Here is a 56,435-nt window from a genome sequence, read left to right as displayed (position 1 = left end):
CGCGCGTCGATGCGTGGCGTCCGTTGCAAGGGCTGGATGCGGGCGCGCGCAGCAGCGAGTTCACCGAGCAATTGGCCGCACGCTACGCCAGTGCCTTGGCGTCCATCCAGCTGCGTGACTTCAACCGGGCGGAGTCTGCGCTGCGCGCCGCGCAGGCCCTGCTGTCACCGCCGCGCCTGGAAGTGGCGGCGCAGCGCCTGCTGGGGCATTTGCAAGCCGAGCTGGCGCTGGCGCGCGGTCAGGGCGAGCAGGGCTTGGCGCAGCTGGCCGCGCTCAAAGACAACAGCCGTGCGGCCTTGATTTTGCAAGCCCAGTTGGCGCGTGTGAGCGGGGCCGAGCCGCAGCGCGCCGCCTACGAACGGCTGCAAACCCACCTGGCGCTCACGCCACAAGACGCGCTGGGCTGGTCTGAGCTGGCGCTGCTGGCGCAAGCGCAGGGCCAGGTGCTGCGTGCGGTGCGTGCCCAAGCCGAGCACCGCGCCGCGCTGGGCGACCTCAACGGCGCCATCGACCGGCTGCGCTCGGGGCTGCGCCAGTCGCGCCAACCCGGTGCCGACCCCATCGAAGCGGCCGTGATCGATGCGCGGCTGCGCACCCTGGTGAGCGAGCGCCGCGCGCTGCTGGCCGATCTCTACCCCAACAACCCGCCGCGCGACGTGGACTTGCCGCAGTAGCGCCGCAGGTGCTTCAGTCTTGGTTGGGGAAGAGGCGTTCGATCAGCGCATCCACCCCCATGCCCAGCGCGCTGTAAATCAGCGAGCCCAGCAGGGCGGCCCAAAAGCTGGTCACACCAAAGCCGTCCAGCAGGCGGGCTGCCCCCCAAAACAGCAGGGCGTTGATGACGAAGAGAAACAGCCCCAGGCTGAGCACCGTCACCGGCAGCGTGAGCAGCACCAGCACCGGACGCAACAGCGCATTGAACAAGCCCAGCACCAGAGCTGCCAACAGGGCCGCGCCAAAGCCCTTGACTTGAACACCTGAGTACAGCGAAGCCAGCAGCAACAAGGCTCCGGCCAACAACAACCAGCGCGTGATGGTTTTCATGGGCGCAGCATAGCTTGCGGCTTCGGGAATTGCGCAGCGACGCTCAGTCGCCGCGGCAGCCCAGTCAGCAGGGCTGCATTTGATAATGAACCCCGGCTCGTTAGGGGAGTAGCACAAGGCGCCACAGCGCTTTGGCAGCAACCCGTCAATACGGTTGGCCGGCCAAGGTCAATCCGGGTTCTGTAGCTGGTATAGGGGTAGCCCCCTTGCCGCGCCCCGCAAGACCTAGCGCGCACGCTTCGCTACCATCGCGCAACCCCAAAAGGGGCGGATGGGAGCGGCTTTTCGACCTTCTTGCGGGAGACTTCGCATGACGACTATCGCGCCCATGTGGCTGTGGGCTTTCTTCGTCGGGGCTGTGATCGTGGCCCTGTTTGTGGACTTCGTGGTGCTGCGCAAACAAGGCGCGCATGAAGTCAGCGTCAAAGAGGCCATCAACTGGTCGCTGATCTGGGTGGCGTTGAGCTTTGCTTTCAACGGCCTGTTCTGGTGGGCGGTGAAAGACACCACGGGTGACTCGGCCCTGGCCACCACCAAGGCGCTGGAGTTCCTGACCGGCTACTTGATTGAGAAGTCGCTCGCGGTCGACAACATCTTTGTGTTCCTGATGATCTTCACCTACTTCTCGGTGCCGCCGGCATTCCAGAAGCGGGTGCTGATGATCGGCATCATCGGTGCCATCGTGCTGCGCACGGTGATGATTCTGGTGGGCGGCCTGTTGATCGCCAAGTTCCACTGGATCCTCTATGTGTTCGGCGCTTTCTTGCTCATCACCGGCATCAAGATGTGGTGGGCCGCTGGGCAGGAGCCTGACCTGGAGAGCAACCCCGCGTTGAAGCTGCTGCGCCGCATCATGCCCGTGAGCAAGCACTTTGACGGCGAGAAGTTCTTCACCGTGGAAAACGGCAAGCGTCTGGCCACGCCGCTGTTGCTGGTCATCGCACTGGTGGGTCTGACGGACGTGATTTTTGCGGTGGACTCCATCCCCGCCATCTTCGCCATCACCAACGACCCCTTCATCGTGCTGACCTCCAACATCTTCGCCATCTTGGGTCTGCGTGCGATGTACTTCCTGCTGGCAGCCATGGCCACCAAGTTCCACTTGCTGAGCTACGGCCTGTCTGTGATCCTGGTCTTCATCGGCACCAAGATGATGTTGATCGACATCTTCAAAATCCCTGTGATGGTGTCGCTGGGCGTGGTGGTGGGCATCCTGGCCTTCACCATGTGGCTGAGCGTGCGCACCGCGCCGAAGATTCCTTCGGCCTAAGCCGCGCCACACCCCAACAAAAACCCCGCCCTGGCGGGGTTTTTTGCGTCTGGCCGACGCAGGGCTCAAATTCAAATGACGCGAATAGGAGTAATTCGCAATTGCAGCTATGATGTGTGCGTCTATTCCGATCGAGGAAGCCGCCCTGGTCGATGCAGGGCTGGCGCATGAACATGACTGTTGCCACATCAGCCACTTTGCTGGGCGCACGCCACCCGGCCCTTGAGTTGCCCCCCGCCCTTGCACGCGGCGCTGAGCCCAGCCCTGCCGTCAATGCCAAACCACTGCGCGAAGCCGCCCGGGCTGAGTCGGCCTGGCCGCAGCGGGGCTTGCATCAACGCCCTGGCGCTTTGGCGGTGGTGGTTGGCGTGCATGTGCTGGCTTTGCTGGGCTTGACGCAGGCCCTGGCGCCGCGCCTGTTCAAAGAGGCGCCCAAGCCCATCGAGGTGTCCCTGATCGAGTCACCCGAGCAGGCGCGCAAGCCCGAGCCGCCCGTGGTGCTGAACGTCGCCCCGCAGGCGCCCACATTGCCGCGCCCGCTGGATGTGCCGCTGGTGGCGATTGCGGCGCCGCCTGTGGAACACGCCCCCATCGTGGCGGTGGCGCCCCCACCCAATCCAACGCCAGTGCAGGAAGCCGCACCCACGGTTGTGGCCGAGCCGCCCCCGCCCCAGCCGCCGCGCATGATTTCGGCCAGCGCGCTGCGCTACCGCGTGGAGCCGCCAGTGGCCGTGCCCGCCCTGTCGCGCCGCGCGGGCGAATCGGGCATGGTGGTGGTGCGCGTGGTGGTGGACACCCAAGGCCTGCCCAAAGAGGTCAGCCTGCACCGCAGCAGCGGCTTTGCGCGGCTGGATGCGCAGGCGCTGTGGGCCATGCGCCAGGCGCGCTTTGAGCCCTACCGCGACCAAGGGCGTCCGCTGGAAGTGGCGGCGCTGGCTCCCATCGCTTACGAGTTGGAGTCCTGAGGTTTTGAGCCTTCCGGCTTTGCAGGCCCTGCCCCAGGGCATCGCCAGCCTCGCGGACTTTGAAGCCCATGCGCGCCAAGCCATGGGGGACGAGGCCTGGGCTTACATCAGCGGTGGCGCGGCGGACGAGATCACGCTGCGCGCCAACCGAGAGGCCTGGGACCGCCTTCGCCTGCTGCCGCGCGTGCTGCGTGACCTTCGCGGCGGGCGTGCCAGCTGTCAGCTCTTGGGTCGGACCTTGCCGCATCCCATCTTGCTGGCCCCCATCGCCTACCAATGCTTGGCCCATCCTGATGGCGAACTGGCCACGGTGCACGCGGCGGCAGCGCAGGGCGCGGGCATGGTGCTGAGTGCCCAGGCCAGTGTGCGCCTGGAGCAGGTGGCAGCGGCCATGGGCTCGGCCTCCGAGCGCGGGCCGCTGTGCTTTCAGCTTTACTGGATGGGCGACCGCGGCTTTATGCGTGAACTGCTGGCGCGCGTGGCTGCGGCGGGCTTTGAGGCCTTGGTGCTCACCGTGGATGCGCCCGTGCAGGGCGTGCGTGACCGCGAGCGCCGGGCGGGTCAGGCCCTGCCGCCGCACATCCGCGCCGTCAACCTCGATGGTCTGCCCGAGGCGCCACCGCTGCCTGCGGGCGCACACCCTTTGTTTGATGGCTTGCTGCAGCGCGCCGCCAGCTGGGCTGAGGTGGACTGGCTGCGCCAGCACAGCCCCTTGCCGCTGTGGCTCAAGGGTCTGTGCCACCCCGACGACGCGCGCCAGGCGCAGGCCTTGGGGGTGAGTGGTCTGGTGGTGAGCAATCACGGCGGCCGCACGCTGGACACCGTGCCCGCCAGCGCTGATCTGTTGCCGCCGCTGCGCCAGGCCCTGGGGCCCGACTTCACGCTGCTGGTGGACGGCGGCGTGCGCCGTGGCACCGACGTTCTCAAGGCCTTGGCCTTGGGAGCGGACGCGGTGCTGCTGGGGCGACCCTATGTCTACGCACTGGCCAGTGCGGGGGCGCTGGGCGTGGCGCATGCGCTGCGCCTGCTGCGCGACGAGCTGGACATCGCCATGGCCTTGTCGGGCTGCCGCACGCTGGCTGATGTGGGGCCGCAACTGCTGTGGCCACCCTCGCCTTGAGCGGCGTGCGCACCACAGGGCGCACGCGCATTGTTCGATCAGTCTGATGTTGAGATACGATTGCGAACTGTTCGCATTTATGCGTCTCGCTGCGGTTCTGCTTGTGCCGTGAATGCCCAAGCATCGACGCCCGCGCGAGTGGGGGGCGCCGTGCCCCATCCAAGCCAGCCTGCCTTTTGTGTGAGCGCCCTGCAGCCTTGCTGCGCGCCGCCCCTTGGACTTGCCAGCCAGGAACAAACACTGAAATTTCCTGGGAGATCCTGACATGTCCTACATCAAGAGCCGCAAACACGCGGTAGCCCCTTGGGCTGCACTGGCCACCAGCTTGAGCCTGCCTTTGGCCCTCCACGCGCAAACCGTGGCCCCCACCACGCCTGCCGCCGAGGTGGACACCCTGCCCGCCGTCAAGGCCAAAGCCAAGCGCGATGACGCACGCGTCAAGTCCATTCAGCCCTTGCAGGACTCGGGCTACAAGCTAGACGCCAGCGCCTCATCCAAGCTCAACCAGCCCTTGCTGGAGACGCCCAAGACCGTGCAGATCATCGGCCGCGAAGTGCTGCGTGAGCAGGGCGCGGCGGACTTGGTGGAGGCGCTGCGCAACACCCCCGGCATCACCATGCAGCTGGGTGAAAACGGCAACACCTCGGCGGGCGACACCTTCCAGATGCGCGGCTTCTCTGCCCATACCTCGACCTTTGTGGACGGCGTGCGCGACTTGGGCGCCGTGTCGCGCGATGTGTTCAACGTGGAGCAGGTCGAAGTGGTCAAAGGCCCTGCCGGGGCCGACATCGGACGCGGCGCGAGTGCGGGCTATATCAATGTTGTGAGCAAGCTGCCGCAGCTCGACACCCTCACCCAAACCGCTGTGAGCCTGGGCGGCGCCAGCCGCAAGCGCGCCACCGTGGATGCCAACCGGCGCCTGGGCGAGAACACCGCCGTGCGCCTGAACCTCATGTGGCAAGACAACGATGTGCCCGGGCGCGACCTGGTCAGCAAGCAGCGCCGGGCGCTGGCCCCGGCGCTGGCCTTTGGTCTGGGCACGCCCACGCGCTTGTTCCTGTACTCGCAGCATGTGCGGCAAAACAATGTGCCCGACGGTGGCACGCCCAGCATCGGTTGGCCAGGCTTTTACAACGCCGACGCGGCCGTGCTCAACGCGCCCAAGGTCGACCGCCACAACTACTACGGCAGCGCGCTGGACCGCGAGAAAGTGGAGGCCGACATGGCCACGGTCAAGCTCGAGATGGAGCTGGACAATGGCACGGCGGTGCGCAACATCTCGCGCTACGGGCGTTCGCGCATGGACCGCGTGCTCACGGGCATCATGGCCATCAACGCCGTCAATCCCGCAGACCCGCGCAGCTGGACCATCAGCCGCACGCGTCAGCGGGTGGACCAGGTCAACGAAATTTTGGCCAACCAGACCGGCGTGCTCACAAGCTTCAACACCTGGGGGCTCAAGCATGATGTGAGCGCTGGCGTGGAGTTCATGTTCGAGCGCCAAAGCAGCTTGGGCTTTGCCACCACGGGGCTGACCGTGCCTGCGGCCAATCTCTACAGCCCAAACCCCGCGGACGCCTTGCCCATTCCCTTTGCCACGGGTGCCCAGGTCCAGGGTCAGACCCTCACCCAGGCCGTGTACGCGCTGGACACGGTGTCGCTGAGCCCCAGCCTCAAGCTCACGCTGGGCCTGCGCAGCGAGCATTTCAATCTGCGCACCACCAACACCAGCGTCAGCAATGGCGTCTCCACCACCACCCAGCTGACGGACGCGGGCTGGATGAACAGCTGGAACCTGGGCCTGCTCTACAAGCTGGGCACGCAGGGCACGGTGTATGCCTCGGCGGCCAACTCGCTCACGCCACCGGGCAGCAACAACTTCGCTTTGTCGACCAGCGGCCAAGCCGCAGGCACGGCCGACCCGCAAGAGACCACTCATCTTGAGCTAGGCAGCAAGTGGGGATTGCTCGACAAGCGACTGAACCTCAGCGCCGCGCTGTTCCGCACCGTCAATGACGGCCAGATCACCGTGGATGCTGTCAGCAACCTGCCCACCCAGGACGGCAAGACCCGCGTGCAGGGCGTGGAATTGAATGCGGTGGGGCAGCTCACCAACTTCTGGCAAATCAGTGCCGGGCTGCAAACCATGGATGCCAAGCAGCTCCAGCAACGCAGCGCCACCGCCGTGACCGATGGCGTGCGCTGGACGCCGAAGTTCTCGGCCACGCTGTGGACGGGCTACCAGTGGGGTGACTTCACCGTCGGCGGCGGCCTGCGCCATGTGGGGACGCAAAAGCGCGTCATCACCGTGGTGACCACGCCGCAGAACACGCCCAACCTGCCCAGCCACACCGTGGTGGACGCCATGGCCGCATGGCGTGTGAGCCCGTCGCTGAACCTGCAGCTCAATGTGGGCAATGTGCTGGACGCGCAGTACATGAGCTCGCTCAACAACGGCGGCTCACGCCTGAATTTGGGTGCGCCGCGCTCGGCCAAGTTGACGGCCAACTTCAGCTTCTGAGCTTCACGCCACCAAGCCAGGGCCTGCTGCCGAGGTGGCAGGCCCACGCCACAAGCCCGCACCGCCATGCTTTTGCATTTCCAAGAAGTACTCAGCCGCGACGACGTGCTTGAGATGCGCCGCCTGCTGGACGCCGCCGACTGGAGCGATGGCCGCGCCACCGCCGGGGCCCAGGGCGCGCAGGTCAAGCGCAATCTGCAGCTGCGGCCCGACCACCCGGTGGCGCGCCAAATCGGCGCCTACATTCAGCAAAAGCTGGCGCAGCATGCGCAGTTCCAGTCCGCCGTGTTGCCGCGGCGCACGCTGGCCCCGCTGTTCAACCGCTACGAAGTCGCAGCGGAGTACGGCTGGCATGTGGACAGCGCCCTGATGCGCAGCGGCGCCGATGCCGAGCTGCTGCGCAGCGATGTCTCCACCACCTTATTCCTGAGCGACCCGCAGGACTACGACGGTGGCGAGCTGGAGGTGCAAGACACCTACGGCAGCCACGAGGTCAAGCTGCCTGCGGGCGACGCCATCATTTACCCCAGCACCAGCTTGCACCGCGTGCGGCCGGTGACGCGAGGCGCGCGCGTGTGCGCCTTCTTCTGGAGCCAAAGCCTGGTGGCGGCCGATGCCCAGCGCACCCTGCTCTATGAGCTGGACCTCACCATCCAGCGCCTGCGCGCGCGGCTGGGCGACGACGCCGACACCACCGCGCTGACCGCCCACTATCACAACCTCTTGCGCCAATGGGCTGCGCCATGAGCGAGCGCCGGGCGCAGCCAGCCTCGACCTGGCTCAAGACCCTGCACCTGTGGCATTGGGTGAGTGCGGCTTTGAGCCTGGTCGGAATGTTGCTGTTCTCGCTCACCGGCATCACGCTCAACCACGCCTCGGCCATCGAATCCAAAGCCCGGCTCACGCAAGTGCAGCTGCAGCTGCCCGAGCCCTTGCTGCAGTCGCTGCGTCAAAACGCCGAGGCTGCGGCAGCGGCGGCCCAAACCCCGCAGCCACTGCCGCCGGCGCTGCGCCAGTGGCTGTCCACGCAGCTGCCCCGTCCCGTGCCGCCGCATGCGGCGGAGTGGTCCGCCGATGAGGTCTATGTGGCCATGCCGCGCCCCGGTGGCGACGCCTGGCTGCGCATTGCGCTGGAGCGCGGCGAGCTGGAGTTTGAAGACAGCGACCGTGGCTGGATCGCCTACTTCAACGACCTGCACAAAGGCCGCCACGCCGGTGCGGTGTGGCAGGCCGTCATCGACGTGCTGGCCCTGGCCTGTGTGCTGTTCACCGTCACCGGCTTGTTGATTCTCAAAGCCCATGCCGTCGTGCGCCCCAGCACCTGGCCTTTGGTCGGCGCGGGCCTGGTGTTGCCCGCCCTGGTGGCGCTGCTGCTCATTCACTGAATCTCCACTCACCCAAAGCTCAAGTCATGAAACGCCCCCATCACACGCCCTCGCTTCTGTTCCTGGCCGCTGCAGGCGCCTTGGGCAGCGATGCCCGCGCCGCCGAGCTGCAGCTCAAGCTGGAGTTGCCGCGCCTGAACGTGGCCGAGTACCACCGCCCCTATGTGGCGCTGTGGCTGGAAAAACCCGGTGAGCCCGGCGCCGCCGCGCAATTGGCCGTGTGGTACGACCTCAAAAAGCCCAACCAGGGCGGCAGCAAATGGCTGCGCGACCTGCGCCAGTGGTGGCGCCAGGGTGGACGCCAGCTCAACCTGCCCGCCGACGGCGTGAGCGGTGCCACACGTGCACCGGGTGAGCATGTCATTCGCCTGGACAAACACCCCGCACTGGCCGCGCTGCCCGCCGGGCAGTACGAGCTGGTGGTCGAGGCCGCGCGCGAAGCCGGTGGCCGCGAAGTGCAGCGCCTGCCGCTGAGCTGGCCCATCAAAACCACCGCCCGCGCGCAAGCCCAGGGCGAACACGAGCTGGGCCAGCTGCAGCTCACGCTCAAACCCTAAAGCCAGATCTTTCGAAGGAGAACCCATGCTGAAGCTCAAACCCCGTTTGCTCTTGCTGGCCCTGGCCGCGGGCCTGCCCTTGGCGGCGCAGGCGCACATGACCTGGCTGCTGCCCAACCTCACCCAGCTCAACGGCAAAGAGCCCGTGGTGTCGGTGGATGCGGTGGTGTCCGAAGACCTCTTCATCTTCGAGCGCGCGCTCAAGCTGGAGACGCTGCGCATCACTGCCCCCGATGGCCGGGCCTTGGAGGTCGAGGGCCGCAGCAGTGCGCGCCATCGCGAGAGCTTCGACCTCAAGCTCAGCCAAGACGGCACCTACCGCATCAGCCACATCAGCCAGTCGCTGTTTGGCAGCTACAAACTCGCGGGTGAAACCAAGCGCTTTCGCAGCACAGCCGCCACGCTGGACAAAGACCTGCCCGCTGGCGCTGAGTTGTTGGCGCTGACGCAGGCGGTCAACCGCCAGCAAACCTTTGTCAGCAAGGAGGCGCCGGGGCGCGTGGCCTTTGCGCCCGAGGGCCAGGGCCTGGAGTTCCTGCCACTGGGCGCGGTGACCGATTTGAGCCATGGCGACCAGACGCGTTTTCGCTTGCTGCTGGACGGCCAGCCGGTGGCTGATGCCGCCGTCAAGCTGGTGCGCGAGGGCAACCGTCACCGCTACAAGCTGGGCGACTTGACGCTCAAAACCGATGCCCAAGGCGAGTTCACCGTCGCCTGGAGCGAGCCCGGGCGCTATTGGCTGGGCGCCACGGTGGGCGAGCGCCCCGCGCCTGGTGCGTCCAGCGGCACGCGCCAAGCGCCGCTCAAACGCGCCAGCCTCAGTGCCACCTTTGAGGTCTTGCCCAAGTAGGCCGTTCGCCATGTCTGTGCTTGCCGAGCCACGCGTGCTGCTGCCGACTCACATCAGCGGTGAGCCGCCGCCATGGGGTCATGTCGTGCATAAACTGCACGGCCAGACCATGGGCACCACCTGGTCGGTGCGCTTGGTGGCGCCGCCCGGGTTGCGTTTGGCGCCCGTGCAGGCGCTGGTGCAGCAGGGTTGCGACGAGGTGGTGCGGCAGATGAGCCACTGGTGCAGCGACTCCGTGTTGAGCCGCTTCAACCGCCTCAGCCCAGGGCAGTCGCTGCAGTTGCCAGCGGCTTTTGCCCAGGTCATGGACGCGGCCTTGCACATTGCTGAAGTCAGTGGTGGCGCCTACGACCCCGCCGCTGGCGAGCTGGTGGCGCTGTGGGGTTTTGGACCGGAAGGCTCGCGCCATCAAGACGCAGGCTTTGCGCCGCCCACGCCCGAGCGCTGCGCCGCGCTGCCTCTCGCGCCTTGGCGAGAGCTGGTGTGGGAGCCGGCCAGCGCGCGCCTCACCCAGGGCGGTCGCGCGCGCTTGGACCTCTCCTCCATCGCCAAAGGCTATGCGGTGGACGCGGTGTCCGAGGCCTTGCTGGACTGCGGTCTGCCGCACCATCTGGTGGAGATTGGCGGCGAGCTGCGCGGCCACGGCTTCAAGCCCGGGGCCCAGCCCTGGTGGGTGGCGCTGGAGCCCCCCCACCCGCAGCTGCGCACCGTGCCCACGCGCCTGGCCTTGCACGGCCTGGCCGTGGCCACCTCGGGCGACTACCGCCGCTGCTACCTGGACGCGCATGGGCAGCACCAATCTCACACGCTGGACCCGCGCCAGCGCCAACCCGTGCGCCACGCGCTGACTTCGGTCAGCGTGCTTCACCCGCAAGCCCTGTGGGCTGACGGCTGGTCCACGGCGCTCATGGTCTTGGGGCCGGAGCAGGGCGCTGATTTGGCGCGGCGCCTGGGCTTGGCCGCACTGTTCGTGAGCCGGACAGAAGGGGCGCCTGAGGCGCCGCTGCAAGAGTGGCTCAGCCCGGCGCTGCAGGCCTTGGTGGCATGACGGGCTTGCGCGAAGTGTTGGCGGCCCTGCTGGTGCTGGGCTACCTCGTGCTGTGTGCGGCGGTGCTGTGGCGCCAGCGGCGGCGCTTGCAGGCCCAGCGTCAAGAGGCGGCGGCGCTGGCCACCAGCACCCAGGGCGGCGCGCCGCTGTGGGTGCTCTACGCCAGCATGACCGGGCAGGCCGAGGCGCTGGCGCGCCAGGCCGCTCAGACCCTGCATGGCGCCGGGCATGCCGTGCATCTGGCAGCTTTGGGCGAGGTGGACGAGCAGGCGCTGCAGCAGATGCGCCAAGTCTTGATCGTGGCGGCCACCGCCGGCCAGGGCGATGCTCCTGACAACGCCAGCGCTTTTGTGCGGCGCTGCATGGGCGCGTCTGCTGCACGGGCCCTGCCGCAACTGCGCTACGGCTTGCTGGCCCTGGGCGACCGCAGCTACCCGCGCTTTTGCGGCTTTGGCCGCGCGCTCGATGCATGGCTGCAGCGCCAGGGCGCACAGCCGCTGTTCGACACCCTCGAAGTCGATCGCGGCGACAGCCAAGCTCTGAGCGCCTGGCATCAGCAGCTCAGCCAGCAGTTCGGCACGCCTGCCTGGCCTGGGCCCGAGGATTTGGTGCTCGAAGCGCCCTTCGAGCCCTGGCAGCTGGTCGCGCAGCGGCGGCTCAATCCCGAAGCCAAGGCCGAAGGCCTGTTTCATGTGGAATTGAAACCCTTGGCGCAAAACGCCTGGCCCCAATGGCAGGCGGGCGATTTGGTGCAAGTGCTGCCGGGCTGTGGTCAAACCGCTGACGCCGCGCTGCGTCCGCGCGAGTACACCGTGGCTTCGCTGCCCGCAGAAGGGCGCTTGCAGCTGCTGGTGCGCCAAACCCGACGGCCCGACGGCAGCCTGGGCCTGGTCAGCGGCCAGCTCACCGACGCGGCACAGTGCGCGGCGCCAGTGCTGCTGCGCCTGCGGCCTCATGCCAACTTTCGCATCGGCGCCAACGCCCAGCGCCCGCTGATTCTGATTGGCAATGGCAGCGGGCTGGCCGGGCTGCTGGCCCACCTCAAGGCACGCGCGGCGCAGGTCGAGCAGGGCCAAAAGCCCGCGCCCGCCTGGTTGCTCTACGGCGAGCGCGAGGCAGCCCATGACAGCCACTACCTCAGCCAGCTCACCCAGTGGCAGCAGCAAGGCTGGTTGCAGCACGTGCAGCGCGTGTTTTCACGAGACGGCGCAGCCCTGCGCCACGTGCAGGAGGCGCTTGCGCTGGCGCAGCAGCGCCTGCGCGACTGGGTGGCTGAAGGTGCGGCGCTCTATGTCTGCGGGAGCGTGCACGGCATGGCCGCGGGCGTGGACGCCGTGCTGCGCGAGGCCCTGGGCGCGGCGCGGGTCGACGAGCTCATCGAACAGGGCCGATACCGCCGCGACGTCTACTGAACTCACGCCAAGTGCTGCCTGGAGGGGAAACTGACGTACTGCCGCGACAATATCGTCCCGACATGGTGGTTTCGCTGAGGTTTTCTCTCTGAGACAGCCTTCCCAACCCCCTAGGGCAGCATTACCATTGGGCGAGCAGGGTGGTTGAGAGCACCGAAGGCACAACAGACCTTCACCCGACCCCCGCACATCAACCCCATTTGATGGAGAGATTCAACATGGCAACTGCGAAGAAGGCCGCTGCACCCGCCGCGAAGGCGGCTCCAGCAAAGAAGGAAGCTGCGGCTGGTAAGGCCGCAGCTCCGGCTAAGGCCCGTACGCCCAATGCGGCGTTCATGAAAGCGCTGACCCCCACACCGGCCCTGGCGGCCATCGTGGGCGACAAGCCGCTGCCCCGTACCGAGGTGATCAAGAAGGTGTGGGAATACATCAAGAAGCACAACCTTCAAGACCCGGCGCAAAAGCGAGTCATCAACGCCGATGCCAAGCTCAAGGAAGTGTTTGGCAAAGCCAAGGCCGACATGTTTGAGATGACCAAGCTGATCAACGGCCACCTCAAGTGATGGTCTGAGCCTCGCTCACTTCACGCACAGGCCCGCACCATGCGGGCCTGTTGCATTTGAGGGCGGCCTTGGCGGGGAGTCCTACTTGAATCGGTGCCGATCTTGTTGTGTATGGCATGAAGACTTACCCCGGAATGAGTCCTATACATAGGGGACGACGGTTCTGTTCATCGGTTCGTTTATGCAGGAAAGTCTCGAAATTGGGCCCCTCTGTTAGAATTCTGACAATTAGTTCACGGGTTTCGGGCCCCGCAGCTGAGGGCCAGTCCGGGCAGTGCAAACGCATGGTCAGTACACTGGTTTCGAGCGCTCTGTTTTTGGTTCGCCAACTTGACGCCATAAAGAAATAAACCATGTCGATCATTGCTGCAGTCGCGCTGGCCTCGTCCAGCCTCACCCTACCGAATTGCTCCTGGGATCACCCGGGGCGGAATCCCTTTATGGGCGATGTGTCGGCTGCCGTTGACCGGTACAAAGACATTCCCGCATCCGTGCGTCAGGTGCTCAAGGCTCGCATGGCCAAGCACGAGTACGACGACATGGTGGACATTCGTCGCGATGCCATCGTTGGCAAGGGCAGCTATCTGCCCGGTATTCGCGACATGCACTATGGGCAGGGCGCGGTGTGCGCCAACGTCTCACGCAAGAAGTGGTCCGAGCGCATGGTTGAACGTGGCTTGGTGTATTGCGAGGGTGCCTATTGCATCTTGGTGCCCACGGTGTGCCGCAATGTCAGCCGTATTCAGAAGGCCCCGGCGCGCGCTGCGGCCCCAGCTGAAACCGAGAACGTTGCGTCTTCGGTGATTGAAGACGATTCTCCGCTGATGTTTGAAGCCCCTGGGGCCGGTGGTGGGGGCCTGCCTTCTCCCGCCTTTGCTCAGGGCGTAGCGCCTGGGGTGCCCACACCAGGGCCCAGCATCACGCCTGGTATTCCGCCGACCACTTTTGGCCCGCCCGGCACCATCATTCCTGTGCCTACGCCCACCCCCGTACCGGATGTGCCGGAGCCCGCCACCTACGCCATGATGCTGTTGGGCTTGGCGGGCGTGCTGGCGCTGCGTTGGCGCAAGCAGGCCTGACGCCAGGCGCGGGCCGCTCAGGGCGGCCGTGCGGAGTCAGCGCTTTAGAAGAACCCGGCCAGTGGCCGGGTTTTTTTACGTCCCGCTCTAGCCTTGCTGGCCTTGGGCGAGCAGGGGCTTGAGGTAGCGTCCGGTGTGGCTGCGCTCGCAGTCGGCGACGTCTTCCGGCGTGCCGGCGATGAGCAGTTCGCCCCCACCCGAGCCACCTTCGGGGCCCATGTCCAGCAGCCAGTCTGCGGTTTTGATGACATCGAGGTTGTGCTCGATGATGACGATGGTGTTGCCCGCGTCGCGCAGCTGGTGCAGCACCTTCAGCAGCAGGGCGATGTCGGCAAAGTGCAGCCCCGTGGTGGGCTCGTCCAGGATGTAGAGGGTGCGGCCGGTGTCGCGCTTGGAGAGCTCCAGGGCCAGTTTCACGCGCTGCGCTTCACCGCCTGAGAGCGTGGTGGCGCTTTGCCCCAGCTTCACATAGCCCAGGCCCACGTCCATGAGGGTTTGCAGCTTGCGCGCGATATTGGGCACGGCGCTGAAGTAGTCCAGCGCGGCCTCCACCGTCAGGCCCAGCACCTCGCTGATGTTCTTGCCCTTGTAGAGCACTTCCAGCGTTTCGCGGTTGTAGCGGCGGCCCTGGCAGGTGTCGCAAGGCACGTAGACATCGGGCAAAAAGTGCATCTCGACTTTGAGCACGCCGTCGCCCTGGCAGGCCTCGCAGCGCCCGCCCGCAACGTTGAAGCTGAAGCGTCCCGCGCCGTAGCCACGCTCGCGCGCGGTGGGCATCTCGGCAAACAGCTCGCGGATGGGGGTGAACAGCCCGGTGTAGGTGGCGGGGTTGGAGCGCGGCGTGCGGCCGATGGGGGACTGGTCGACGTTGATGACTTTGTCCAGCGCGTCCAGCCCTTCGAGCATGTCGTACTCGGCCGGTTCGGTGTGGCTTTGGTAGAGCTTTTTGGAGACGGCGGCGTAGAGCGTGTCGTTGACCAAGGTGCTCTTGCCCGAGCCCGAAACGCCGGTCACGCAGGTCAAGAGCCCGATGGGGAATTCGGCCGTGACGCCTTTGAGGTTGTTGCCGCAGGCGTTGACCAGGCGCAGCGTGCGCGGGTCGGCCAGGCGGTGGCGGCGTGTGGGCACGGCAATGCGCTCGAGCCCGCTGAGGTAGCGCCCGGTGACGGAGTCCGGGTTGGCGGCCACTTGCGCGGGCGTGCCCTGGGCCATGATGCGCCCGCCATGCACACCGGCGCCGGGTCCCAGGTCCAGCACGTAGTCGGCGGCGCGGATGGCGTCTTCGTCGTGCTCCACCACCAGCACCGTGTTGCCCAGGTCGCGCAGGCGGCGCAGCGTGGCGATGAGGCGGTCGTTGTCGCGCTGGTGCAGGCCGATGCTGGGCTCGTCCAGCACATACATCACGCCCGTCAGGCCCGAGCCGATCTGGCTGGCCAGGCGGATGCGCTGGGCTTCGCCGCCCGAGAGCGTGTCGGCGCTGCGGTCCAGGCTGAGGTAGCCCAGGCCCACATCGTTGAGAAAGCGCAGGCGCGAGGCGATCTCGCGGATGACTTTGTCGGCAATCTCGGCCTTGGCGCCTTTGAGGCGCAGCTGCTCGAAATAGCTCAGCGCGTCGCGCAGGGTGATGTGCTCGACGTCGTAAATGGGCCGGCCGCGCTCGCCGGGGCCGGCGTCGGCGGGCTGCAGCAGCACGTGGCGGGCCTCGCGGCGCAGGCGTGAACCTTCGCAGTGCGGGCAGGGCTTGGGTGCTTGGTAGCGGGCCAGCTCTTCGCGCACGGCGCTGGAGTCGGTCTCGCGCCAGCGCCGCTGCAGGGTGTTCAAAATGCCTTCAAAGGGGTGGCTGCGTTTGACGCTGCGCCGCCGCCCCGAAGCGCCTTCGGCCTGGTAGGTGAAGCTGATGGCTTCCTCGCCCGAGCCGTAGAGCAGCACCTGGCGTGCGGACTCGGGCAGGGCCTCGAAGGGCAGCTCCAGGTCGAAGCTGTAATGCGCCGCCACCGATTCCAGCAGCGAGTAGCTGTAGCTGTTGCGCCGGTCCCAGCCCTTGATGGCGCCGCTGGCCAGGCTCAGCGAGGGGAAGGCGACCACGCGTTCGGGGTCGAAGACGGTGACTTGCCCCAGGCCCTCGCAGCTGGGGCAGGCCCCCACGGGCGAGTTGAAGGAGAACAGCCGCGGCTCCAGCTCCGGCAGCGAGTAGCTGCAGATGGGGCAGGCGAATTTGCTGGAGTAGATGTGCTCGGCACCGCTGTCCATGTCCAGCACCAGGGCCCGGCCTTCGGCCAGGCGCAGTGCGGCCTCGAAGCTCTCGGCCAGGCGCTGGCGCAGGCCGTCGACGCTGTCGTGGCGCAGCTTGATGCGGTCCACCACCACGTCGATGTCGTGCTTCTCGGTCTTTTTGAGCGCGGGCAGATCGGGGGCCTCGCGCGTTTGCCCGTCCACGCGAAAGCGCACATAGCCCTGGGCCTGCAGGTCCTGGAAGAGCTCGACGAACTCGCCCTTGCGGTCGCGCACCACCGGTGCGAGCAGCATCAGGCGCGAGCCATCGGGCAGGGCCAGGGCGGCGTCGACCATCTGGCTGATGCTTTGCGCCTCCAGCGGCAGGCCGTGGTCCGGGCAAAACGGCGTGCCCGCGCGGGCGTAGAGCAGGCGCAGGTAGTCGTGAATCTCGGTCACCGTGCCCACGGTGGAGCGGGGGTTGTGGCTGGTGGCTTTTTGCTCGATGGAGATGGCCGGCGAGAGGCCTTCGATGATGTCCACATCGGGCTTGTCCATGAGCTGCAGAAACTGCCGCGCATAGGCCGAGAGGCTCTCCACATAGCGGCGCTGACCCTCGGCGTAGAGGGTGTCAAAGGCCAGGCTGGACTTGCCCGAACCCGACAAACCGGTGATGACCACCAGCTGGTTGCGCGGCAGGTCGACGTCGATGTTTTTGAGGTTGTGCGTGCGTGCGCCGCGCACACGAATCATGGGCGCGGTGCTGAACTCAGGCGGGCTGGCGGGAGAGTAGGGGGTGTGCGACATCGGCGGGCCTGAGGCTGCGGGGCAAACCCGTCATGATAGGCCTTGTGTTGGCGGCTGGGCCGCAGCGGGCATGTGCTGGGCCGAGGTCACGCCCATGGAGACATAGATGCTGGTCAACCCGTCGATGCCCACATCCGCCGGGCTGACCCAGGCCTGGGGCACGTAAATCAGCGCGCCACCCACGGGCACGGGGGCCGTGGGCACCAGCACCGCCAGGTAGGGCTGGCCGCCCACCAGCACGGGGTCTGAGGACGAGAGCAGGCCCAGCACCGCAGCACCGCTGCTTTCGCCGCCAAAGTGCAGCCACACCGGGCTCATGGAGCGCGCGGAATTGGCGTCGCGCTGGCCCAGCAGGTTGACGAATTTTTGGATCATGTCGTAGATGCTGCGCACCACCGGGATGCGCTGCACCGTGTGCTTGAGCGCGTGCTGCAGCGCTGCCTTGAGCCGTGTCTGCACCAACAGGCCGAGGATGAAGATGGCCAGCATCACCAGCGCCAGACCCAGCAGGTATGCCACCCACTCCGAGCCCGATAGGCGCACGCCCATGGCCACCAGCAGCCCGCCCACAAAGCTGTCGGGGCCCAGCCACTGCACGGCCAGGCGCACCGCCCAGGTCAGGATGATGACCGTGGCGGCCAGCGGCAGGGCCGCCAGCAGGCCGGTCAAAAAAGTGTTGGCAATGGAGCGCAGGGAGGTTTTGATCATGGCGAGGGCGGGGCCCAGGTGGGCCGCAGAGAGCGGGTGGGGCGTGGGCTTTCAGTCGCGGCTGAGCACGCGCAGGATTTCGGCGCCGTAGGCTTCGAGCTTTTTGCTGCCCACGCCGCTGATTTGCGCCAGCTGCTCGACGCTGCTGGGGTGTTGGCGGGCCATCTCCGCCAGGGTGACGTTTTGGAAGATGACGTAGGCGGGCAGGCCGTGACTGCGCGCCACTTCGGCGCGCCAGGACTTGAGCGCCTCAAAGCGTGCGAGTGCGGCGTTGTCCAGGTCCAGCGCCTCGGCGCTGCGCGCTTGCGGGCCACGGCGGCGGCCGCGTGTGGGTTCGCTGGCATGGCGCAGGCGCAGCACCACCTCGCCCTTGAGCACGCTGCGTGCGCTGGGCTCCAGCACCAGGGTGTTGTATTCGCCCTCGCTGCGCACATGGCCCAGCGCGATGAGCTGGCGCAGCACGGCGCGCCACTGCGCTTCGCTCAGGCTGCGGCCTATGCCCCAGGTGGAGAGGCTGTCGTGCTGGTACTGGCGCACTTTGTCGCTGTCTTTGCCGCGCAGCACGTCGATGAGGTGGCCCGCACCAAAGCGCTGGCCGCTGTGCTGCTCAAAGCGGTAGATGCACGACAGCAGCATGCGCGCGGCCTCGGTGCCGTCCCAGGTGTCGGGCGGCTGGTCGCAGTTGTCGCAATGGCCGCAGGGCTGGGCCAGCTGCTCGCCAAAATAGCCCAGCAGGCGCTGGCGGCGGCAGTCGGTGGCTTCGGCCAGGGCCAGCAGGGCGTCGAGCTTGCGGCGCTGGGCTTGCTTGAAGGTGTCGCCCGCAGGGCTCTCGTCAATCATGCGGCGCTGGTTCACCACATCGGCCAGGCCGTAGGCCATCCAGGCCTGGGCGGGGGCGCCGTCGCGCCCGGCGCGGCCGGTTTCTTGGTAATAGCCTTCGATGTTTTTGGGCAGGTCCAGGTGCGCCACAAAGCGCACATCGGGTTTGTCAATGCCCATGCCAAAGGCCACCGTGGCCACCATCACCAGGCCTTCTTCGCGCAAGAAGCGGTCTTGGTGCTGCTTGCGCTGGGTCGCGTCCATGCCCGCGTGGTAGGGCAGGGCAGGGATGCCTTGGGACTGCAGCCACTGCGCGGTGTCGTCGACTTTGCGGCGGCTCTGGCAATACACCACACCGGCCGCACCCTCGTGTTCATCGCGGATGAAGCGCAGCAGCTGCTCGCGCGGGCTCGCCCCTTTTTCGACGATGGTGTAGTGGATGTTGGGCCGGTCGAAGGAGTCGACATAGACCTCGGCCTGCTGCAGCGCCAGGCGCTCGATCATGTCCTCGCGCGTGAGCGCATCGGCCGTGGCGGTCAGGGCGATGCGCGGCACCTCGGGGTAGCGCTCGTGCAGCAGCGACAGCGACAAATACTCGCTGCGGAAATCGTGCCCCCACTGGCTCACGCAATGCGCTTCGTCAATGGCAAACAGCGCCAGCTGGCCGCGTTCGTAGAGCGACTGCAGCTGCGCCAAAAAGCGCGGGGTGTTGATGCGCTCGGGCGCGGCGTAGAGCAGGGTGAGGCGGCCCGAGAGCAGCTCGCGCTCCACCTGCTGGGCCTGCTCGGTGCTGAGCGTGGAGTTCAGAAAAGCCGCATGCACGCCCGCCTCTTCCAGCGCCCCGACTTGGTCTTGCATGAGCGCGATGAGCGGGCTGACCACCACCGTCACGCCCAGGCCGCGGCGCTGGCGCACGATGGCGGGCACCTGGTAGCACAGGCTTTTGCCGCCGCCCGTGGGCATGAGCACCAGCGCGTCCCCACCGCGGCAGACCTGCGCCACCACCTCGGCCTGCAGCCCGCGAAAGCGGGGGTAGCCAAAAATGTCTTGCAGCACGCCCTCAGGCGTGGCGGCATCGAGGCGGAAACGGTCGGGCGGGAGAGACTGCAAGATGGTGGCCAAAAGCTCGGGTCAGGCGCGCATGGTACGCGCTGACGCCACCGCTCCCCCGGCCGCAGGGGCATTAACCGTAGCCGCCGAGCAAGCGCTGGTGCTGGCGCAGCAGCTGGATGTCGCCCAGCGAGGCCAGGTGGTCGGCCACCAGACGCAGGCGCTCGTGCGCGGTGGCCGCGGCCTCCATGGTTTGCAGCTGGTCGCTGGGCAGCAGGGCATAGGGGTCGGCGGCGTAGGCCTCAAACAGCTCCTGCATCACGGTGGCGCCGCGCGCCTCGGCGTTGAGCAGCCGCTCGCTGCGGTAGACATGCTGCTCCAGCAGCGCCAGCAGCTGGTTGAGCAAGTCCATGGCCTCGGGCATGAGGGTGGCGTTGTAGCGCAGCAGGGGCTCTTCCAAATCCGCCTGGGTGTGAATGTCCACCGACACCACCATGGCGTTGATGAGCGCACCAAAGCTGCGCTTGCTCACCGCGCCGAAGCTGAAGAGCTGGTCCGCCAGCTGCTGCATATCGCCCAGGCCCGTGGCGTCGCGCCAGCCCGCATCGGCGCTGATGCTGCTCCAGTGCTCGCGCCGCACTAGGCCCAGGTGCACGGCGTCTTCCAGCTCGTGCACGCCGCGTGCAATGGCCCGCGCCAACACCACCAGGCTGGCATCAAAGCTGCTGCGCCCGGCGCGCCCGTGCGCCGTGGCGCTGGGCGCCAGCGCGGGCTTGAGCAGGCGCTGGCTGTCGGCGCTGGAGGCGGGCAGCAGCGCCCAGCGCACGATTTCCTCGTCCTGGTCGTAATAGCCCCGGGGCGGGGTCCAGTCGATCTGGTCTTCCGAATCGGGGTCGTGCGCGCTCATCCAGCCGCCGCACAGCATGCGCCAGGGCGCCGGGTTGATCAGGCTGGCCAGCAACAAGCGGCGCGAGGGGTCCAGGCCAAAGCCTTCTGAATAGGGCTCGGTGCGGGCCAGCTGGCGCAGCGACTGCGCCCCCGACTCAAAGCCCCCCGCCTCGTGCAAAGCCTGGTTGAGTGCGCGCTCGCCCCCGCGCCCCAGCGGCGGCGCCCCCAGCTCGCGCGTGAAGGACGCCGCCTCCAGCAAATTCGGGTCTGGCAGCAGCGCGCGCCAGGGCTCGGCCTTGCTGTGCAGGCCTTCCAGCGCCCGCATCAGGCCGCGCGCCAGCTGCGCCGTTTCCAGTGTGAGCGTCATGCGCGTGCGCATCACCGCACCGTCGTCCAGCCCTGGCCACATCTCCTTGGCCTGCAGGTGTCGAAACACCCGCGAGTGCAGCACCCGCGCCCGCTCGCGGGCGAAAGGGTTGCGGTAGCTGCCGCGTGCGCGCGCAATCTCTGCGCCGCTGCGCCTGACCTGCCACTGCAGCAACTCGCGCAACGCCGACATGGGGTTGGGCGCGGGGGCTGCCGTGGACGGCGTGGAAACACTGCTCATCGCCATACTCCTGAGCGACATCCGGTGCACTGCGCCGGCACCTGCACACCTTAGCCAGCGCGCCGCCGCTTGCGGGCCCCCCACAGCCCGCAAGGCGCCAGGCCCCGTGCGGTGTTACCGCAAAGCGTGGCCCAGCCCGAGCGCCGTGGCCAATCCGCGCAACTGGGTATGTGCGGGGGTGCAGCCCCAGCCCCGCGCAGAAGGGGGCTTGGCATAATGGCCGCCTTTGAGCAGGCCTTTTCTCAGGCTTGCGTCCTGTGCAGCCCATCCGCGCTTGGCGCCCCACACATCATGGCCTCGGTCAACAAAGTCATCATCATCGGCAACCTGGGGCGCGACCCCGAACTGCGCTACACCCCCAGCGGTGCGGCCGTGTGCAATGTGTCGGTGGCCACCACCCGCAACTGGAAGAGCCGCGAAGGCGGCGAGCGCCAAGAAGAAACCGAATGGCACCGCGTGGTGTTTTACGACCGTTTGGCTGAAATTGCAGGCGAATACCTGAAAAAAGGCCGCCCCGTCTACGTTGAAGGCCGCCTCAAAACCCGCAAGTGGCAAGACAAAGAAGGCCGCGACCAATACACCACTGAAATCATTGCCGAGCAAATGCAGCTGCTGGGCGGCCGCGACGGCGGCGGCGATGAAGGCGGTGGCGGCGGCTACAGCCGCGGCCGCGGTGGCGACACCGGCAACGGCGGCGACGACTTCGGCAACGCCCCCGCCCCCCGCAGCGCCCCCCGCGCCGCGCCCGCTCCTCGCCAAGCTCCCGCCCCCAAACCGGCGACGAGCTTTGACGATATGGATGACGATATCCCGTTCTGACCCATCCCCTTGCGCGGCCTGAGTGCCGCGACAGGTTGAACAAAAGCCCCAGGTGCGATGAGCGCTGGGGCTTTTTGTCTAGAAGTGATCCGTGTCATCGTCGCGCAAGACGGCTTCGTAGTCTTGCCCGCCGTAAAAGACGCCAATGATCGAGACGACGCCAGCATCCACATCGAAGGCGATGACCGCCCGCTTCTTGTAGTGGGTGATGCGCAGGCCTGGTCGCACATCATTGCGTGGCGTGCCACGCAGGGGGAATGTGCAAAGGCTTTCGCAGTAACTCACGATGGCCTCGGCATATTGCGCCGCGACGTCAGGCGACGCAGCCTGTGCGATATAGCGGTAGAGCTCCGCCATTTGATCCAGAGCTTCCGGGCTGAAGACAACTTGGTATTTCATCGAGCCTTGGCGTGCTCGGCAGCCAAGCGGGCGCGTACTTGCTCAGCGGTGACCGCGCGCGATGGGTCCGCCTTCAGCGCGTCATATGCTGGGCCAACCTGGCTGAGCAGCCAGCCTTCTACGGCGCGATCCCGCGCCATCAGCGCTCGCAGACCGTCACGAATCACTTCGCTTTCGCTGGCGTATTCGCCGCTGCGCACTTTGGACTTCACCACGTCCGCCATGTCATTGGGCAGCGTGATGCTCATTTGCTGGGTGGTTCGCATGGTGAAATCCTTCTCAATGGATAGGATTAAATCCTACTTCTCGAAGATTCACCTGTCGAGACCGGAGTTCTCACGGCGGTGGAATCAGGATTTCTGTTCCAAGTGTCCTTCGACGATGAGAACAGCCGCAGCTGGGAGGACGCTCGCCACTACGGTTTCATCAGCGCAGGAGGCTGTGGCAGGCCTTGGTCAGCCGCGGGAGCTGCGGGCGAGGGGCCGAGTTCTGCGCCGCCACCGCAGGGTGGGTGGGGCTGAGGGGCTGCTCAGGGGCTGTTTGGTGTGGCCGGTGGGGCCACGCCGCCGCGGCTGCCTGCCGCGGGCGGGTCCTGCGGGCTGGGCACCCAGCGCGTGAACAGCGGCGCGGCCAGGCGCATGGGCACGATGTCCAGGTAGACGTTGAGCACGGTGTAGTCCTCGGGGCCTTGCTCGTCGGTGCTCCAGGCCACCGAGCCGGGGCCTTTGTAGAGGCGCAGCGCAAAGGCCAAGTCGGCCAGGGCTGCGCCGGGCTGGGGCTCGCCCTCAAAGGCCATGCCGCGCACTTCGTCAAACACGCTGTCCAGCAAATAGGCCATGGCGTTGCTGATGGCTGAGTCGCCCAGCATGTCTTGGTAGAAGATGGGTTCGGTGTAGTAGGGCTTGTAGCCGGGTTGGCCGGGCAGCAGCTTGTCGCCGCGCAGTTTCAGCGCCGAGGGCGTGGCGGTGCGGCTGGCGAGGTGGTAGCGGTCGCCGTGGTCCAGGTAGCTCAGGCGCGCGCCTTGCACATTGAGCACGCCCAGCGCCGGGTCGCTGTGGCTTTGGCTCAGGTCCACCAGCAGCGCGCCTTTGCCGCCTATGACTTCCACCTCGCCGCCGTGCACGATGGCCGCGGAGTTCTCCTCCACGCCGAGGCCCAGGGTGTAGCCCTTGGCCAGCATGAGCGGGATCATGCGCCCGAAGCGCCCGCGCTTGAGAAAGTGCTGGTCAATCAGCAGCTCGGGGCCGACAAAGCCCAGCCCGCGGTCGATTTGCTTGCCCTCGGTCCAGCGCCCTTTCATGATGCTGATGACGCTGGGCGCGTCGCGGAACATCACCGTGCTCATCACCGCCGCACCGGCCGATGTGCCCGCCACCACGCCGCCTTTGCGGTAGACCTCCCAGATGGCTTCGAGCATGGGCGTGCTTTGCCCGCCGGGCTGCAGCACGTCGACGATGCGCTCTTGCGAGCCGCCGGTGAAGAACACGCCGCGCGCGCGGCTGACTTTGGCAATCAAGGCCGGGTCGCGCACCACCTTGTGCAGGTCCACCCAGCCCAGCTTGGGCGCCACGGGCAGGGCCTCGGCCACGGCGCCGCGGCGCTGCAGCTGCTCGATGACCTGGCGCGCGCTGGATTCGGGGTCTTCGCTGGCGGTGCCAAACACCACAAAGCGCGCGCCCTTGCCCCCGGCCAGCTGCACCAGGCGGCTCCAGACTTCGTCGTTGTCGGCCTTGAGCGCGCCGCCGATGGGCATGGCGTAGCCCTTGATGGCATGGGCGTCTGTGGTGGCCTTGGGTGCTGGTGCTGGCGGCTGCAGCGGTGGGGCCACGGGGGCCGCAGCGGCCAGCCCCATGAGCGTGGCGGCGCACAAACCCAGGGCGGCGTGCCGCAGCCTGCCAAGAAATGCTGTTGTCAACGCCGTCATGATGTCCCGCGTTCAGTGCTGTTCGAGTTATGGCTTTACCGGCCGCGATCATGATGGCACCGGCCCTCCTTGAGGGCCAGCCCCCTTTGTTTGGGGGTGGTGGTGCGCGCTGGCTTGCGCATCATGGGGCGGGCTTGCCTGTCTGAGGGAGACACAAGAATGACGCAGAAGCAATGTTGGACCTGGACGCCCGTGGCATGGGCTTTGTGGGCCCTGGCGCAGAGCGCTGTTGCACAAACCAGCCCCGGCGCCACGCCCGTGGTGGGGCAGCGCCTGGAGCGCGTGGAAGTCACCGGCACGGCCATCAAGCGCCTGGCCGATGAAAGCGCGCTGCCGGTGCAGGTGCTCTCGCGCGAAGACATTGCCAAGGCCGGGGCCACCACGGCGGCAGACATCGTGGCGCTGCTGTCGGCCGGGGCCAAGGGCCTGAACGACGGCGCCAGCATTGCCAACGGCGGTGCGCGCGACCAAATGGGCCTCAACGCCGCCAACCTGCGCGGCCTGGGTAGCAGCTCCACGCTGGTGCTGCTCAATGGCCGGCGCCTGGCCAACTTCGCCGCCCCCGGCGACGAGGCCGCGGTGGACCTCAACAACATCCCGGCCGCGGCCGTGCAGCGCGTGGAAGTGCTGCTGGACGGCGCCTCGGCGCTGTACGGCTCAGACGCCATCGGCGGGGTCATCAACTTCATCACGCGCCAGGACTACCAGGGCCTGGAGCTGGACGCCTATGCCTACCGCACGCAAGAGGGCGGCGCGGGGCGGCGCACGCTCTCGCTGGCCGGTGGCGCGGGCGATTTGGGGCGCGACCGCTTCAACCTCTTCGGTGTGCTGGACCTGCAGCAAAACGACGCGCTCAGCACCGCGCAGCGGCGCTTCATCAGCGATTTGCGCATTCCCGAGCGGCTGCCGCACCTGCTGAGCTCGGCCACCTTTCCCGGCAACATCCGCCTGACGCGCGACCAGCGCGACTACCTGCAGGCGCAGGGCTTTGCCGTCACCGGCCAGACCATTGCCGGGCGCACCATCAACCTCGCCGCGCCCCAGTGCCAGGCGCCGCACAGCCTCTACCTGCCCGACGGCATCGGCGGCGTGGACGCCTGCACCTACGACTACATGCGCGATGTGGAGCTCTACCCCGAGAGCCGCAAATACAGCGGCCTGCTGCGCGCGGTGGCGCAGCTCACGCCCGAACACCAGCTCTTTGCCGAGTTCAGCCACGCCCAGGCGCGCACGGCCTATGTCAGCACCAGCAACCGCGTCGATGCCGATGTGCCCATCGCCCTCATCCCGCGGCTGGCCGCCACCGGGCTGGACCAGGGCGACCCCGAGGCCACCGTGGTGGTGCGCACGCGGCTGCTGGAGGCCGGGCGGCGCCACAGCGAGCTGAGCTCCAGCGGCCAGCGCCTGGTGCTGGGCGCGCGCGGCAGCTTTGCGGGCTGGGACTACGACAGCGCCATCAACCACAGCCGCAACCGCGTGGACGAGCGCGACGGCGCGGGCTACCTGCTCTACGACCAGGTCATGGCCGGCTTCTTGAACGGCACGCTCAACCCCTTTGGCCCCAACAGCGACGCGGGCCGCGCCCTGCTGGCCCAGGCCCAGGTGAACAACAACGTGCGCCAGGCCCGCGGCACGCTCAGCAGCGTGGACGCCAAATTCAGCCGCGCCCTGACCCAGCTCGCCGGGGGGGACCTGATGCTGGCGCTGGGCGCGGAGCTGCGCCGCGAGAGCACACGCTCCTGGGCCTCAGACCTGCTGCTGTCGGACAACATCCTGGGCGACAGCACGCCCGGCGACGCCCAGACCACCCAGTACAGCCGCCGCGCCTGGGCGCTGTGGAGCGAGCTCTCCGCACCGCTGACGCGCGAGCTGGAGCTGGGCCTGGCCCTGCGCCACGACCGCTACCAAGACGTGGGCAGCAGCAGCACGCCCAAGCTCAGCCTGCGCTGGCAGCCCAGCCGTGCGCTGCTGCTGCGCGGCGCGGTGGGCACGGGCTTTCGCGCCCCCACCGTCAACGACCTGCACCGCCCCGTGCGCGTGAGCACCACCGCCACGCTGGCCGACCCGGTCTACTGCGCCGAGAACGACAACGACCTGGGCGTGTGCGCCGACAACTGGGAAACCCGCACCTACGCCAACCCCAAGCTCAAGCCCGAGCGCTCCGTGCAGGGCTCGCTGGGCCTGGTGTTTGAGGCCGGGCGGCACTTCAGCGGCAGCCTGGACTACTGGGCCATCACCAAGCGCGACCTCATCAGCACCCTGGGCGACGACGTCATCCTCGCCAACCTCGCCAAATACGAACCGCTGGTGCACCGCTACAGCGAAAACGAAGGCCTGGCGGGCTGCGACTACGACGCCACGGACAACTCCATCTGCTTCATCGAGCTGCGCAAGGAAAACCGCGGCCGCCACAAAGCCTCGGGCCTGGACCTGGCGCTGCAGCTGCGCGAACTCAGCACCGGCGCGGGCCAATTCGGCCTGAGCCTGCAGAGCACCTACATGCTGCGCTCCGAGCGCCAAACCGGCAACGGCGACCCCTACATCAGCAACCTGGGCCGCTTCGTGACCGACGGCGCCGTGCAACGCTGGCGCCACCGCCTGAGCCTGGACTGGCACTGGCAGCAATGGAGTGCCGCGCTGAGCAACCAATACATCAGCGGCTACGAAGACCAGAACAACGCCATCGACACCAACAGCGGCAGCGTGGTGGCGCGCAACCGCGTGCGCGCCTACTCGCTGTGGGACCTGAGCGCCGCCGTGGCCCTCAGCCCCGCACTGACCCTGCGCGCGGGCGTGAAAAACCTGGCCAACACCGCGCCGCCCTTCTCCAACCAGGCCTACCACTTCATCTCGGGCTACAACCCCGCCGACAGCGACCCGCGCGGCCGCGCCTTCACGCTCAACCTGCAGTACCGGGTGAAGTGAGGCGCGCAGCTGCAGGCGCGCACTACCGCGCCTGCAGCTCCTTGGCCAGCACGCGGTTCTCATGCGCCTGGCCGTCGATGATGAAGTGCGTGAGGCCGTGGTCGGTGTAGCCGCGCCGGGCGTAGAAGGCGCGTGCGCGCTGGTTGTGAACCCAGGGCGTGAGCCACAGCACCGTGCTGCCCGCTTGGGCAGCAGCCCGCTCGGCTTCGGCCAGCAAGGCCGTGCCCAGCTTGGCGCCGGTGAAGGGCTCTTGCACATAGAGGCGCAGCAGCTCGGCCTGCGTGCCTGCGGGCACCAGCGCTTGCGGCGTGTTGAGGGTGACCTGCCCAAACCCCAGCAACAGGCCCTGGCGCTCAGCCACCACCAGGCGCTGCTGCGGGTCGGCCAGCGCCTGCGCGTAGCTGGCCTCGGTGTAAGTCTCCAGCACATGGCGCGCAATAGAGGCGTTGATGCCCTCTTTGCAATAGGTGTCCAAAAACACCTGCATGGCCAGCACAGAAAGGGGCAGCGCGTCCGCCGCACAGCCCGCGCGCAGCAGCAGGCCGTCGAGTGGGGGTGTTGTGTTCATGGGGGCGCAGCATAAGCGCGCCACGGCAGGGCCTGGTGAAGCGTGTTGTCCGGGCAAACCAGGAAATCAGCCCCCGCGCGCCGCTGCCTGCCAATCGCGCCGCAGCAGGCCGTAGAACTCGGTGTCCGAGACTTCGCCGCCCACCAACCAGCGTTCAGGCATATAGCCTTCCTTGGCGAACCCGAGCCGTGCGAGGGCCTTGGCCGAGCGTGTGTTGCGGGGGTCGATATCGGCTTCAATGCGGTTGAGGTTCAGGCTTTCAAAGCCATAGCCCAGCAGCGCCTGCAATGCTTCCACCGCGTAGCCGCAACCCCAGGCATGGCGCGCAAGGCTGTAGCCCATCTCGGCTCGGCGGGAACTGGGAACCATGCCGAAGATGGCGCACTGCCCGATGAGCTCACCATCGGCCTGCCTCACCATGCCCAAGCGCAAATGCTGCCCGCTTGCGAGCCCCTGCAAGTCGCTTTCGATGAAGGCCTGCGCTTGCTCCATCGAAGTCCACGGCGGTGAACTCCAGTACCGCATGACTTCCGCGTCCGAGAAGATCGCAAACACCGCAGCGGCGTCTGACGCTGCGAGCGGCCGCAGCACCAGACGGCTGGTGTGAAGGGGAAGGCCGGGAAAGCTTGGCATGAGGCGCAAGGGAAGTGGCTGCCGATTCTGACCGCAGTCGAGCTGCGCCTGCGGCGCAAGTCTGCCCGCCCACAACGCAAAACGCGGTGGCCGCCACAAGAGCAGTCACCGCGTCAGCGGTTTAGTTCAACGTTTGAGCTAACCGGACCGTTGCGGTATGCGGCAATGGTTCCGGTTGAGTGAATGGTTAGAACTCATACTTTAGCGGCTGTACATTCTGAAAAGGTTCTCTCCAGTCCTCAATATATTTCCGCTGAAATGCAGGTAGTTCGCCGGGCCTGTAATTCTGCAAGACGTGCTTGTATGTGCCAACAGCCACACAGACTATGAAGTTCAGCAATAGATTAATCGATTCAAGGTGTCTAATTGGCTTAAACCTTACCTGTCCATTCGCGAAGCGAACATGATCTTTGTACGTGCCAGAGTGAGTTACCTGCGAGCCCTTCGAATAGAAGGCCTCGTACTCCGCCAATCGACCAACCTGTTCAGCGATCTGGCGAATTGATTTGACTCCCTCAAGTTCATACCACTCTGGATCGCGCTTTCTTCGGCCTCGCAGCCTGTCGAACTCCAAATCAATAGCTATCAGATCCGGTTGCGCCAATACCCGGTTCACTTCTATTAGGTGTGTCGCGGCGTCGTCGGATAGATTTGGATGATTTGCGTGGACATCAACGCCTATGCTTTTCGAAATCGCTGCAAATGCAGCCTGCTCTGTCGTGCCAGGGGTGACTCTTGCAATCCAAAATCGCTCGTCGCGAAAGTTTCCAACAATGTAGCAGGTAGCCTTTCTTTCACTGTTACTAAACAGGATCCAGTCCAGATAGACGGAAGCTTCCCACGCCGCACGCGCGGGTAGAAATGCCGCGTGACTTGCGCCTGCCTCAAGTAGAACTTGAGTTGCGTCAACCATGGCAACGACTTGTTTCAACAGGACGCCACAAACTACAATTTCAGCCATCTTCTTTGGGCTGGAGTCATACGCCCTGATTACCAGGTTTGATCCATAGTTTGCAAGATCAGCGAGTAGTGCCGATTGCTTTGCAAAGTGCTTGACCGCCAGCTCGCTGGACTCCTGTCTGTTGAGGATTGCTGAGTGTGGGAGTTCTTGCATTTATGAGTTCTAACGACGCTGGGCAATAACCCGATTTCCGGGTGCTGCGCAGTGACGGTTGAGTGGTGAGGAGGATTGATTCTTCATCGCGAAACCGGGCTGACTGATCCGGGTCAATGGCCCCATTCTGATCGAAGTCTCAAGCTTGCCAACGTGACCTGCGAGGGGCGGCACATGTCCCCCTGTTTCACGTCCCGTCACCCCGCTTGGCGTGACCTGCCCCTCCCACCCCTGCCACGGCGGTGGGTTTTGAAGGGGAAGCCAATGAAGAAATGGCCCGCATTGCGGGCCATCAGGGATTAGTTTGGCTTGACGTGTGGTGAGGTCCTTGTAGTTTGGTTAACCGGCGAAAAACATTTGGGCACAATGAAGTCGAGCCCACATTTTTGGAGTCCGGTTGAACGCCCTGTTAGATTTTTACGTGCACTGAACAGTGAAGTTTGTTTTCAGCAACTCTGTTTTTCCAGTAATGGAAATGGCTGTTTCGTCGTGCGGGAAGGCCTCGGTGTACTCGGTGTTTGCAGGAGGCCTATGCTTGAAAAGCATCGCCGCTTCACAACGAACACGACTGTCCGGTGGTGCCGGAGCAAAACTAAAGCAAAGTACTTCACCCTGCTTCACATGCGTTTTCCAATCACCCAGTTTCTCGTGATTGGCGAGCCGGGATTTAACATTGCCAGATTCACCGATATAAATGAGCTTTTTAAGCGAAACTGTTTTCTCGGCTTGATTGTGAACGCAGCTAAAAACACAATAAATTCCAGACTTGTCAGGAATTCTCCCCATTGCGGGTTCTCTCCAGTAGCCATCGAAATCAAGCGTATAAGTTTGTTTTGCCATTTTTGCTTCCTTGTGTGGGTTGGTTGGTGAAAAATCTAACGTGATATGGGGCGACAGGCACTGCGCCCTAACGTCGGCGCGTGCTGCATAAATTCGGGCGCTGGCGTGCGACTAAATGCATGATGCAAAACGCTCCCCTGGGTTTTCTGCACGTTCATACAGCACTAAATCTGCCTGCAAATCCGGCAGCTTGTTACATCAACCAGGGTTCCCGCGGGCGCGCGGGTGCGTGTTTCCAAGCGGCGGGGGGCAAGTGGTGCGGCGCCAATTGGCTTGGCGCTACGCCCGGCCAAAGAGGCGTTGGCTGCCAATGGGCGGCGTATCAGGCGCTGACTGCATGGGGTCGCCTTTAAAGGGTTTTCCCCAGGATAGGCGGCCCCGCTCGTGGTTTCAAACAAGCAAATTCAGCCGCTGCTCAGGGGCTGCTGACCGCCCTCTTGAGGGCTCCGTCGCTTCTCGCCATCCACCCCAAGCAGCGCAGCGCTTGCTCGCGGCGGGTGCCGTACTTGCAGGGGCAGGCCAATGACTTTGCTCAAGTTTTGCAAACCCGGCTGGCCAAGGCGAAACCAAGGCTGCCGCTAGCAACCCGCTTTGGAAAGCACTGCTGCGGGCAGTGAACGGGTTGGGATCCAACCTTGCTTCCCGCCGCGTTGGCCTACGGCCGTTGCATGGGCACGGCAATCAACGGGTTCCAGCATTTCAAGTTCGCTGGCCGTGGGTAGTGCAATAGGAACGGCTCCGAAGTTGCCTTGGCCGACAGCGACGGCTTCGGCTTTGCTGCCGTAGATGGGGTAGCTGTCTGTATACAAAACATCTCCGGAAGTCCCGAAGACCTGACACGCCGAGAGCAGCAGCGTGGCGATTGCGGCTGTTGCGGTTTTCAATCGATGGATGCTGAGTGCTGGCATGGGGTACTAGACCTCAGGAATGGCGTTTGCCTGCCGCTGCTGCTCAACCCGCCAAGCGCGCGTTCACGCCAGCCCCTGTGCCTCGATGCGCAGCTCGGATTTGACGGAGTTGGCGATGAAGCAGGCTTGGTGGGCGCGGTGGTGCAGGGCTTGGATGTCTTGGGGGGTGGGTTGGCGCGGGCCGCTGAAGTTCACCAGGGGGCGCAGGGTGACGAGGCTGACGACGAGTTGGCCTTGGGCGTTGCGGCCCATCTGGCCTTGGGCGGCGTCGTGGTAGCGCTCGACCACCCAGCCGGCTTCGGCGGCCAGGGAGAGAAACCACAGCATGTGGCAGCTGGAGAGCGAGGCCACGAAGGCTTCTTCGGGGTCGACGGCGGCGTCGGCCGAGTAGGGGCGTGGCACCACGTGGGGGGAGGAGGAGGCGGGCACTTGCACGCCGCCGTCAAAGCGCCACAGGTGCTGGCGGCTGTAGCGTTGGTCGACAAAGGGTTCGTGGGCCTGGCGCTGCCAGAGGATGTCGGCGGTGTGGGTGGACATGGCGCGTGCGGGCAGTGGCAACGCGCCGCAGCTTAGCGTGTGGCGGCTGAGGCCGCGGCTGCGGCCACGGCGGGGGTGTTGGCGGCGGCGTATTCGGCGCGGCGCATGGCGGCTTGCACTTCGGGGCAGCCTTGCAGGGTGTCCAGCGCCACGGGCACGGGGCCCCGCCAGGCGCGGCCTTCCAGCGGGCCGCCGTACTCCAGCAGCCAGGCTTGCTGAAGGGCAGCGTCGACCACGGCAATCAGCTGCTGTTGCAGGGGTGTTTCGGTGGTGTTGGGGTCTTGCAGGGCCAGGCGTGCCACCCAGCTGCCGGGGGTGCGGCTGAGGCTGGGGGGGCCGGGCACTTCCACGGCGGCTTGCAGGCGGGCCAGCAGGGCCGGGCGCTCGCAGGCCGGTGCGGTGGGGGTGGCGCTGGGTTCGTGGGCCCAGCTGCCGCCATAGGCCGCCAGCAGCACAACACCGAGCAGGGCTGTTCGTGCCCGATTTCGCCTTGCCATACCCAAACCCATACACCGCTCCCGTCGCTTAACCATTGATCGACTCACTGTACTGAGCCTAGCGGGGCCTGCTGGTGCAACAACTCAGTGAAAGCGTGCAGAGTTGCGGCGGCCCCACCTGGCTTGGGGATCAGTCTTGGTCCCATTGCGACAACAGGTCGGGCGGAATGGCGTGGGCGATTTCGGAAAAGCGCTTGCCCCACATGCGTTCGGCTTGCTTGAGCAGCACGGCCACGGGGCTGGAGGGTTCGTGTTCCTCAATCCACTGGCGCGCAGCGCGCAGCGCCAGGCGCACCTGCTCGCGCTGTGCGTTGACCGAGGTGGCGTGGGTGGGCGGCAGGGCTTGCAGGGTTTGGGGGGGCATGGGGTCGGGTGCGGGGGCGGGCGGCGCAGCGGTGCTGCTGCGCGGAGCGGCCACGACGGCGGCTGGGGGCTCCAGGCTTTGCAGCAGCTGGGTCAGGGGCTGGAGGTTGGGGGCGTCGCTGCCGAGCTGGCGCTGGCAGAGGGTTTGCAGCTCGGCCACGGCCAGGGCGCAGGCTTGCAGGGTGAGCAGGGTGCTGTCGCGCTTGTCGTGCAGGTGGCGCAGTTGCTGGCGCACGGCTTCGGGTGAGGGCGCATCGGCGGCGCGGGTTTTGGCCAGGGCGCGTTCGATGTCGCGCAGCGTCAGGCGCAGGCCGCTGCCGCTGGCGACTTCGAGCTGGCGCAGGTCGCCCAGCAGGCCTTCGGGGTCGGCCAGGCCGGCCAGCACATTGGCGCGCACGGCGGGGTCGCGCTCGCCGTCGATGAAGAGCTGGGGGTGCACGTCGTCGGGCCAGTGCTGCAGCAGCGCCACCATCCACTGCAGGCCTTCGAGCAGGCCGGGCGCGCCCGCGCGCAGGGTGCGGCTGCGCGTGAACCACAGCAGCACTTGCAGGTCGCGCGAGCGCTGCAGCAGGGCCAGGGCCTCGCGTTCAATCTCGCCCCAGTCGGGGCCGCTGGCGGCCTGGATGAACTGGCCGTACTGCACCTCGGCGCGCGGGCGCAGGCGGCTTTGCAGCACGGCAAAGTCGTGGTCGTATTCCAGCGAGGGCCCGCAGGGTGCGTGGTCCTGGATGGGGTGCCAGTGGCTTTCGGGGATTTTGGGCAGGGACGGGCGTTCGCCCGACAGCCAGGAGGGCAGTTTGATCATGGCGAACTCGGCGCGTGGGCGGGGGGCAGGCTGTGCTCGGGCTCGAACACCATGCCGCTGATGGGGGCGCTGTGGGCGGCGTCGGGCGTGCCCATCCAGGTGGACCAGCCCAGCTGCTGGGCGTCGCCCAGGTGGCAGGGCGGCGCGCTGTGGCGGTGCACCAGCAGCTCCACCTCCCAGGCGTATTCAAAGCCGATGAAGGCGCGCACCAGCTCCACCAGCGCGGGCAGGTCGCGCGCGCCGCGGTGGCCTTCGGGCGTGAAGCGCAGGTACTGCTCCAAGGTCAGCGGCCCCAGCACCAGGCGAAAGCGCGATTGCCGGTCTGGGATGGCCTCGCCCGCCACGGCGCCCTGGCCCATCACCGAGGCGGGGCCGGGGCTGCCCATATGGCTTTCGTCCTCGGGGGCCAGGCGCATCCACTGCAGGCAGTGTTCTTGCAGCTTGACGCTGATGCCAAAGAACTGCGCCACCGCAGCGGCCAAGCCATCGGGGTTGCGGGCCTGGCGCACGCGGTGCGCCGTGGTGGCCCAGCGGGCGTGGGTGGGCAGGGCCAGGCCTTGCGCCAGCTCGGGCTCGTCGCCGCACAGGCGCGCCACGTAGTTGCTGAAGCTCTCTTCGCTGGCCCGGTCCAGCCCCGCAGCGGCCTGGCTTTGCGCCCAGGCGCGGTAGAAGTGGCTCAGCGCGCGGTGGTGAAAGAGGTCCAGAAAGTGGTTGAGCGTGTGGTCGCGCTTGGTGTCCACGCGCTCGCGCACCTGGTCGGTCATGTGCAGCGGCAGCGGCCCTTGCGGGCCCAGCATGCCCAGGCCGTAGAGCGTGAGCATGAGCTTGCCCGCCTGCTCTTGCAGCGCGGCGATTTCGCGCGGCGCAAAGCTCAGGCTGGCGGTCTGGCCGATGCGAAAGGCCTCGGCGCTGGGGCGCAGCGCCTCGCCCACGCCGGGCAGGTCGCTGCGCAGCGCGGCAACGCGGCGCAGCAGCGGCAAAAAGGCCTGGGCCCAGGGCGCTTGCTCGGCACTGGGGGGCAGGGTGGCGCGGGGCAGCGCGCTCATGCCATGCCCCGGTTGCCCATGCGCGGCACCCAGCTGCCCACCAGCCCGCGCTGCACGGTGCTGAGCTGGGTCTGGCTGAAGATGTTGATGGCCACATGGCGCGCGAAGTAGTGCTCCAGCACCAGGCCCAGCAGGTAGGGGCTGGTGCCGCTGAAGCAGCTCTCGTCCACGCTGAGCGTGATTTCCACGCCGCGCCCGTACACCAGCGGGCCGTTGCCGGGCAGGCGCCGCGTGACGGGGGTGCAGGCGCTGCTGATGAGGCCGCTGACCTGGCGCTCGGCCTCGGGGTTGTCGGTGCCGACAAAGAGCCGGAGCATGTCGCGCAGGCCTTGCGCGCCTTCCTGCGCGGAGAGCTCGGTCAGCGGCAGGTGGTTGAAGCTCAGTTGGCGAATCAGCCGCCAGGCCGTCTCGCCCTGGGCGTAGGGTGCGCGCGGCGGCGAGGGCGGGCGGATCAGGCCCACGCCGCTGACCGGCACGGAGTCGGCCAGGCGCAGGTCGTCCTGGCCGTTGCGCGGCACCAGGCGTGGCAGGTCGCGGTTGGTGAGCAGGGCCTGCACGCTGAGGTAGCGCAAGTCGTCGGCAAAGGGCGCTTCGTGCTGGTCCACCAGGCTGACAAAAACCTCGGTGCCCACATAGGGCGTGCGCGAGCCGTACTGGCGCGAGCTGCTCGAGGGCAGGCGCGGCTCGCGCCGCAGCGTGTAGTAGCGGCCGTGGTTGCCTTCGTCCTGGTTCAGGGTTTGGTAGAGCGGGCGGAACTGCACGGGCTCGGTGGTCTGGGCGCGCTGGCCTTGCAGGCGCTGCAGGGCAAACACCTCGTAGTCCATGGGCCGCGTGCGGTCGGGCACGACGTGGAACTCGGTCTGGTCCTCGTGCAGCTCAATGCGGTCGGTGCGCGCCGAGAACAGGTTCACCACCGGCGTGCAGTGCAGGGCGAACTGGCGCTCATCCACCACCGCGCTCAGCGCCGCGGTGGAGCGGTTCAGCAGCACGATGATTTCGGCCTCGTCGCCCTCGATGCGCGACAGCGCCGCGGCCAGCTGCTGCAGCTTGAAGAAGTAAAAGCGCGAGGGGCAGACAAAGTACTCGTGCAGCAGGTTGTGGCCGTGCCAGACATTCCAGGGCAGGGGCAGCAGGCTTTGCTCGGGGGCCAGGCCTTCGAGGGCCAGCGCGCCTTGCAGCACCAGCTGCGCGCGCGCACCCATCTGCCCGGCCGGGGCGATGAGGCTGGCCGTGGCCCCGGCGTGCAGCAGCTCAAACAGGTGCGAGGCCAGGCGCTCCTCGCCGCAGAGGTAGATGGGCAGGGTGTCCAGCCCCTGCAGCTCAGAGAACTTCAGCCCGCCGCGTGTGCGCAGGCGCAGGCGCAGCGAGCCCTTGACCTGCATGCCCGCGGGCAGCATGCGGCTGAGGCCGGGCACGTCCGGCGGCACGCCGCCGAGCTTGGCCGAGGCAATCTCCAGCGGCCACAGCGTCACATCCTGGCCGGTGCGGAACTCGCAGGCGGTGCTGGCACCGTCTGGCACTTTGCTGAACAGCGCCGTGCCGCGCGGCACGGCAAAGCCCTTGCTGAAATCGCCCAGCTTGGGGTCAGGGAAGAACTGCGCCACCGACATCGAGGGCGTGGGGCTGAGGTAGTTGGGGTAGAGCACCTCCAGCAGCCGCTCGGAAAAGCGCGGGAACTCGGCGTCGAGCTTGATGCGCATGCGCGCGGACATGAAGCAAAACGCCTCGATCAGCCGCTCCACATAGGGGTCGGCCACCTCGTTGCCATGCATGCCCAAACGCCGCGCCACCTTGGGGTGCTGGGCGGCGAACTCAGACGCGCTCTCGCGCATAAAACTGAGTTCTTCGTTGAAATAACTGAGCAACTGCGGATGCACACGCCCTCCTGGAAATCAAGCAGCTGGGTTTGACGGCGCGGTTTTGAGTTGGCGCTTCTTGTCAAGATCTCTTTGATTCTGAAGGCTTACTCGGGCTGAGGTCTATCGCCCAAAAGATTGGGACTGAGATCGTTTGCAAATTGGCCCCACGTGTTTGCGGGGTGTCTGTCCCTTGCGCAAGCTCCCCTGAATAAGTGGGTGGGTGAAGAGGAATTGCCCGAATGCCCGGAAATTGACTACCAATGGAGTATTTGGCGACAAACAAATCGTGAACTAATGCCGCGCGATGGCGCCCTGGAGGGCTGGCGTCAAGTGTCGAGATTGGCCCTGTTGCACGAACAAAGTCCATAAAAAACAAGAGCTTGTGTGCAAGCTGCGGCCGCCGCGCTGGGGCGCTGGCCGGGCCCTGAGCAGGGCGCTAAACGAAGTTCCCGGCGCCGGGTGTTACCCCATTTCGAGGGGGGAGTGTTGAGCCGGAATCGACCCCCTAGACTGAAAAAAACAAGGGAGGGCGGCTGTGCGTACTGTCAGGAGAGCGCTATTTGAAAAGCTCTCGGTCAAACTATTTGGTTCATTGGAATCTGCGACGGCTCTGGCGCGTGAGCGTGGGGATTCGCAGGTGGACCTTGTGCATTGGCTGCTGCAGATTTGGCGCGACGAGGAAATGGATTTCCGTCGCATCTGCCAACATTTTCATATAGAAGATAACGCCTTGGAGCGGGATTTCAGCCTGGCGCTGAATCGCTGCGTGCCACGGCGCATGCAGGCAGGCCTGGACTTTGCGCCGGAGCTGGAGCTGGCGGTGGAGCGCGCCTGGCTGGTGGCCAGCGTGCAAGCGGGCGACGACCGCGTGCGCAGCCCCTGGCTGCTGCTGGCTCTGCTGCAAAACCCCGCCCTGCGCCGCTCGCTGCTGGGCATTTCTGAGGCCTTTGCGGGGCTGTCGCCCTCGGGCCTGCTGGCCGAGGTGCAACACCTGCTGCAAGAGTGGCAGCCGGGCATGGAGCCCAGCCACACGCCCAGTGCCGCCGGGGCGCCCACACCCCAGGCCGGTGCCAGCGACAGCGCCCTGGCCAGCTACTGCCAAGACCTGACGCAGGCCGCGCGCGCCGGGCAGGTGGACCCCGTGGTGGGGCGCGACCGCGAAATCCGCATGTGCATGGACGTGCTGCTGCGGCGCAAGCAAAACAACCCGCTGCTGGTGGGCGAGGCGGGCGTGGGCAAAACCGCCGTGGTGGAGGGGCTGGCGCGCGCCATCGTGCAAGGCGATGTGCCGCCGCCGCTGCGCGAGGTGCGCCTGCTCAGCCTGGATGTGGGCGCGCTGCTGGCCGGTGCGGCCATGCGCGGCGAGTTCGAGGCGCGCCTCAAAGCCGTGCTGGAAGAAGCCACGCGCGGCAGCCGCCCGGTGATTCTGTTTGTCGACGAAGTCCACACCCTGGTGGGGGCGGGCGGCCAGGCCGGCACGGGTGACGCGGCCAACCTGCTCAAGCCCGCGCTGGCGCGCGGCGTGCTGCGCATGATTGGCGCCACCACCTGGAGCGAATACAAGCGCCACATCGAAAAAGACCCGGCGCTGACGCGGCGCTTCCAGGCGCAGCAAATTGACGAGCCCGACGACGCCACCGCCGTCATGATGGTGCGCAGCCTGGAGGGCGTGTTCCGCCAGCACCACCGCGTGCACGTGGGCGACGAGGCCGTGCAGGCCGCCGTGGCGCTGTCGCGCCGCTACCTGCCCGCGCGCCAGCTGCCGGACAAAGCCATCAGCCTCTTGGACACCGCCTGCGCCCGCGTGGCCATGGCCCAGCACATGCCGCCCGCCACGCTGCAGGCCCTGCAGCAAAGCGTGGCTGACCTGGCCCTGCAGCTGCAGTCCGAACTGCGCTCGCAGCGCTTGCAAGGTGGCGCACCCGACGCCCAGGCCGCCGAGGCCACACGAGCACGCCACGCCCAGGCAGAGGCTCAGCTGGCCGAGCAAGAGGCGCTGTGGCAGACGCTGCGCGCCGAGCTGGCGCAGTGGACGCAGCTGCAGGCCGAGCTGGCCGAAATGCCGGACGACCCGACCCCCGAGCGCCAGCGCCTGAGCGAGGACCTGGCCGCGCTGCAGCAGCGCATTGAGGCCTCGCCGCTTTGGGGGGAGCACCAGTCTTTGTCGGTGGATAAAGCCGCCGTGGCCGCCGTGGTGGCGGAGTGGACGGGCATACCCGCGGGGCAAATGCTCAAGGACGAGCTGCAGTCCCTGGCCAGCCTGTTGCCGCGCCTGGAATGCCGCGTGATGGGCCAGCCCGCCGCGCTGCGCTGCATTGCCGACCGCGTGAAGTCGGCGCGCTCCCAGCTCACCGACCCGGGCAAGCCCATGGGCGTGTTCATGCTGGTGGGCCCCTCGGGGGTGGGCAAGACCGAAACCGCCCTGGCCCTGGCCGAGGCGGTGTACGGCGGCGAGCACAACCTCATCACCATCAATATGTCCGAGTACCAGGAGGCGCACACCGTCTCGGGGCTCAAAGGCTCGCCGCCGGGCTATGTGGGCTATGGCGAGGGCGGCGTGCTCACCGAGGCGGTGCGGCGCAAGCCCTACAGCGTGATCCTGCTCGACGAAATCGAGAAGGCCCACCCCGATGTGCACGAGCTCTTCTACCAAGTCTTTGACAAAGGCTGGATGGACGACGGCGAGGGCCGCAGCATCGACTTCACCAACACCCTGATCTTGCTCACCAGCAATGTCGGGGCGGAGTTGATTCAAGAGCACTGCGAGCGCAGCGGCGAGGCCCTGCCCAGCAGCGCGCGCCTGGCCGAGCTGATCGACCCCGCGCTGCGCCAAGTCTTCCCGGCGGCCTTTATCGGCCGCGTCAGCGTCGTGCCCTATCTGCCGCTGCCCCAGGCGCTGCTGCAGCGCATTGCCGCGCTGGCGCTGGACAAGGTGGCCCAGCGCGCCCTGCAGCACCAGGGCTTGACGCTGCAAGTCACCGATGCGGCGCTGGCGGCCATCGTCAGCCAATGCGGCGTGCACGACACCGGCGCGCGGCGCATTGCGCAGTTCATTGAACGGCATGTGCTGCCCGCACTGGCGGACTGCTGGATTGCCGCCATGACCCAACCCACCGCTTCACGGGCCTGGACGCTGGACCAGGCCCAGTCCGCACAGGAGCGGGAAGTGGCCCTGGACCCGGCCCAGCAGTTGCTGCTGCGGCCGGAGCTGGACGCCGCACCGCCCCCCGTGAAGTCCCCAGCGTTTGACAGCCCCGAACTTTCGTTCAACACCGACCAGGAGCCCTTATGAGCGGAAACAGCCAGAAGTTCATTGCGCGCAACCGCGCGCCGCGCGTGCAAATCGAGTACGACGTGGAGGTTTACGGCAGCGAGAAAAAAATCGAGCTGCCCTTTGTGATGGGCGTGATGGCCGACTTGGCCGGCGACAGCCGCAACCCGCCGGTGGAAGTCTCGGACCGCAAGTTCCTGCCCATCGACATTGACAACTTCGACGAGCGCATGAAGGCCATGCAGCCCCGCGTGGCCTTCATGGTGCCCAACACCCTCAGCGGCGAAGGCCAGGTGGCGGTGGACATCACCTTCGAGAGCATGGACGACTTCTCGCCCGCGGCCGTGGCCAGCAAGGTCGACGCGCTGCGCCAGCTGCTCGAAGCCCGCACCCAGCTGGCCAATTTGCAGACCTATATGGACGGTAAAGCCCGTGCCGAGGACCTGGTGCGCCGCCTGCTGGCCGACCCGGCGCTGATGGAGTCGCTGGCCGCCAGCCCCAAGCCCCAAGGTCAGCCCCAGTAAACCGCGTCAACCTCGAAAGAAGGAACCACGATGACCATTGCCACCACCAACCCCGCTCAGACGCGTCACACCCAGACGCTGGAGGCTGACAGCTTCGCGGCCATGCTGGACCGCGAGTTCGAGCCGCGCAGCGACGAGCAGCGCGCCGCCGTTGAAACCGCGGTGCGCACCCTGGCCCAGCAGGCGCTGGCCAACACCATCACCATGAGCGACGACGCGTACTCCAGCATCGAAGCCGTGATCGGTGAGATCGACCGCAAGCTCTCCGAGCAGATCAACCTCATCCTGCACCACGAGCAGTTCCAGGCGCTGGAGTCGGCCTGGCGCGGGCTCAACCACCTGGTCTCCAACACCGAGACCGACGAGATGCTGAAGATCCGCTTCATGGACATCAGCAAGACCGAGCTGCGCAAGACCATGCGCCGCTACAAAGGCGTGGCCTGGGACCAAAGCCCGCTGTTCAAGCGTCTCTACGAAGAAGAGTACGGTCAGCTCGGTGGCGAGCCCTATGGCTGCCTGGTGGCCGACTACTACTTCGACCACACCCCGCCCGATGTGGAGCTGCTCGGTGCCATGGCCAAAGTGGCCTCCTCCGCGCACGTGCCCTTTGTGGCCGGTGCGGCGCCCAGCACGCTGCAGATGAACTCCTGGCAGGAACTGGCCAACCCGCGCGACATCTCCAAGATCACCGGCAATCTGGAGCACGCCGCCTGGAACTCGCTGCGCGACACCGACGACGCGCGCTATGTGGGCCTGGCCATGCCGCGCTTCCTGGCACGCCTGCCCTACGGCGCCAAGACCAACCCGGTGGACGAGTTCAACTTTGAAGAAGACGTGGCCGGGGCCGACCACCGCCGCTACGTGTGGTCCAACGCCGCCTACGCCATGGCGGTGAACATCAACCGCAGCTTCAAGCTCTACGGCTGGTGCACCATGATTCGCGGCGTGGAGTCTGGCGGCACGGTGGAAAACCTGCCCTGCCACACCTTCCCCACGGACGACGGCGGCGTGGACATGAAGTGCCCCACCGAGATTGCCATCTCCGATCGCCGCGAGGCCGAGCTGGCGCGCGCGGGCTTCATCCCGCTCATCCACCGCAAGGGCACGGACCACGCCTCCTTCATCGGCGCGCAGTCGCTGCAAAAAGCGCAGGAGTACGACGACCCCGACGCCACGGCCAACGCCAACCTCTCGGCGCGTCTGCCCTATCTGTTTGCCAGCACGCGCTTTGCGCACTACCTCAAGGCCATCGTGCGCGACAAGATCGGTGCGTTCAAAGAGCGCGAGGACATGCAGCACTGGCTCAACGAATGGATCATGAACTACGTTGATGCCGACCCTGCCAACTCCAGCCAGGAAACCAAGGCACGCCGCCCACTGGCCGCGGCCGAAGTGGTGGTGGAAGACGTCGAGGGCAACCCCGGCTACTACAACGCCAAGTTCTTCCTGCGCCCCCACTTCCAGCTCGAAGGCCTGACGGTGAGTTTGCGTCTGGTTGCCAAGCTGCCCTCGGTCAAGGCAGCCGCCTGACCACACTCTCGCAACTGCGAACTAAACCCCAAGGAGGATCCCTATGGCACAAGACATCTTTATCAAAATCAACGGCATCGACGGCGAGAGCATGGACTCCGCGCACAAGAACGAAATCGAAGTGCTGAACTGGAACTGGGAAATCATCCAGGAATCCAATATGCACATGGGTTCGGGCGGCGGCGCGGGCAAGGCCACGGTGAAGGACTTGCAGTTCACGCACTACATGGACCGCTCCAGCCCCAACCTCATGAAGTTCTGCCTCACCGGCAAGCACATTCCTGAGGCCGTGCTGGTGGTGCGCAAGGCCGGCGGCAACCCGCTGGAATACCTCAAGCTCACCATGACCGACGTGGTCATCACCCGTGTCCTGCCCCAAGGCAACAACGCCGACGAGCGCCTCAAGGAGCAAGTGGCCCTGTCTTTTGCCAAGGTCAAGCAGGAGTACACGGTGCAGAACCAACAAGGTGGTTCGGGCGGCGCAGTCACGGCGGCCTACGACCTCAAGCTCGGCAAAGAAGCTTGACGCCCGCACCCCACGCGGCACTGTGTTGCCACGGGCCTGGCCCGTGGCGCGCAGCTGCGTCTGGGGTGTTGGCACGGGGCCTGCACATGCACAACAACACTGCCCAATGGTTCTCTGGTACGGTGCGTGCGGCCCTGGCCGCCGCGCTGCTGCTGTGCGCCTGGCTCGCGCCTGCCCAGGCGCAGGAGCGCGAACGCACGCGGCTGGCGCTGCAGGTGCAGGCCGCCGCCGACGTCAACCCCGATGCGGCGCTGCGCGCCTCGCCCATCAAGGTGCGCATCTACGAGCTCAAGGACAGCCAGGTGTTCTTGGAAGCCGACTACTTCAGCCTGGACGAAAAAGACAAGCTGCTGCTGGCCAACGACGTGCTGGTGCGCGAGGAGTTCATCCTGCGCCCCGGAGAGTCGCGCCGCATCGAACGCAAAAGCCACCCCGCCGCGCAGTACCTGGGCGTGCTGGCAGGCTACCGCGACCTGCTGCAGTCGAGCTGGCGCGTGGTGCACAAGCTGCCCGAAGCCCCCGAAGCCGCCTGGTACCGCGCGCTGGTGCCTGCGCAAAAGGTGGCCCTGATTGTTGAACTCCAAGCCCAGGGCATTGTGCTCACGGCTGCGCCCTGAAGGCATTTATTCATCATGAGCTGGAACAACAAAGTTGTCTGGAGCGAGGGCCTGTTCATCCGCCCGCAGCTCTTTCAGCAGCAGGAGCGCTACCTGGAGTGGTTCACCCACCACCGCGCTGCACCCCTGAGCCCCTTTTTCTGGGGTTTCAGTTTGCTGGACATCGACCATGAATCGCTCAGCCTGGGCAAGCTGGTGCTGGCGCGCGCCAGCGGTGTGTTCCCCGACGGCACGCCCTTTCAAGCGCCGGGCCACGCGCGCCTGCCCGAGCCGCTGGCGCTGCGCCAGGAGCACCTGCAGCAAGTCATCCACCTCGCGCTGCCCATACGCGCGCCCAACTCCGAAGAAACCACGTTTGACGACGCACCGGGCTCGCTGGCGCGCTTCAACGTGACCGAGACAGAGCTGCGCGACTCCAACTCCATCGGCCAGGGCCCGCGCCCCGTGCAGCTCTCCAACCTGCGCCTGGCGCTGATTCCGCAAAAGGAACTCACCAGCGCCTGGATGGGCCTGCCGCTGGCCAAGGTCACGGCGCTGCACAGCGACGGCCATGTGGACCTGGAGCCGCAGTTCATCGCGCCGGTCAACCAGTGGGGCGCCTCGGCGCTGCTGACGCAGTGGCTGGTGCACCTGCACGGCACCTGCCGCCACCGCGCCGAATTCCTGGCCAAGCGCCTGAGCGGCAATGCCGGGCAGGGCGGGGCGCAGGCCGCGGAGGTGAGCGACTTTTTGCTGCTGCAAATTCTCAACCGCTACGAGCCCATGCTGGAGTACCTGCTGCAGGTGCGCGAGGCCAGCCCGGCCGAGGTCTACACCTGCTTGCGCGGCATGGCCGGTGAGCTCTCCACCTTTGTGCGCACCGCCACGCGCCGGCCCGAGGCCGTGCCCGCCTACGAGCACGGGGACCCGTACAAGAGCTTTCACGCCCTCATCGAAGACGTGCGCTGGCTGCTCAACGCGCTGATGGTGCGCAGCGCCGAGGACATCCCGCTGGAGGTCAAGCCCAACGGCATGCACCTGGCCAGCGTGGACCCCACGCAGCTGGCGAGCTTCAGCGCGCTGGTGCTGGCGGTGGCGGCCGACATGCCCGCCGACCAGCTCGCGGCGCAGTTCGCGGCGCAAGCCAAAGTGGCCGCTTCCGACCGCCTGCCCGAGCTGGTGCGCCTGCACCTGCCGGGCCTGGGCCTGCGCGTGCTGCCTGTGCCGCCGCGCCAGATTCCTTTCAACGCCGGTTGCGTGTACTTCCAGCTGGACATGCGCGGCCCCTTGTGGGAGCACCTGGCCCAGCACGGCGGCATTGGCCTGCATGTGGCGCGGGCCCTGCCGGGGCTGGCTTTGCAGCTGTGGGGTGTGCGCTGAGGCGCCGGGGTTAGGCAATGACTGCATCCATGAATCTTCTTGCATCGACGTCCTGGCCGGACGAGGCCGCGGCCGCGCCGCCCAGCCTGGCCGGGCTGGGGCTGGACAGTGCCGCTGCCCAGCAGCTGCGCTTTGAGCCCGGGGCCGATTACGACGAGCGCCTGGCGCGCGTGCAGGCCACGCAGCAGGCCCAGGGCAATGCCTTTTTGGAGGCCGCCGCCGTGCTGCTGCGCAGCCTGGGCGAAATGCCCCGGCGCCTGGACGAGGCGGGCTTGAGTGGCCTGCACGAGCTGCTCACGCAGGAGCTCAAAACCTTCACGCGGCTGTGCGAGCAGGCCAATCTGCGCCGCGACCAAATGCTGGTGACGCGCTACGCGCTGTGCACGGCGCTGGACGAAGCCATCAACCTCTCACCCACGGCCGGGGGCGCGCAAGACAGCACCGGCATGTGGTCCACCGTGGCCCTGCTCAACACCTTCCACGGTGAGAGCCACGGCGGCAAAAAAGTCTTTCTCATCATCGGGCGGCTGGCCGCTTCCCCCGATGAACACGTGGATGTGCTCGAGCTCATGCACCACCTGCTGTGCCTGGGCTTTATGGGCGACTACCGCGTGCAGGCCGAAGGCCGCCGCCACCTGGAGACGATTCGCCACCGCCTGCATGTGCTGGTGAGTGCGCGCCGCCCCGCCGTGGCGCGCGAACTCTCGCCGCACCGCCAGGGCGCTGGGCGCGGGCGCCTGGCGCTGCTGCGCACGGTGCCGGTGTGGGTCAGCGCCAGCCTTTTGGGCCTGGCCTTGTTTGGCCTCTTTGCCTGGCACAAATACCAGCTGCTGCGCGTCAGCCAGCAGGTGCAGGAGCGCATTGCGGCCATCGACAAAATCCCGCTCTCGCTGCCTGCAGCGCGGCCCAGCCTGACGCTGGCCGATTTGCTGGCCGACCAAATCCAGGCCGGGCGCGTGGCGGTGACGGACGAGCCCAAGGGCTCGCTGGTGGTGTTCAGGGGCGACGGCATGTTCAGCGGTGGTCTGGCCACGCTGAGCGCGCCCACGCAGGACATCTTGCGCCGCGTGGCCCAGGCCCTCAACGGCGTGCCCGGCAGCGTGAGCGTGGTGGGCCACACCGACAACGTGCCCGTGCAGTCGCCCCAGTTCGCCAACAACCAGGCGCTGTCTGAGGGCCGCGCCGCCGCCGTGCGCCAGGCCCTGGTGGCCGCGGGCGTGGAGCCCCAGCGCATCAGCGTGTCCGGGCGCGGCGACCAGCAGCCCGTGCAGAGCAATGCCACGGCCGAGGGCCGCGCGCGCAACCGCCGCGTTGAAATCCAGGTGCTGCTGGAGGCCCCCGGCGCAGCCGCCTCGGCCCCAGCCATGGGGGCCAGCGCTGCCGCCGCCGTGGCCCCGCTGAGCAAGCCCGCCGCGCCTGTGGTGGCGCCCGCCGCAAACGCCGCCGTCGCTGCGCAAACCGCCAAGCCCGCGCCCGCACCCGTGGCCGCCAGCGCGGCGGCCCGAGCGGCGCCTGCGGCATCAAACCCTGCCCCTGCCGTGACCAAACCGGCCGCGCCAGCGCCAATCGTCAAAGCCCAGACCAGCGCCGAAGCCCCAGCCGCCGCGGCGCCCGCGTCCACCCCCACGCCCTGAATCGACCCACCATGTCTGCCTTCATGCAATCTGCCAAGTTCAGAGCACTCCTGGTTTTTCTGGGGGTCGTGCTGCTGGGCCTGGCCATCTGGTTTGTGGGCCCTCTGCTGGCCTTTGGCGAGGCGCGGCCGCTGGCCAGCGTGAGCGCGCGCGTCATCACCCTCGTGCTGCTGCTGCTGCTGGGGGTGTTTGTGCTGCTGGAGTGGACGCTCAGCGTGCTGGCGGTGGTGGCGCTGTGCCTGCTGGTCTGGCATGCCGGGCCGCTGCTGGCGCTGGGCGATGCGCAAAACCCCTGGCGCCCGCTGGCCGGGGAGTGGCCGCGCGTGCTGACGATTGCCGTCATCGCCCTGGTCTACCTGGTGTGGGCGCTGCTGCGGCTGTGGCACATGATTCGCAACGACGAGGCCTTTGCCAAGCGCGTGTTCCGCCTGGAGCAGCGCAACCCCGCACAGGCCCTGGCGCGCGAAGAAATCCGTGTGCTGCAAACCAAGGCCGACCGCGCCACCACCGAGCTGCGCCGCATGCGCTCCACCGTGGCCGGCCACACCGGCGCGGTGACGGCGTTTTTGCGCCGCCTCGTCGAAGGCAAGCGCTACCTGTATGAGCTGCCCTGGTACATGCTCATCGGCCACCCCGGCGCGGGCAAGAGCTCGCTCATCACTAACGCCGGGCTGACCTTCCCGCTGGCCGACCAGATGCAGGCGGCCTCGGTCTTCAGCCTGGAGGGGCCTGACCGCGGCACGCTCAACTGCAACTGGTGGTTCACCAACGAGGCCGTGCTCATCGACACCGCCGGGCGCTACACCGCGCCGGACGACGCCGTGGGCAGCCACGACGACTCGCCCGAAGCCCAGCGCCGCCGCGGCGCCGACGCTCCCGACTTCCAAGACAGCGCGCTGCACCTGGAGTCCAAGAGCCAGGCCGAGTGGAAGGGCTTTTTGGGCGTGCTGAGAAAGGCCAGGCCGCGCGCACCCATCAACGGCGCGCTGCTGGCCGTGGACCTGGGCGAGCTGTGCAGCAGCAGCGATGCCGATTTGCTGGCCCATGCCGCACGGCTGCGCGCGCGTTTGAGTGAGCTGCGCGAACAGCTGGGCATACGCTTCCCGGTCTATGTGATGCTCACCAAGTCCGACTTGCTGCCGGGCTTTAACGCCTACTTCGACGCGCTCAGCTCCGAGGCCCGTGCGCAGGTCTGGGGCCTGACGCTGCCGCTGCAAGACAGCGCCGCCGCGCCCGCGCCGGGCAGCCCCGAGGCCAGCGGCACGGGCTTGCAGCAGCGCCTCACGCAGGAGCTGGAGCTGCTGCGCGAGCGCCTGGCCCAGGGCCTGAGCACGCGCTTGCAAGAAGAGTACGACGTGGACCGCCGCCAGGCCCTCTACCTGCTGCCGCACGAGCTGCAGGCCTTGATTCCGCGCCTGGTGCGCCTGCTGGGCCATGTGTTTGCCGACAGCCGTTTTGACACCACCCAGCACCAGCACATGCTGCGCGGCGTGTACTTCACCAGCGCCGCCCAGCCCCAGGTGCAAGACGGCCCGTTGGCCGACCGCCAGGCCCTCATCCCGCGCCTGATGCGCGCGCTGCAAGCCCGCAAAGGCCAGGCCAAGGGCCCCGCGCCCCAGCTCAGCGAGGGTTCGCACGCCAGCTTCTTCATCACCGATGTGATGCGCGAGGTGGTGTTCTCCGAGGCCCATCTGGTGCGCCCCAATCTGCGTTGGGAAGCGCGCTTTCGCCTGCTGCGCCTGTTGGGCCATGCGCTGGTGATCTTGCTCTTTGTCTGGCTGGCCAGTGCGGTGTGGCTGAGCCAGAAGAACAACCACGACTACTTGAACGACGTGGCTCAGCGCACCGAGCAGCTGCACAAAAAAGTGGCCGCGGCGCAGGTGGCCGAGCACCCCGAGCGCATTGCCGGGCTCTTGACCGACGCGCGCCAGCTCGCGCAGTTCACCGGGCTGGATTTGGCGCAGCCCGATGCCAGCTACCAGTACGGGCTCTACAGCCCGCCGCCCGTGGTGCAGCAAGCCAGCCAGCTCTACGCGCATTTGCAAGACCACATGGTGCTGCCGGTGGTGATCCAGCGCATGGAATACCGGCTGCAGCGCGCCGTGCTGGAGGGCGATGAGGTGGACGCCTACGCCACCTTGCGCGCCTACTTGCTGCTGCACGACGCACAGCGCTTTGCCAACGACAAATCCGCCGCGGCCGACTTGCGCGCCTGGGTGGTGGACGACTGGCGCGGCAAGGACGACGCTGCCGAGCCCGCTGCGGCCAATGCCGCCACGCCCTCGGCAGCCCAGTCGGCCAAGCCTGCTGCGCCTGCGGCCTCGGCCGCCGCGCCGCGCCTGCCCAAGGCCGTGCCCTCGCTGGCGCAAAGCTTTGGCAACAGCGCGGTCATGGTGGAGCACCTGCGCGAACTGTTCTCCGGCCAGCGCCCCGTGCAAAGCCGCCAAACCAGCAACGAGGCCCTGGTCAAGCGCGTGCGCCAGTTCCTGGAAACACGCAGCACCAGCGAGCGCCTGTACGAGCGCACCAAGCGCGCCGTGGCCAGCGATACGCCGCGCGACTTCTCGCTGGTGCGCGCCCTGGGCCCCCAGGCCGGGGCCGTGTTTCGGCGCGACAGCAGCGCCTCGCTGGAGCAGGGCGTGCCCGGGCTCTTCACCTACGACGGCTACCACGATGTGTTTGCCAAGCGCCTGAGCGAGCTGGTCAAGACCGCCATCGACGACGACGCCTGGGCCATGGGTCGCAGCGCCGCCGCGCCGGGCCAGGCCAACGCCGCTGCACGGCCTGCCAGCGGCGAAGACCTGGCCGCGCTGATGGAAGACGTGCGCCGCCAATACCTGCAGGAATACGCCCGCCACTGGAGCAGCTTTTTGTCGGACCTGCGCCTGCGCGAGCCCGCCGCGGGCGACGCCATGGCGTTTGAGGTGGGGCTGATCCGCCAGCTCGCCGCCGCCGATTCGCCCCTGGCGCGCCTGGGCCGCATGGCCGCGCGCGAAACCACGCTTTCGCGCCCGCTGGTGGGGCTGGAGCCGCGCGAAAAATCCCTCATCGACCGCGCCAGCGACGAGCTGGCCAAAAACACCGCCAAGCTCAACGACAGCCTGGGCCTGCGCCCCGAGCAGCGCCTGGAGCGCCAGGTGGTGGACGACAGCTTTGCTGCGCTGCGCGAGGTGGTGGTGGGCCAACCCGATCCCGCCCAAGGCGCTGTGGTGCCGCCGCGCATGGAGCTGGTGGCCGGGGTGCTCAACGAGTACTACACCACCTTGGTGGTGGCGCAAACCGCTATTGAGGGTCAGTCCTTGCCGCCGCCGGCGGGCGACAGCGCCAACAAGCTGCGCATTGAAGCGGGCAAGCTGCCCGCGCCTTTTCGCCAGGTGCTGCTGGATGTGTCGAGCATGGGCAGCGACAAGGTTGCGCGCGGCGCGGCCGCCATCCTGCGCACGCAGGCGCGCACCCAGCTCGACCGCCTCATGGGCTTGATGACGGTGATGGTCACCGAGCCCTGCCGCCGCCAGATCGCGGGCCGCTACCCCTTTGCCAACAGCACGCAGGAAGTGGCGGCCGACGACTTCAACGCCTTCTTCGCCGCAGGCGGCGCGGCCGATGAGTACTTCACCAAATACCTGCTGCCCCTGGTGGACACCTCGGCGCGGCCCTGGCGCTACAAAAGCCCCGAAAGCGCCCAGCTCATGGTGGGCCCCGAAGGCTTGGCCGAAGGCAAGCCCCTGGCCCCGGTGAGCAACGGCCCCACGCTGCTGGGCGAGCTGCTGCGCCTGCTGCAAGTCTCGGGCCCGCCGCTGGAGCCCTTTCTCTACGTGCAGGCCATTCGCGAGACCTACTTTCGCGAGCCCGGTGCCAAGCGCATGAGCTGGAAGCAAGACATCCGCGTGGCCTCGCTGGACCCCACGGTGACGGAGCTGGTGATCGACGTGGACGGCCAGGTGCAGCGCTACGCCCACGGCCCGGTGCAAGCCTGGGTCACCAGCTGGCCGGGCCCGCGCGGCGGCCTGGGGCTGGACCTGAGCGTGCAGCCCAAGCTGCGCCCCGACACCGCCGTGCTGCAAGCGCGCGGCCCCTGGGCGCCGCTGCGCCTGCTGGAGCGCGGCAAAGTCACCCCCGGTGCCAGCGGCGGACGCCTCGGGCTGGAGGTGTCTTTCGATGGCCGCAAGGCCGTGCTGGAGGTGCAGACCCAGGGCCTCAACCCCTTGGGCGCGGACCTGCTGCGCCAATTCAAATGCCCCGCAGTTTGAGCACCCCCATGCGCTGGCTGCAACGCACCTTGCAACACCTCACGGCCCAGCGCCTGGCCTCACCGCTGGCCGTGTGGGGCAAGCTGCCCACGCATGTGGACTATGTGGGCCTCAATGCCAGCGTGGCCCACGCCCAGGCCTGGCAGGGCTGGGTGGCGCGGCAGTGGCGCTCGCCCGCGCTGCGCCGCAGCGAGGCCCCCCCGCGTGCGCGTGCTCACGCCGGTGCGGGCTGGATGCATCTGGATCCCGAACCTCAGCAGCAGCAAGACATGACGCTTGCGCCCGTGGCCTTTGTGCTGCCCGCGCTGCACGCTGCACCCGCACAGCAGCTGTGGTGGCGCGGTGTCATGGTCACCTCCAGCGACCGCATCGGCCGCCCGCACCCGCTCATCGTCTACCAGCAAGTCAGCCAGCGCTGGCTCCGCCGCAGCGTGCAAGACGCAGGCACCGAGGCCGCGCTCAGCGCGCCCTTGTTTGCGCTCACGCGCGTGCTGGCGCGCTGGCAGGCCCACCATGACGACCTCGCCAGCCTGGGCCGCAGCCTGGCGCAGCTGGACCACTTCTGGGCGCCTGCCTTGCCCCAACTTCTGGGCCGGGCGTTGCCGCCTGCGACAGACCAGCAGCTGCACACCATCGTGCAGACCCTGGGCGTCGATGGCGACGCGCCCGATGCCCTGGAGGCCCTGGACAGCCAAACGCCGCAAGGGCGGCGCCTGCGCCGTCTGGGGGTCTGCCGTCAGGCAGTGGGCCAGCCCGCCGCCCAAGCGAGCTTCTGGCTGTTTGACCGCCACGGCCTGTGCGTGCGTGACGCCCATGCCTGGCCCGAGCTGTGGCGCAGCGCCTCATGAAGCCCATCAACGCGCCGCAACCCGAGCCCGTGCTGGACGACCTGGCCGCGCTCGCCGGCCAGTTCCGCGAGGGCGACGCCGCCGTGGGCCTGCAAGCGGGCAGCTTGGATGCCCTGGTGCAAGACGGCCTGGGCGATGGCGCGGCGCTGGAGGCTCTGCCCGCCAAAGCGCCGGTGCAAGACCGCCTGCAAGACCCCGCCGAGCAGCTGCTCGACGCGCTGCATCAAGACTATCTGCGCACCTTGCAAGACCCGCAGCACCTGGGCAGCGGTGGCGCCTGGTCCTTGCAGGGCGACGATTTGCAAAATCCTCTCATCGACGAGTTCGAGCGCCTCAAAGCCTCGGCCCCGGCCAGCCAGAGCCTCTACGAGCTGCTGGGCCCGCCGCCGCCCATCGACCAGCTCATGCAAAGCCTGGACATCGGCACGGCTGTGAACGACGTGCTGGCACCTGAGCCGCTGGACAGCGTGCTGCACCTGCTCGCGCCCGAGCACCTGCGCACGCCGCCGAGCCAGGCCCAGGACTTGTTGAGCGCGCTGGAGCCCGAGGCCTTGCCGGGGCTCACGCGCAAAGAACACCACGACATGGCGCTGGACAGCGCCATTGCCAGCCTGCTGGGCTCCCCCAGCGGCACACCCACACCATGAGCGCCGACGTCCCCACCGCCCCCAGCCCCAGCGCCGAGCCCCCCGGCCAGGCCCAGGCGCGCCCGGCCCTGGGCCTGCACCCCCGCGCCCGCAAGCCGCAAGACGCCCAGCCCCGCGCCCCGCTGCGCGCGGCCGACCCGCACTACCTGCCCACGCTGTTTGACCGCCTCTGCGACGACGCGCCCAGCCAGCGCAGCGAAGCGCCCGGCGCCTACGCGCCCGACCGCAAACGCATGCGCGCCATCTTGCAGCGCGACCTGAGCCTGCTGCTCAACACCATCAACCACCACCACCACCTCGAGCCCGAGCGCTACCCCGAGGTGGCGCGCAGCTGCGTCAACTTCGGCGTGCCCCCGCTGGCGGGCCGCACCCTCTCAGAGCGCCGCTGGGCCGCCGTGGAAACGGCAGTGCGCCAAGCCATCTTGAACTACGAGCCGCGCATCCTGCCCGAGACCCTGATCGTCAAACCCCTGCGCGCGCGCGCGGGCAGCGCCGCTGCCGCCAACCCCTGTTTGCTGGACTTCGAAATCTCCGGCCAGGTCCACATGCTCCCCTACCCCATGGAGTTCGTGGTCCAAACCTCAGCCGACCTGGAAGCCCAGCGCATCGAACTGCGCCTGCCCCCTGAGGCCGACGTTGAACCCGCCGCACCGTGGACGGATCCGGGGCAAGAGGAGGGTGGTGGTGAAGGGTGAGCTGGCCTTTCGGCCAGTGGCCACCGTGCTGCTTTGGAGCGCATCATGAGCACGAGCCCACATGCTCCAGGCTCGGCTTTGCAGCCGCACCAGCGCTTTCGCCTGCTTCGCCGCACGCCCGATCGCGCACAGCTGCTTGTCGACGGCAAGGCCACAGGCCTCGCGCTGGACGGTCTGGACCTGCAGGCCGCCTACGCATGGCAAGGGCTGCACCTGCTGTTGGTGCACACGGGCAACCATTTTGAAGACGCGTTGTATTGCTATTTGCTCAGCGCTTCATTGGAGGTGCTGGATCAAGCGGCCATCGGGGGCTTCTACAGCACGGGCGAGCTGGGTGCTTTGCGCGTCATCGGGCCCGATGCCATTGCTTTCACCTTCCCCAGCAGCGCGCAGGCATGGCACTTGCGCTTGCTGCCGCGCCCGAGCTGGCGCCTGCCCTTTGTCTGCGGGCAGTTTGGGGTGTGGGGCCGCAGGGCATTCAGGCGCCACTTTGTGCTGCGCCGCTGCGCACAACTGCCGCCCCTGCGCGGCGACGGGACCAGGGAAGGTGCTGGCGATGTTTGATCTTGCTGTGTGGAAGTTTGTCGCCATTGCAACGTTGGCGCTGGCCCTTGCTTGGGTGGGCCGCGCATTGCTCGTGAGCCTGTCGTTGCAAGACATCGCTCCGGGTTCGGCATGGGTATGGCTCCTGGATGCTGATGTTGTCGAGCTTCCGGCACCCTCAGGCGCGCGCGTGTTGGGCTACCGCAGCGAACCCGCCGACGGCAACCGGCGAGCGCTGACGGCCGTTCGATATTGGGTGGGCGACGCCTCTTGCGACTGCGAAGGCCTGCGGCAGCACCTGCTGGCACGGGGGTATCGGAGGGTGCAAGCCGATGAATTTCTGCGAGGTGAGGAGACCGTGGAAATACGCCACAACCCGCCGCATGTCGACGTCACCAAATACGCAGCACCATGAGAGCAATCCCATTCCTCCTGGGCATGCTGGGCGCCTTAGCCAGCCCCGCCACCGGGGCCGAACGCCCGCTGTGGTACGAGTGCCAGGGCATGGCCTTTGGCTACGTGCTGCGCCAGGGCGACACCATCGACTTCTACAACCGCTGGTTCAACTGTCCGAGGCTGCGTGTCAAGGAGCGGTTTACCAGCACGACCAAGTTGGGCAACGATGTTGTGAGCACACAGGACGTGATGGTGGTCGACAACCAAGACCACAAAGGCAGTTGCCCATTTCAAGTCATGGTGTGGACACCCATGGGCGAGAGCACGCAAGCCAAGGGTGTGCCCGGATATGTCGAGTTTGAGGGCTTTGAGAACCTGGAAGCCTATCGGCAAGAAAAGATCAGTCCCGGATCGACCAATCCTTTTGGTTGTGCGGCGTTTTTGGTCGACGCACATCGTCGCCCTCAACTCATACGTCCCAAGGGCCCGCATGGACGCAGCGTGCGTGAGCAACAGCGCGCCATTGCGGCTGCCCTGCCTCAGGCGCGCGGGGCCCGCACAGGGGCCCCCTCGGGCACTCGTCAACAGGAACCCTCATGAACCTCCAGCTTGGCCGACAACCTTCAGTGCCCGCCTTGCTGCTCGCACTTCTTCTGGCGCCCGCGGCCCAGGCCGAACGCCCGCTGTGGTACGAGTGCCAGGGCATGGCCTTTGGCTACGTGCTGCGCCAGGGCGACACCATCGACTTCTACAACTACGCGTTCAACTGCCCGAGGCTGCGCATTACACACAGCGCTGTCGCCAGTGTGGAGAAGTTGAGCAACCCAGCGGCCCGACAAGAAGTGTTAACAGTCGACAACCACGGACATGAAGCGAGCTGCCCCTACCAGGTGATGACCTTGACGCCCTCTTGGTTTGGCGATGCTGAAGTGGGGCCACCGCCGTTCTACAGCTTTGCGGCCTATGCAACGCTGGAGCAACTGGAGCAAGAGCGACGTGGCCTTGGCGACGGAAATTTCTTCAGCTGCTCGGCCTACTCCATCGGCATCAATGGTGTGCCCCAACTGATCCGCCCAGAAGGGCCACATGGACGCAGCATTCGGGAGCAAAAGAGGGCCATTGCGGCCGCCCTGCGTCAGGCGCGCGGGGCCCGTACAGGGATGCCCTCCGGTACTCGCCAACAGGAGCCCTCATGAGCCTCCAAACTGCCCGACAACCTTCAGTGCCCGCCCTGCTGCTGGCACTTCTTCTGGCGCCCACGGCCCAGGCTGAACGCCCGCTGTGGTACGAGTGCCAGGGCATGGCCTTTGGCTACGTGCTGCGCCAGGGCGACACCATCGACTTCTACAACCGCTGGTTCAACTGTCCGAGGCTGCGGATCACGGGGCGCTTTGACAGCGAGGTGACATTGGGTGATGGCTCCATGGCTAAGCAAGAGGTCTTGACGGTTGACAACCGGGGGCACGAAGCCAGCTGCCCGTACCAGGTGATGACACTGACCCCGGACTGGATAGACGAACCGATCTCAGGCCCACCGACGCTGTACGGCTTTCGCGCATTCGGCGATATGTCGCAACGTGAGCAGCATCTGCGCGATCCGGGCTCGGTGAGTTTTTTCAGCTGCACAGCCATTCAGATCGATGCGCATCGTCGCCCTCAACTCATACGTCCCGAGGGGCCACACGGGCGCAACGTGCGTGAGCAACAGCGCGCCATTGCGGCCGCCCTGCCTCAGGCGCGCGGGGCCCGCACAGGGGCCCCCTCCGGTACTCGTCAACAGGAGCCCTCATGAGCCTCCAAACTGCCCGACAACCTTCAGTGCCCGCCCTGCTGCTGGCACTTCTTCTGGCGCCTGCGGCCCAGGCCGAACGCCCGCTGTGGTACGAGTGCCAGGGCATGACCTTTGGCTACGTGCTGCGCCAGGGCGACACCATCGACTTCTACAACCGCTGGTTCAATTGCCCGAGGCTGCGGATCACGGGGCGCTTTGACAGCGAGGTGACATTGGGTGATGGCTCCATGGCTAAGCAAGAGGTCTTGACGGTTGACAACCGGGGGCACGAAGCCAGCTGCCCGTACCGTGTGATGGCTCTGGCGCCGATTTGGTTTGCCGACCCCCCGGCAGGCCCACCGCCGATGCAGAGCTTTGAAGCCTATGGCTCTTTAGAAGAGCGCGAGCAAGAGGCCAAACATCCAGGAACCGTGGGCTATTTCAGCTGCGCTTCCTACTCGATTGGCACCAACGGCGTGCCTCAGTTGATCCGCCCAGAAGGTCCACATGGACGCAGCATTCGGGAGCAAAAAATGGCGATCGCAGCGGCCATTAAGCGCGGTCGGTATCGCGGCGGAGCGACTCAAAGAACCGAATCTGTCGGCGGAGTTCAGCATGAGCCCTGAGCAGAAACGTGCTTTACATCTCCTCAACTCGGCGAGCAGCTCCGTTGCTTTGGGTTGGCGAGAGGGGGTGGCGCTTGCGCTTGACAGTCCTGGTGAATGGATGGCCTATGACGGCACCATCAAGAAGCTGGTTCAGCTCGTCAACGAGCGACTCGGGGGCAGCTCCAAGCTGCCCAAACTCGATTGGCACCTGATAAGAGCGATGCTGTGGACTGAAACGGGAGCGAAACATCCGCAGTGGCGAACAAAGCCCATGCAAATCGGCGTCGTCGGCGATGCTGGCATGGGCGTGGTGCTCGCAGGCGCTGAAAACGTGGGCCTGGTCGCTGACGCTGAGCTGCGCGCCAACCTGAGCGCAGAAACCGTGCGCCACCAACCCGAAGCCAACATCCGTGCGGGCTTGATCTACCTGCTTAACCGCATGTGCGAGGCGAAGTCCTTTGAAGAGGCTGACGGTGCCGTCAGCGAGCACCAGGTTCAAAAGGGCGAGACGTTCGACCGCATCGGCAAACAAGTCGGCTGCAGCGCGCAGTGGCTGCTCAAACTCAATGGGCAAAACGCCCGGCTCGCCGTCGGGCAGGTGGTCAAGGTGCAGGCCACCCGGCGTGGGCGGCGCATCACGGCCTGGAAGGCCTTCACCCCCGAGAACCTCCAAGACCGCTACAACGGTAATGGCGACGAGCGATACGCCAAAAAGCTGCGCTATTGCCTGGGGGTGATGGAGATCATGGAGCTGGCGCCATGAAGACATCACCCAGACAAGTTCAAAGAGGCACACCATGACCCCCCGCACCCTCACCCTACAAAGCCCCGCGATGCCCAGCCTGCTGGGGACGGCGGCACTGTTGCCGCGGCGGCTGCACGGCCACGAAAGCCTGGGGCAGCTCTACCGCTACACGGTGGAGCTGGCGACGCCGGACAACCCGCTCATCAGCGAGCTGATGGCGGCCAACGTGCCGTTCAAGGAGCTGGTGGGCAAGGAGGTGAGCCTGCAGCTTGAGCTGGAGGGGCGGGGCAGCTTTGTGGCGGGGTTGCTGGGTGGTGCGGCGGTGGGGGT

50 protein-coding genes and 1 pseudogene (1 of these 51 running past the window's edge) are annotated in these 56,435 nt (G+C 66.9%); 34 read left to right on the top strand and 17 right to left on the bottom strand.

Annotation, left to right across the window (positions count from 1 at the left end):
• Window positions 1–674, top strand: the 3' portion of a protein-coding gene (locus ACG0Z6_RS04330; protein ID WP_394458875.1) for a M48 family metalloprotease. It extends 892 nt beyond the left edge of the window; only the last 674 of its 1,566 coding nucleotides appear in the window; the start codon falls outside the window, past its left edge; it ends in the stop codon at window positions 672–674.
• Between the two features lie 13 nt (window positions 675–687).
• On the opposite strand, the gene ACG0Z6_RS04325 is transcribed toward ACG0Z6_RS04330, so the two are convergent.
• The gene (locus ACG0Z6_RS04325; protein WP_394458874.1) at window positions 688–1,044 is read right to left on the bottom strand and encodes a phage holin family protein; all 357 of its coding nucleotides are present in this window, start codon (window positions 1,042–1,044) and stop codon (window positions 688–690) included.
• A gap of 310 nt (window positions 1,045–1,354) precedes the next feature.
• On the opposite strand from ACG0Z6_RS04325, the gene ACG0Z6_RS04320 reads away from it, so the two are divergent.
• The 12 genes from ACG0Z6_RS04320 (at window position 1,355) to ACG0Z6_RS04265 (ending at window position 13,814) form a co-directional block, all read left to right on the top strand.
• Entirely contained in the window at window positions 1,355–2,314 is a 960-nt protein-coding gene (locus tag ACG0Z6_RS04320; protein WP_394458872.1) for a TerC family protein, read from the top strand.
• Between the two features lie 167 nt (window positions 2,315–2,481).
• A complete protein-coding gene (locus ACG0Z6_RS04315) occupies window positions 2,482–3,279 on the top strand; it encodes an energy transducer TonB (RefSeq protein WP_394458871.1) in 798 nt (265 codons plus the stop codon).
• 4 nt (window positions 3,280–3,283) lie between these two features.
• On the top strand, window positions 3,284–4,399 hold the full coding sequence (locus ACG0Z6_RS04310) for an alpha-hydroxy acid oxidase (protein ID WP_394458870.1): 1,116 nt from the start codon (window positions 3,284–3,286) through the stop codon (window positions 4,397–4,399).
• A gap of 265 nt (window positions 4,400–4,664) precedes the next feature.
• Window positions 4,665–6,920 carry a catecholate siderophore receptor Fiu gene (locus ACG0Z6_RS04305; RefSeq protein WP_394458869.1) on the top strand — a complete coding sequence of 752 codons (2,256 nt, stop codon included), beginning with the start codon at window positions 4,665–4,667 and terminating at the stop codon, window positions 6,918–6,920.
• Between the two features lie 66 nt (window positions 6,921–6,986).
• The gene (locus tag ACG0Z6_RS04300; protein ID WP_394458868.1) at window positions 6,987–7,667 is read left to right on the top strand and encodes a Fe2+-dependent dioxygenase; all 681 of its coding nucleotides are present in this window, start codon (window positions 6,987–6,989) and stop codon (window positions 7,665–7,667) included.
• Entirely contained in the window at window positions 7,664–8,305 is a 642-nt protein-coding gene (locus ACG0Z6_RS04295; protein ID WP_394458867.1) for a PepSY-associated TM helix domain-containing protein, read from the top strand. Before ACG0Z6_RS04300 ends, ACG0Z6_RS04295 begins: the two co-directional genes overlap by 4 nt.
• A 26-nt stretch (window positions 8,306–8,331) precedes the next feature.
• Window positions 8,332–8,862 (top strand): DUF2271 domain-containing protein, encoded by a 531-nt coding sequence (locus tag ACG0Z6_RS04290; protein WP_394458866.1) that lies wholly within the window; start codon window positions 8,332–8,334, stop codon window positions 8,860–8,862.
• 25 nt (window positions 8,863–8,887) lie between these two features.
• The gene (locus ACG0Z6_RS04285) at window positions 8,888–9,712 is read left to right on the top strand and encodes a DUF4198 domain-containing protein (RefSeq protein ID WP_394458865.1); all 825 of its coding nucleotides are present in this window, start codon (window positions 8,888–8,890) and stop codon (window positions 9,710–9,712) included.
• Between the two features lie 10 nt (window positions 9,713–9,722).
• Window positions 9,723–10,760 (top strand): FAD:protein FMN transferase, encoded by a 1,038-nt coding sequence (locus ACG0Z6_RS04280; RefSeq protein ID WP_394458864.1) that lies wholly within the window; start codon window positions 9,723–9,725, stop codon window positions 10,758–10,760.
• Window positions 10,757–12,172 carry a sulfite reductase subunit alpha gene (locus tag ACG0Z6_RS04275; protein WP_394458863.1) on the top strand — a complete coding sequence of 472 codons (1,416 nt, stop codon included), beginning with the start codon at window positions 10,757–10,759 and terminating at the stop codon, window positions 12,170–12,172. The genes ACG0Z6_RS04280 and ACG0Z6_RS04275 overlap by 4 nt, the downstream gene beginning before the upstream one ends.
• 203 nt (window positions 12,173–12,375) lie before the next feature.
• Entirely contained in the window at window positions 12,376–12,735 is a 360-nt protein-coding gene (locus ACG0Z6_RS04270) for an SWIB/MDM2 domain-containing protein (RefSeq protein ID WP_394458862.1), read from the top strand.
• Between the two features lie 353 nt (window positions 12,736–13,088).
• Window positions 13,089–13,814 carry an MHFG family PEP-CTERM protein gene (locus ACG0Z6_RS04265; protein WP_394458860.1) on the top strand — a complete coding sequence of 242 codons (726 nt, stop codon included), beginning with the start codon at window positions 13,089–13,091 and terminating at the stop codon, window positions 13,812–13,814.
• An 87-nt stretch (window positions 13,815–13,901) separates the two neighbouring features.
• Here ACG0Z6_RS04265 and uvrA read toward each other — a convergent pair whose 3' ends face one another.
• From uvrA to dgt, 4 genes are all read right to left on the bottom strand, one after another.
• Entirely contained in the window at window positions 13,902–16,832 is a 2,931-nt protein-coding gene (uvrA, locus tag ACG0Z6_RS04260; protein WP_394458859.1) for an excinuclease ABC subunit UvrA, read from the bottom strand.
• A 30-nt stretch (window positions 16,833–16,862) separates the two neighbouring features.
• On the bottom strand, window positions 16,863–17,540 hold the full coding sequence (locus ACG0Z6_RS04255; RefSeq protein ID WP_394458858.1) for a DUF502 domain-containing protein: 678 nt from the start codon (window positions 17,538–17,540) through the stop codon (window positions 16,863–16,865).
• 51 nt (window positions 17,541–17,591) lie between these two features.
• Window positions 17,592–19,472 (bottom strand): DNA helicase RecQ, encoded by a 1,881-nt coding sequence (gene recQ / locus ACG0Z6_RS04250; RefSeq protein WP_394459970.1) that lies wholly within the window; start codon window positions 19,470–19,472, stop codon window positions 17,592–17,594.
• A gap of 70 nt (window positions 19,473–19,542) precedes the next feature.
• On the bottom strand, window positions 19,543–20,904 hold the full coding sequence (gene dgt / locus ACG0Z6_RS04245) for a dGTP triphosphohydrolase (protein ID WP_394458857.1): 1,362 nt from the start codon (window positions 20,902–20,904) through the stop codon (window positions 19,543–19,545).
• Window positions 20,905–21,195: 291 nt separating this feature from the next.
• Between dgt and ssb the strand changes: the two genes are divergently transcribed.
• A complete protein-coding gene (ssb, locus tag ACG0Z6_RS04240; protein ID WP_394458855.1) occupies window positions 21,196–21,723 on the top strand; it encodes a single-stranded DNA-binding protein in 528 nt (175 codons plus the stop codon).
• A 78-nt stretch (window positions 21,724–21,801) separates the two neighbouring features.
• Here ssb and ACG0Z6_RS04235 read toward each other — a convergent pair whose 3' ends face one another.
• From ACG0Z6_RS04235 to ACG0Z6_RS04225, 3 genes are all read right to left on the bottom strand, one after another.
• Window positions 21,802–22,122, bottom strand: a complete 321-nt coding sequence (locus ACG0Z6_RS04235; protein WP_394458854.1) for a type II toxin-antitoxin system RelE/ParE family toxin — start codon at window positions 22,120–22,122, stop codon at window positions 21,802–21,804.
• The gene (locus ACG0Z6_RS04230) at window positions 22,119–22,388 is read right to left on the bottom strand and encodes a ribbon-helix-helix domain-containing protein (protein ID WP_394458853.1); all 270 of its coding nucleotides are present in this window, start codon (window positions 22,386–22,388) and stop codon (window positions 22,119–22,121) included. Before ACG0Z6_RS04230 ends, ACG0Z6_RS04235 begins: the two co-directional genes overlap by 4 nt.
• Window positions 22,389–22,651: 263 nt before the next feature.
• Complete coding sequence (locus ACG0Z6_RS04225) at window positions 22,652–24,046, bottom strand: cyanophycinase (RefSeq protein ID WP_394458852.1); 1,395 nt, start codon at window positions 24,044–24,046, stop codon at window positions 22,652–22,654.
• Window positions 24,047–24,205: 159 nt separating this feature from the next.
• Here ACG0Z6_RS04225 and ACG0Z6_RS04220 point away from each other — a divergent pair, with 159 nt between their 5' ends.
• Window positions 24,206–26,971, top strand: a complete 2,766-nt coding sequence (locus ACG0Z6_RS04220) for a TonB-dependent receptor (protein WP_394458850.1) — start codon at window positions 24,206–24,208, stop codon at window positions 26,969–26,971.
• 22 nt (window positions 26,972–26,993) lie between these two features.
• Here the strand turns inward: ACG0Z6_RS04220 and ACG0Z6_RS04215 are convergent, their stop codons facing one another.
• The 9 genes from ACG0Z6_RS04215 to tssF form a co-directional block, all read right to left on the bottom strand.
• Window positions 26,994–27,539: a GNAT family N-acetyltransferase gene (locus ACG0Z6_RS04215; protein WP_394458849.1), complete on the bottom strand. Its 546-nt coding sequence runs from the start codon at window positions 27,537–27,539 to the stop codon at window positions 26,994–26,996.
• A 66-nt stretch (window positions 27,540–27,605) separates the two neighbouring features.
• A complete protein-coding gene (locus ACG0Z6_RS04210; protein ID WP_394458848.1) occupies window positions 27,606–28,172 on the bottom strand; it encodes a GNAT family N-acetyltransferase in 567 nt (188 codons plus the stop codon).
• Window positions 28,173–28,359: 187 nt separating this feature from the next.
• On the bottom strand, window positions 28,360–29,286 hold the full coding sequence (locus tag ACG0Z6_RS04205) for a DUF5677 domain-containing protein (protein WP_394458847.1): 927 nt from the start codon (window positions 29,284–29,286) through the stop codon (window positions 28,360–28,362).
• Window positions 29,287–29,703: 417 nt separating this feature from the next.
• Window positions 29,704–30,126 (bottom strand): GIY-YIG nuclease family protein, encoded by a 423-nt coding sequence (locus ACG0Z6_RS04200; RefSeq protein ID WP_394458846.1) that lies wholly within the window; start codon window positions 30,124–30,126, stop codon window positions 29,704–29,706.
• Window positions 30,127–31,097: 971 nt separating this feature from the next.
• Window positions 31,098–31,571, bottom strand: a complete 474-nt coding sequence (locus ACG0Z6_RS04195; protein WP_394458845.1) for an OsmC family protein — start codon at window positions 31,569–31,571, stop codon at window positions 31,098–31,100.
• Window positions 31,572–31,603: 32 nt separating this feature from the next.
• The gene (locus ACG0Z6_RS04190) at window positions 31,604–32,068 is read right to left on the bottom strand and encodes a hypothetical protein (protein ID WP_394458844.1); all 465 of its coding nucleotides are present in this window, start codon (window positions 32,066–32,068) and stop codon (window positions 31,604–31,606) included.
• Between the two features lie 130 nt (window positions 32,069–32,198).
• Window positions 32,199–33,236, bottom strand: coding sequence for a type VI secretion system protein TssA (gene tssA, locus ACG0Z6_RS04185; protein ID WP_394458843.1), 1,038 nt, complete (start codon window positions 33,234–33,236; stop codon window positions 32,199–32,201).
• Window positions 33,233–34,282, bottom strand: coding sequence for a type VI secretion system baseplate subunit TssG (gene tssG, locus ACG0Z6_RS04180; protein ID WP_394458842.1), 1,050 nt, complete (start codon window positions 34,280–34,282; stop codon window positions 33,233–33,235). Before tssG ends, tssA begins: the two co-directional genes overlap by 4 nt.
• Window positions 34,279–36,159 carry a type VI secretion system baseplate subunit TssF gene (gene tssF / locus ACG0Z6_RS04175; protein ID WP_394458841.1) on the bottom strand — a complete coding sequence of 627 codons (1,881 nt, stop codon included), beginning with the start codon at window positions 36,157–36,159 and terminating at the stop codon, window positions 34,279–34,281. Before tssF ends, tssG begins: the two co-directional genes overlap by 4 nt.
• Before the next feature lie 517 nt (window positions 36,160–36,676).
• On the opposite strand from tssF, the gene tssH reads away from it, so the two are divergent.
• The 19 genes and pseudogenes from tssH to ACG0Z6_RS04080 form a co-directional block, all read left to right on the top strand.
• On the top strand, window positions 36,677–39,433 hold the full coding sequence (gene tssH / locus ACG0Z6_RS04170; RefSeq protein WP_394458840.1) for a type VI secretion system ATPase TssH: 2,757 nt from the start codon (window positions 36,677–36,679) through the stop codon (window positions 39,431–39,433).
• Window positions 39,430–39,936, top strand: coding sequence for a type VI secretion system contractile sheath small subunit (tssB, locus tag ACG0Z6_RS04165; RefSeq protein WP_394458839.1), 507 nt, complete (start codon window positions 39,430–39,432; stop codon window positions 39,934–39,936). The genes tssH and tssB overlap by 4 nt, the downstream gene beginning before the upstream one ends.
• Before the next feature lie 30 nt (window positions 39,937–39,966).
• On the top strand, window positions 39,967–41,466 hold the full coding sequence (tssC, locus tag ACG0Z6_RS04160; protein ID WP_394458838.1) for a type VI secretion system contractile sheath large subunit: 1,500 nt from the start codon (window positions 39,967–39,969) through the stop codon (window positions 41,464–41,466).
• A gap of 43 nt (window positions 41,467–41,509) precedes the next feature.
• Window positions 41,510–41,992, top strand: a complete 483-nt coding sequence (locus tag ACG0Z6_RS04155) for an Hcp family type VI secretion system effector (RefSeq protein ID WP_394458837.1) — start codon at window positions 41,510–41,512, stop codon at window positions 41,990–41,992.
• Window positions 41,993–42,078: 86 nt separating this feature from the next.
• On the top strand, window positions 42,079–42,609 hold the full coding sequence (tssJ, locus tag ACG0Z6_RS04150) for a type VI secretion system lipoprotein TssJ (RefSeq protein ID WP_394458836.1): 531 nt from the start codon (window positions 42,079–42,081) through the stop codon (window positions 42,607–42,609).
• 15 nt (window positions 42,610–42,624) lie between these two features.
• Window positions 42,625–43,968, top strand: coding sequence for a type VI secretion system baseplate subunit TssK (tssK, locus tag ACG0Z6_RS04145; protein WP_394458835.1), 1,344 nt, complete (start codon window positions 42,625–42,627; stop codon window positions 43,966–43,968).
• A 29-nt stretch (window positions 43,969–43,997) separates the two neighbouring features.
• Window positions 43,998–45,602, top strand: a complete 1,605-nt coding sequence (gene tssL, locus ACG0Z6_RS04140) for a type VI secretion system protein TssL, long form (RefSeq protein ID WP_394458834.1) — start codon at window positions 43,998–44,000, stop codon at window positions 45,600–45,602.
• 11 nt (window positions 45,603–45,613) lie between these two features.
• The gene (gene tssM, locus ACG0Z6_RS04135; protein WP_394458833.1) at window positions 45,614–49,852 is read left to right on the top strand and encodes a type VI secretion system membrane subunit TssM; all 4,239 of its coding nucleotides are present in this window, start codon (window positions 45,614–45,616) and stop codon (window positions 49,850–49,852) included.
• Between the two features lie 8 nt (window positions 49,853–49,860).
• A complete protein-coding gene (locus tag ACG0Z6_RS04130) occupies window positions 49,861–50,700 on the top strand; it encodes a hypothetical protein (protein WP_394458832.1) in 840 nt (279 codons plus the stop codon).
• Window positions 50,697–51,347: a TagK domain-containing protein gene (locus ACG0Z6_RS04125; RefSeq protein ID WP_394458831.1), complete on the top strand. Its 651-nt coding sequence runs from the start codon at window positions 50,697–50,699 to the stop codon at window positions 51,345–51,347. The genes ACG0Z6_RS04130 and ACG0Z6_RS04125 overlap by 4 nt, the downstream gene beginning before the upstream one ends.
• On the top strand, window positions 51,344–52,042 hold the full coding sequence (gene tssE, locus ACG0Z6_RS04120) for a type VI secretion system baseplate subunit TssE (RefSeq protein WP_394458830.1): 699 nt from the start codon (window positions 51,344–51,346) through the stop codon (window positions 52,040–52,042). Before ACG0Z6_RS04125 ends, tssE begins: the two co-directional genes overlap by 4 nt.
• 45 nt (window positions 52,043–52,087) lie before the next feature.
• Complete coding sequence (locus ACG0Z6_RS04115; RefSeq protein ID WP_394458829.1) at window positions 52,088–52,606, top strand: hypothetical protein; 519 nt, start codon at window positions 52,088–52,090, stop codon at window positions 52,604–52,606.
• Window positions 52,599–53,000, top strand: a complete 402-nt coding sequence (locus ACG0Z6_RS04110) for a hypothetical protein (protein WP_394458828.1) — start codon at window positions 52,599–52,601, stop codon at window positions 52,998–53,000. The genes ACG0Z6_RS04115 and ACG0Z6_RS04110 overlap by 8 nt, the downstream gene beginning before the upstream one ends.
• Complete coding sequence (locus tag ACG0Z6_RS04105; RefSeq protein WP_394458827.1) at window positions 52,997–53,581, top strand: hypothetical protein; 585 nt, start codon at window positions 52,997–52,999, stop codon at window positions 53,579–53,581. The genes ACG0Z6_RS04110 and ACG0Z6_RS04105 overlap by 4 nt, the downstream gene beginning before the upstream one ends.
• A complete protein-coding gene (locus ACG0Z6_RS04100) occupies window positions 53,578–54,177 on the top strand; it encodes a hypothetical protein (RefSeq protein WP_394458826.1) in 600 nt (199 codons plus the stop codon). The genes ACG0Z6_RS04105 and ACG0Z6_RS04100 overlap by 4 nt, the downstream gene beginning before the upstream one ends.
• Complete coding sequence (locus ACG0Z6_RS04095; RefSeq protein ID WP_394458825.1) at window positions 54,174–54,773, top strand: hypothetical protein; 600 nt, start codon at window positions 54,174–54,176, stop codon at window positions 54,771–54,773. Before ACG0Z6_RS04100 ends, ACG0Z6_RS04095 begins: the two co-directional genes overlap by 4 nt.
• Entirely contained in the window at window positions 54,770–55,378 is a 609-nt protein-coding gene (locus ACG0Z6_RS04090; RefSeq protein ID WP_394458824.1) for a hypothetical protein, read from the top strand. The genes ACG0Z6_RS04095 and ACG0Z6_RS04090 overlap by 4 nt, the downstream gene beginning before the upstream one ends.
• Entirely contained in the window at window positions 55,260–56,123 is an 864-nt protein-coding gene (locus tag ACG0Z6_RS04085) for a LysM peptidoglycan-binding domain-containing protein (protein ID WP_394458823.1), read from the top strand. The genes ACG0Z6_RS04090 and ACG0Z6_RS04085 overlap by 119 nt, the downstream gene beginning before the upstream one ends.
• Window positions 56,124–56,157: 34 nt before the next feature.
• A pseudogene (locus ACG0Z6_RS04080) lies at window positions 56,158–56,435 on the top strand (type VI secretion system Vgr family protein); the annotation flags it as partial.

It is taken from the genome of Roseateles rivi, assembly GCF_043555845.1.
GTDB lineage: Bacteria > Pseudomonadota > Gammaproteobacteria > Burkholderiales > Burkholderiaceae_C > Roseateles > Roseateles rivi.
Note: the sequence above shows the minus strand (reverse complement) of the source record. Positions and strands in the feature narration are given on the sequence as shown.

Coding starts and splice junctions, on each gene's coding strand:
- ACG0Z6_RS04325 (WP_394458874.1), bottom strand. CDS start 1,044: ATGAAAACCATCACGCGCTGGTTGTTGTTGGCCGGAGCCTTGTTGCTG.
- ACG0Z6_RS04320 (WP_394458872.1), top strand. CDS start 1,355: ATGACGACTATCGCGCCCATGTGGCTGTGGGCTTTCTTCGTCGGGGCT.
- ACG0Z6_RS04315 (WP_394458871.1), top strand. CDS start 2,482: ATGAACATGACTGTTGCCACATCAGCCACTTTGCTGGGCGCACGCCAC.
- ACG0Z6_RS04305 (WP_394458869.1), top strand. CDS start 4,665: ATGTCCTACATCAAGAGCCGCAAACACGCGGTAGCCCCTTGGGCTGCA.
- ACG0Z6_RS04300 (WP_394458868.1), top strand. CDS start 6,987: ATGCTTTTGCATTTCCAAGAAGTACTCAGCCGCGACGACGTGCTTGAG.
- ACG0Z6_RS04295 (WP_394458867.1), top strand. CDS start 7,664: ATGAGCGAGCGCCGGGCGCAGCCAGCCTCGACCTGGCTCAAGACCCTG.
- ACG0Z6_RS04290 (WP_394458866.1), top strand. CDS start 8,332: ATGAAACGCCCCCATCACACGCCCTCGCTTCTGTTCCTGGCCGCTGCA.
- ACG0Z6_RS04285 (WP_394458865.1), top strand. CDS start 8,888: ATGCTGAAGCTCAAACCCCGTTTGCTCTTGCTGGCCCTGGCCGCGGGC.
- ACG0Z6_RS04280 (WP_394458864.1), top strand. CDS start 9,723: ATGTCTGTGCTTGCCGAGCCACGCGTGCTGCTGCCGACTCACATCAGC.
- ACG0Z6_RS04275 (WP_394458863.1), top strand. CDS start 10,757: ATGACGGGCTTGCGCGAAGTGTTGGCGGCCCTGCTGGTGCTGGGCTAC.
- ACG0Z6_RS04270 (WP_394458862.1), top strand. CDS start 12,376: ATGGAGAGATTCAACATGGCAACTGCGAAGAAGGCCGCTGCACCCGCC.
- ACG0Z6_RS04265 (WP_394458860.1), top strand. CDS start 13,089: ATGTCGATCATTGCTGCAGTCGCGCTGGCCTCGTCCAGCCTCACCCTA.
- uvrA (WP_394458859.1), bottom strand. CDS start 16,832: ATGTCGCACACCCCCTACTCTCCCGCCAGCCCGCCTGAGTTCAGCACC.
- ACG0Z6_RS04255 (WP_394458858.1), bottom strand. CDS start 17,540: ATGATCAAAACCTCCCTGCGCTCCATTGCCAACACTTTTTTGACCGGC.
- dgt (WP_394458857.1), bottom strand. CDS start 20,904: ATGAGCAGTGTTTCCACGCCGTCCACGGCAGCCCCCGCGCCCAACCCC.
- ssb (WP_394458855.1), top strand. CDS start 21,196: ATGGCCTCGGTCAACAAAGTCATCATCATCGGCAACCTGGGGCGCGAC.
- ACG0Z6_RS04235 (WP_394458854.1), bottom strand. CDS start 22,122: ATGAAATACCAAGTTGTCTTCAGCCCGGAAGCTCTGGATCAAATGGCG.
- ACG0Z6_RS04230 (WP_394458853.1), bottom strand. CDS start 22,388: ATGCGAACCACCCAGCAAATGAGCATCACGCTGCCCAATGACATGGCG.
- ACG0Z6_RS04225 (WP_394458852.1), bottom strand. CDS start 24,046: ATGACGGCGTTGACAACAGCATTTCTTGGCAGGCTGCGGCACGCCGCC.
- ACG0Z6_RS04220 (WP_394458850.1), top strand. CDS start 24,206: ATGACGCAGAAGCAATGTTGGACCTGGACGCCCGTGGCATGGGCTTTG.
- ACG0Z6_RS04215 (WP_394458849.1), bottom strand. CDS start 27,539: ATGAACACAACACCCCCACTCGACGGCCTGCTGCTGCGCGCGGGCTGT.
- ACG0Z6_RS04210 (WP_394458848.1), bottom strand. CDS start 28,172: ATGCCAAGCTTTCCCGGCCTTCCCCTTCACACCAGCCGTCTGGTGCTG.
- ACG0Z6_RS04205 (WP_394458847.1), bottom strand. CDS start 29,286: ATGCAAGAACTCCCACACTCAGCAATCCTCAACAGACAGGAGTCCAGC.
- ACG0Z6_RS04200 (WP_394458846.1), bottom strand. CDS start 30,126: ATGGCAAAACAAACTTATACGCTTGATTTCGATGGCTACTGGAGAGAA.
- ACG0Z6_RS04195 (WP_394458845.1), bottom strand. CDS start 31,571: ATGTCCACCCACACCGCCGACATCCTCTGGCAGCGCCAGGCCCACGAA.
- ACG0Z6_RS04190 (WP_394458844.1), bottom strand. CDS start 32,068: ATGGCAAGGCGAAATCGGGCACGAACAGCCCTGCTCGGTGTTGTGCTG.
- tssA (WP_394458843.1), bottom strand. CDS start 33,236: ATGATCAAACTGCCCTCCTGGCTGTCGGGCGAACGCCCGTCCCTGCCC.
- tssG (WP_394458842.1), bottom strand. CDS start 34,282: ATGAGCGCGCTGCCCCGCGCCACCCTGCCCCCCAGTGCCGAGCAAGCG.
- tssB (WP_394458839.1), top strand. CDS start 39,430: ATGAGCGGAAACAGCCAGAAGTTCATTGCGCGCAACCGCGCGCCGCGC.
- tssC (WP_394458838.1), top strand. CDS start 39,967: ATGACCATTGCCACCACCAACCCCGCTCAGACGCGTCACACCCAGACG.
- ACG0Z6_RS04155 (WP_394458837.1), top strand. CDS start 41,510: ATGGCACAAGACATCTTTATCAAAATCAACGGCATCGACGGCGAGAGC.
- tssJ (WP_394458836.1), top strand. CDS start 42,079: ATGCACAACAACACTGCCCAATGGTTCTCTGGTACGGTGCGTGCGGCC.
- tssK (WP_394458835.1), top strand. CDS start 42,625: ATGAGCTGGAACAACAAAGTTGTCTGGAGCGAGGGCCTGTTCATCCGC.
- tssL (WP_394458834.1), top strand. CDS start 43,998: ATGAATCTTCTTGCATCGACGTCCTGGCCGGACGAGGCCGCGGCCGCG.
- tssM (WP_394458833.1), top strand. CDS start 45,614: ATGTCTGCCTTCATGCAATCTGCCAAGTTCAGAGCACTCCTGGTTTTT.
- ACG0Z6_RS04130 (WP_394458832.1), top strand. CDS start 49,861: ATGCGCTGGCTGCAACGCACCTTGCAACACCTCACGGCCCAGCGCCTG.
- ACG0Z6_RS04125 (WP_394458831.1), top strand. CDS start 50,697: ATGAAGCCCATCAACGCGCCGCAACCCGAGCCCGTGCTGGACGACCTG.
- tssE (WP_394458830.1), top strand. CDS start 51,344: ATGAGCGCCGACGTCCCCACCGCCCCCAGCCCCAGCGCCGAGCCCCCC.
- ACG0Z6_RS04115 (WP_394458829.1), top strand. CDS start 52,088: ATGAGCACGAGCCCACATGCTCCAGGCTCGGCTTTGCAGCCGCACCAG.
- ACG0Z6_RS04110 (WP_394458828.1), top strand. CDS start 52,599: ATGTTTGATCTTGCTGTGTGGAAGTTTGTCGCCATTGCAACGTTGGCG.
- ACG0Z6_RS04105 (WP_394458827.1), top strand. CDS start 52,997: ATGAGAGCAATCCCATTCCTCCTGGGCATGCTGGGCGCCTTAGCCAGC.
- ACG0Z6_RS04100 (WP_394458826.1), top strand. CDS start 53,578: ATGAACCTCCAGCTTGGCCGACAACCTTCAGTGCCCGCCTTGCTGCTC.
- ACG0Z6_RS04095 (WP_394458825.1), top strand. CDS start 54,174: ATGAGCCTCCAAACTGCCCGACAACCTTCAGTGCCCGCCCTGCTGCTG.
- ACG0Z6_RS04090 (WP_394458824.1), top strand. CDS start 54,770: ATGAGCCTCCAAACTGCCCGACAACCTTCAGTGCCCGCCCTGCTGCTG.
- ACG0Z6_RS04085 (WP_394458823.1), top strand. CDS start 55,260: ATGGACGCAGCATTCGGGAGCAAAAAATGGCGATCGCAGCGGCCATTA.